At 67.9% G+C, this 55,498-nt stretch carries 59 protein-coding genes and 1 tRNA gene (2 of these 60 only partly in view); 36 read left to right on the top strand and 24 right to left on the bottom strand.

The window, feature by feature from the left end; all coding sequences use genetic code 11:
- On the bottom strand, positions 1-107 hold the 5' portion of the coding sequence (locus MU521_RS10970; RefSeq protein ID WP_092692221.1) for a hypothetical protein. 436 nt of this gene lie to the left of the window's left edge; 107 of the gene's 543 nt are visible here — the first part of the coding sequence; it begins with the start codon at positions 105-107; its stop codon lies beyond the left edge, outside the window.
- Between the two features lie 66 nt (positions 108-173).
- Positions 174-1,073, bottom strand: coding sequence for a DUF8159 domain-containing protein (locus MU521_RS10965; protein ID WP_092692223.1), 900 nt, complete (start codon positions 1,071-1,073; stop codon positions 174-176).
- Between the two features lie 81 nt (positions 1,074-1,154).
- Here MU521_RS10965 and MU521_RS10960 point away from each other — a divergent pair, with 81 nt between their 5' ends.
- From MU521_RS10960 to MU521_RS10945, 4 genes are all read left to right on the top strand, one after another.
- Positions 1,155-1,544 (top strand): cupin domain-containing protein, encoded by a 390-nt coding sequence (locus tag MU521_RS10960; protein WP_092692226.1) that lies wholly within the window; start codon positions 1,155-1,157, stop codon positions 1,542-1,544.
- Positions 1,545-1,653: 109 nt separating this feature from the next.
- Positions 1,654-4,455 (top strand): AAA domain-containing protein, encoded by a 2,802-nt coding sequence (locus tag MU521_RS10955; protein ID WP_092692229.1) that lies wholly within the window; start codon positions 1,654-1,656, stop codon positions 4,453-4,455.
- Positions 4,456-4,495: 40 nt separating this feature from the next.
- Complete coding sequence (locus MU521_RS10950) at positions 4,496-5,731, top strand: lactate racemase domain-containing protein (protein WP_092692232.1); 1,236 nt, start codon at positions 4,496-4,498, stop codon at positions 5,729-5,731.
- 192 nt (positions 5,732-5,923) lie between these two features.
- Positions 5,924-6,334, top strand: coding sequence for a midas domain-containing protein (locus MU521_RS10945; protein ID WP_092692234.1), 411 nt, complete (start codon positions 5,924-5,926; stop codon positions 6,332-6,334).
- Between the two features lie 131 nt (positions 6,335-6,465).
- Here the strand turns inward: MU521_RS10945 and MU521_RS21460 are convergent, their stop codons facing one another.
- Positions 6,466-6,600, bottom strand: coding sequence for a DUF7331 family protein (locus MU521_RS21460; RefSeq protein WP_281187043.1), 135 nt, complete (start codon positions 6,598-6,600; stop codon positions 6,466-6,468).
- Positions 6,601-6,769: 169 nt separating this feature from the next.
- A complete protein-coding gene (locus MU521_RS10940; RefSeq protein ID WP_092692237.1) occupies positions 6,770-9,508 on the bottom strand; it encodes an ATP-dependent helicase in 2,739 nt (912 codons plus the stop codon).
- A gap of 160 nt (positions 9,509-9,668) precedes the next feature.
- Between MU521_RS10940 and MU521_RS10935 the strand changes: the two genes are divergently transcribed.
- The 3 genes from MU521_RS10935 (at position 9,669) to MU521_RS10925 (ending at position 12,344) form a co-directional block, all read left to right on the top strand.
- Complete coding sequence (locus MU521_RS10935) at positions 9,669-9,839, top strand: hypothetical protein (protein WP_175452857.1); 171 nt, start codon at positions 9,669-9,671, stop codon at positions 9,837-9,839.
- A 69-nt stretch (positions 9,840-9,908) separates the two neighbouring features.
- Positions 9,909-10,685 (top strand): MBL fold metallo-hydrolase, encoded by a 777-nt coding sequence (locus MU521_RS10930; RefSeq protein WP_092692240.1) that lies wholly within the window; start codon positions 9,909-9,911, stop codon positions 10,683-10,685.
- A 132-nt stretch (positions 10,686-10,817) separates the two neighbouring features.
- A complete protein-coding gene (locus MU521_RS10925; protein WP_139171113.1) occupies positions 10,818-12,344 on the top strand; it encodes a globin-coupled sensor protein in 1,527 nt (508 codons plus the stop codon).
- On the opposite strand, the gene MU521_RS10920 is transcribed toward MU521_RS10925, so the two are convergent.
- The 3 genes from MU521_RS10920 to MU521_RS10910 form a co-directional block, all read right to left on the bottom strand.
- The gene (locus MU521_RS10920) at positions 12,345-13,496 is read right to left on the bottom strand and encodes a sensor histidine kinase (RefSeq protein WP_092692243.1); all 1,152 of its coding nucleotides are present in this window, start codon (positions 13,494-13,496) and stop codon (positions 12,345-12,347) included.
- Between the two features lie 102 nt (positions 13,497-13,598).
- Complete coding sequence (locus tag MU521_RS10915; RefSeq protein WP_092692246.1) at positions 13,599-14,666, bottom strand: mRNA surveillance protein pelota; 1,068 nt, start codon at positions 14,664-14,666, stop codon at positions 13,599-13,601.
- A gap of 82 nt (positions 14,667-14,748) precedes the next feature.
- Entirely contained in the window at positions 14,749-15,375 is a 627-nt protein-coding gene (locus MU521_RS10910; RefSeq protein WP_175452858.1) for a universal stress protein, read from the bottom strand.
- 152 nt (positions 15,376-15,527) lie between these two features.
- Between MU521_RS10910 and MU521_RS10905 the strand changes: the two genes are divergently transcribed.
- Positions 15,528-17,369, top strand: a complete 1,842-nt coding sequence (locus MU521_RS10905; protein ID WP_092692251.1) for an ArnT family glycosyltransferase — start codon at positions 15,528-15,530, stop codon at positions 17,367-17,369.
- A 117-nt stretch (positions 17,370-17,486) separates the two neighbouring features.
- On the opposite strand, the gene MU521_RS10900 is transcribed toward MU521_RS10905, so the two are convergent.
- Positions 17,487-17,571, bottom strand: a tRNA-Leu gene (locus MU521_RS10900).
- A 109-nt stretch (positions 17,572-17,680) separates the two neighbouring features.
- On the opposite strand from MU521_RS10900, the gene MU521_RS10895 reads away from it, so the two are divergent.
- On the top strand, positions 17,681-19,039 hold the full coding sequence (locus MU521_RS10895; protein WP_092692254.1) for a DolP-mannose mannosyltransferase: 1,359 nt from the start codon (positions 17,681-17,683) through the stop codon (positions 19,037-19,039).
- Here the strand turns inward: MU521_RS10895 and MU521_RS10890 are convergent, their stop codons facing one another.
- On the bottom strand, positions 19,040-19,555 hold the full coding sequence (locus MU521_RS10890; RefSeq protein ID WP_092692256.1) for an MOSC domain-containing protein: 516 nt from the start codon (positions 19,553-19,555) through the stop codon (positions 19,040-19,042). It abuts the gene before it with no gap.
- A gap of 54 nt (positions 19,556-19,609) precedes the next feature.
- Between MU521_RS10890 and MU521_RS10885 the strand changes: the two genes are divergently transcribed.
- A complete protein-coding gene (locus MU521_RS10885) occupies positions 19,610-19,918 on the top strand; it encodes a cyclin family protein (RefSeq protein ID WP_092692259.1) in 309 nt (102 codons plus the stop codon).
- A gap of 6 nt (positions 19,919-19,924) precedes the next feature.
- Here MU521_RS10885 and MU521_RS10880 read toward each other — a convergent pair whose 3' ends face one another.
- The 5 genes from MU521_RS10880 to MU521_RS10860 form a co-directional block, all read right to left on the bottom strand.
- Positions 19,925-20,422, bottom strand: coding sequence for a phosphopantetheine adenylyltransferase (locus tag MU521_RS10880; protein WP_092692261.1), 498 nt, complete (start codon positions 20,420-20,422; stop codon positions 19,925-19,927).
- Between the two features lie 60 nt (positions 20,423-20,482).
- Complete coding sequence (locus MU521_RS10875; protein WP_092692264.1) at positions 20,483-20,992, bottom strand: winged helix-turn-helix transcriptional regulator; 510 nt, start codon at positions 20,990-20,992, stop codon at positions 20,483-20,485.
- Between the two features lie 49 nt (positions 20,993-21,041).
- Positions 21,042-22,124 carry a glutamate--cysteine ligase gene (locus tag MU521_RS10870; protein ID WP_092692268.1) on the bottom strand — a complete coding sequence of 361 codons (1,083 nt, stop codon included), beginning with the start codon at positions 22,122-22,124 and terminating at the stop codon, positions 21,042-21,044.
- Between the two features lie 79 nt (positions 22,125-22,203).
- Positions 22,204-22,836 carry a fibrillarin-like rRNA/tRNA 2'-O-methyltransferase gene (locus tag MU521_RS10865; RefSeq protein WP_092692272.1) on the bottom strand — a complete coding sequence of 211 codons (633 nt, stop codon included), beginning with the start codon at positions 22,834-22,836 and terminating at the stop codon, positions 22,204-22,206.
- Positions 22,829-23,683: an NOP5/NOP56 family protein gene (locus MU521_RS10860; RefSeq protein WP_092692275.1), complete on the bottom strand. Its 855-nt coding sequence runs from the start codon at positions 23,681-23,683 to the stop codon at positions 22,829-22,831. The genes MU521_RS10865 and MU521_RS10860 overlap by 8 nt, the downstream gene beginning before the upstream one ends.
- A 291-nt stretch (positions 23,684-23,974) precedes the next feature.
- Between MU521_RS10860 and MU521_RS10855 the strand changes: the two genes are divergently transcribed.
- The 15 genes from MU521_RS10855 to MU521_RS10785 all read left to right on the top strand — a co-directional run bounded on the left by MU521_RS10855 (position 23,975) and on the right by MU521_RS10785 (position 36,698).
- A complete protein-coding gene (locus MU521_RS10855) occupies positions 23,975-24,346 on the top strand; it encodes a hypothetical protein (protein WP_092692277.1) in 372 nt (123 codons plus the stop codon).
- Positions 24,347-24,393: 47 nt separating this feature from the next.
- Complete coding sequence (locus MU521_RS10850) at positions 24,394-25,236, top strand: DUF8054 domain-containing protein (RefSeq protein ID WP_092692281.1); 843 nt, start codon at positions 24,394-24,396, stop codon at positions 25,234-25,236.
- A gap of 105 nt (positions 25,237-25,341) precedes the next feature.
- Positions 25,342-26,571: a thiolase domain-containing protein gene (locus MU521_RS10845; protein WP_092692283.1), complete on the top strand. Its 1,230-nt coding sequence runs from the start codon at positions 25,342-25,344 to the stop codon at positions 26,569-26,571.
- Complete coding sequence (locus MU521_RS10840; RefSeq protein WP_092692286.1) at positions 26,568-27,986, top strand: zinc ribbon domain-containing protein; 1,419 nt, start codon at positions 26,568-26,570, stop codon at positions 27,984-27,986. The genes MU521_RS10845 and MU521_RS10840 overlap by 4 nt, the downstream gene beginning before the upstream one ends.
- A gap of 49 nt (positions 27,987-28,035) precedes the next feature.
- On the top strand, positions 28,036-28,935 hold the full coding sequence (locus MU521_RS10835) for a 3-hydroxyacyl-CoA dehydrogenase family protein (protein WP_092692288.1): 900 nt from the start codon (positions 28,036-28,038) through the stop codon (positions 28,933-28,935).
- 4 nt (positions 28,936-28,939) lie between these two features.
- The gene (locus MU521_RS10830) at positions 28,940-29,566 is read left to right on the top strand and encodes a DUF2391 domain-containing protein (protein ID WP_245681179.1); all 627 of its coding nucleotides are present in this window, start codon (positions 28,940-28,942) and stop codon (positions 29,564-29,566) included.
- Between the two features lie 84 nt (positions 29,567-29,650).
- Entirely contained in the window at positions 29,651-29,830 is a 180-nt protein-coding gene (locus tag MU521_RS10825; RefSeq protein WP_092692292.1) for an HVO_2753 family zinc finger protein, read from the top strand.
- A gap of 38 nt (positions 29,831-29,868) precedes the next feature.
- The gene (locus tag MU521_RS10820; RefSeq protein WP_092692295.1) at positions 29,869-30,135 is read left to right on the top strand and encodes an elongation factor 1-beta; all 267 of its coding nucleotides are present in this window, start codon (positions 29,869-29,871) and stop codon (positions 30,133-30,135) included.
- Positions 30,136-30,328: 193 nt separating this feature from the next.
- Positions 30,329-32,608, top strand: coding sequence for a methyl-accepting chemotaxis protein (locus tag MU521_RS10815; protein WP_092692297.1), 2,280 nt, complete (start codon positions 30,329-30,331; stop codon positions 32,606-32,608).
- Between the two features lie 72 nt (positions 32,609-32,680).
- A complete protein-coding gene (locus MU521_RS10810; protein WP_092692300.1) occupies positions 32,681-32,971 on the top strand; it encodes a 50S ribosomal protein L21e in 291 nt (96 codons plus the stop codon).
- Positions 32,968-33,324 carry an RNA polymerase Rpb4 family protein gene (locus tag MU521_RS10805; protein WP_092692303.1) on the top strand — a complete coding sequence of 119 codons (357 nt, stop codon included), beginning with the start codon at positions 32,968-32,970 and terminating at the stop codon, positions 33,322-33,324. Before MU521_RS10810 ends, MU521_RS10805 begins: the two co-directional genes overlap by 4 nt.
- A gap of 51 nt (positions 33,325-33,375) precedes the next feature.
- A complete protein-coding gene (locus MU521_RS10800) occupies positions 33,376-33,972 on the top strand; it encodes a DUF655 domain-containing protein (RefSeq protein WP_092692305.1) in 597 nt (198 codons plus the stop codon).
- Between the two features lie 34 nt (positions 33,973-34,006).
- Positions 34,007-34,876 carry a 16S ribosomal RNA methyltransferase A gene (locus MU521_RS10795; protein ID WP_092692307.1) on the top strand — a complete coding sequence of 290 codons (870 nt, stop codon included), beginning with the start codon at positions 34,007-34,009 and terminating at the stop codon, positions 34,874-34,876.
- Entirely contained in the window at positions 34,873-36,132 is a 1,260-nt protein-coding gene (locus MU521_RS10790; RefSeq protein WP_175452859.1) for a mechanosensitive ion channel family protein, read from the top strand. Before MU521_RS10795 ends, MU521_RS10790 begins: the two co-directional genes overlap by 4 nt.
- Entirely contained in the window at positions 36,129-36,698 is a 570-nt protein-coding gene (locus MU521_RS10785) for a HemK2/MTQ2 family protein methyltransferase (RefSeq protein ID WP_092692312.1), read from the top strand. The genes MU521_RS10790 and MU521_RS10785 overlap by 4 nt, the downstream gene beginning before the upstream one ends.
- Before the next feature lie 25 nt (positions 36,699-36,723).
- On the opposite strand, the gene MU521_RS10780 is transcribed toward MU521_RS10785, so the two are convergent.
- A complete protein-coding gene (locus tag MU521_RS10780) occupies positions 36,724-36,912 on the bottom strand; it encodes a hypothetical protein (protein WP_092692314.1) in 189 nt (62 codons plus the stop codon).
- 275 nt (positions 36,913-37,187) lie between these two features.
- On the opposite strand from MU521_RS10780, the gene MU521_RS10775 reads away from it, so the two are divergent.
- Genes MU521_RS10775 through MU521_RS10765 form a run of 3 tightly spaced genes read left to right on the top strand, consistent with a single transcriptional unit; the run spans position 37,188 to position 41,081 of the window.
- A complete protein-coding gene (locus MU521_RS10775; protein ID WP_092692317.1) occupies positions 37,188-38,183 on the top strand; it encodes a 5-methyltetrahydropteroyltriglutamate--homocysteine methyltransferase in 996 nt (331 codons plus the stop codon).
- Positions 38,180-39,244: a methionine synthase gene (locus MU521_RS10770; RefSeq protein ID WP_092692319.1), complete on the top strand. Its 1,065-nt coding sequence runs from the start codon at positions 38,180-38,182 to the stop codon at positions 39,242-39,244. Before MU521_RS10775 ends, MU521_RS10770 begins: the two co-directional genes overlap by 4 nt.
- Before the next feature lie 40 nt (positions 39,245-39,284).
- Entirely contained in the window at positions 39,285-41,081 is a 1,797-nt protein-coding gene (locus tag MU521_RS10765) for an ArnT family glycosyltransferase (protein WP_092692322.1), read from the top strand.
- 10 nt (positions 41,082-41,091) lie between these two features.
- Here MU521_RS10765 and MU521_RS10760 read toward each other — a convergent pair whose 3' ends face one another.
- Together MU521_RS10760 and MU521_RS10755 are read right to left on the bottom strand one after the other, a co-directional pair.
- Positions 41,092-42,126 carry a lysylphosphatidylglycerol synthase transmembrane domain-containing protein gene (locus tag MU521_RS10760; protein ID WP_092692325.1) on the bottom strand — a complete coding sequence of 345 codons (1,035 nt, stop codon included), beginning with the start codon at positions 42,124-42,126 and terminating at the stop codon, positions 41,092-41,094.
- 1 nt (position 42,127) lies between these two features.
- The gene (locus MU521_RS10755) at positions 42,128-43,021 is read right to left on the bottom strand and encodes a polysaccharide deacetylase family protein (RefSeq protein ID WP_092692328.1); all 894 of its coding nucleotides are present in this window, start codon (positions 43,019-43,021) and stop codon (positions 42,128-42,130) included.
- A gap of 226 nt (positions 43,022-43,247) precedes the next feature.
- Between MU521_RS10755 and MU521_RS10750 the strand changes: the two genes are divergently transcribed.
- The 4 genes from MU521_RS10750 (at position 43,248) to MU521_RS10735 (ending at position 47,140) form a co-directional block, all read left to right on the top strand.
- On the top strand, positions 43,248-44,792 hold the full coding sequence (locus MU521_RS10750; protein ID WP_092692331.1) for an alkaline phosphatase family protein: 1,545 nt from the start codon (positions 43,248-43,250) through the stop codon (positions 44,790-44,792).
- A gap of 65 nt (positions 44,793-44,857) precedes the next feature.
- The gene (locus MU521_RS10745; protein ID WP_092692333.1) at positions 44,858-45,814 is read left to right on the top strand and encodes a ribose 1,5-bisphosphate isomerase; all 957 of its coding nucleotides are present in this window, start codon (positions 44,858-44,860) and stop codon (positions 45,812-45,814) included.
- A 10-nt stretch (positions 45,815-45,824) separates the two neighbouring features.
- Entirely contained in the window at positions 45,825-46,706 is an 882-nt protein-coding gene (locus MU521_RS10740; RefSeq protein WP_092692336.1) for an ATP-dependent ribose-1-phosphate kinase, read from the top strand.
- Positions 46,707-46,786: 80 nt separating this feature from the next.
- Positions 46,787-47,140, top strand: a complete 354-nt coding sequence (locus MU521_RS10735) for a DUF7537 family lipoprotein (protein ID WP_139171114.1) — start codon at positions 46,787-46,789, stop codon at positions 47,138-47,140.
- 13 nt (positions 47,141-47,153) lie between these two features.
- On the opposite strand, the gene rbcL is transcribed toward MU521_RS10735, so the two are convergent.
- Complete coding sequence (gene rbcL, locus MU521_RS10730; RefSeq protein WP_092692341.1) at positions 47,154-48,401, bottom strand: type III ribulose-bisphosphate carboxylase; 1,248 nt, start codon at positions 48,399-48,401, stop codon at positions 47,154-47,156.
- A 115-nt stretch (positions 48,402-48,516) separates the two neighbouring features.
- Here rbcL and MU521_RS10725 point away from each other — a divergent pair, with 115 nt between their 5' ends.
- Positions 48,517-48,738: a hypothetical protein gene (locus MU521_RS10725; protein ID WP_139171115.1), complete on the top strand. Its 222-nt coding sequence runs from the start codon at positions 48,517-48,519 to the stop codon at positions 48,736-48,738.
- Positions 48,739-48,757: 19 nt separating this feature from the next.
- On the opposite strand, the gene MU521_RS10720 is transcribed toward MU521_RS10725, so the two are convergent.
- The 6 genes from MU521_RS10720 to MU521_RS10695 form a co-directional block, all read right to left on the bottom strand.
- Complete coding sequence (locus tag MU521_RS10720) at positions 48,758-49,141, bottom strand: hypothetical protein (protein ID WP_092692346.1); 384 nt, start codon at positions 49,139-49,141, stop codon at positions 48,758-48,760.
- Between the two features lie 121 nt (positions 49,142-49,262).
- Positions 49,263-49,736 carry a nucleoside-diphosphate kinase gene (ndk, locus tag MU521_RS10715; protein ID WP_092692349.1) on the bottom strand — a complete coding sequence of 158 codons (474 nt, stop codon included), beginning with the start codon at positions 49,734-49,736 and terminating at the stop codon, positions 49,263-49,265.
- Complete coding sequence (locus MU521_RS10710; protein WP_092692352.1) at positions 49,737-50,216, bottom strand: 50S ribosomal protein L24e; 480 nt, start codon at positions 50,214-50,216, stop codon at positions 49,737-49,739.
- Positions 50,216-50,446, bottom strand: coding sequence for a 30S ribosomal protein S28e (locus MU521_RS10705; RefSeq protein WP_092662976.1), 231 nt, complete (start codon positions 50,444-50,446; stop codon positions 50,216-50,218). The genes MU521_RS10710 and MU521_RS10705 overlap by 1 nt, the downstream gene beginning before the upstream one ends.
- Positions 50,447-50,456: 10 nt before the next feature.
- A complete protein-coding gene (gene rpl7ae, locus MU521_RS10700) occupies positions 50,457-50,819 on the bottom strand; it encodes a 50S ribosomal protein L7Ae (RefSeq protein ID WP_092692354.1) in 363 nt (120 codons plus the stop codon).
- A 216-nt stretch (positions 50,820-51,035) separates the two neighbouring features.
- The gene (locus MU521_RS10695; protein WP_092692357.1) at positions 51,036-52,064 is read right to left on the bottom strand and encodes an NAD(P)H-dependent flavin oxidoreductase; all 1,029 of its coding nucleotides are present in this window, start codon (positions 52,062-52,064) and stop codon (positions 51,036-51,038) included.
- Between the two features lie 93 nt (positions 52,065-52,157).
- Here MU521_RS10695 and tmcA point away from each other — a divergent pair, with 93 nt between their 5' ends.
- The 3 genes from tmcA to MU521_RS10680 all read left to right on the top strand — a co-directional run.
- Positions 52,158-54,401, top strand: coding sequence for a tRNA(Met) cytidine acetyltransferase TmcA (gene tmcA / locus MU521_RS10690; protein WP_092692360.1), 2,244 nt, complete (start codon positions 52,158-52,160; stop codon positions 54,399-54,401).
- On the top strand, positions 54,398-54,910 hold the full coding sequence (locus tag MU521_RS10685; RefSeq protein WP_092692363.1) for a DUF456 domain-containing protein: 513 nt from the start codon (positions 54,398-54,400) through the stop codon (positions 54,908-54,910). Before tmcA ends, MU521_RS10685 begins: the two co-directional genes overlap by 4 nt.
- Positions 54,911-55,126: 216 nt before the next feature.
- Positions 55,127-55,498, top strand: partial view of a glutamate-cysteine ligase family protein gene (locus MU521_RS10680; protein WP_092692366.1) — the 5' portion only. The gene runs 732 nt beyond the window's last position; 372 of the gene's 1,104 nt are visible here — the first part of the coding sequence; the start codon lies at positions 55,127-55,129; its stop codon lies beyond the right edge, outside the window.

Here is a 55,498-nt window from a genome sequence, read left to right as displayed (position 1 = left end):
TCACCGATGCCGTCGGCGCGGTCGCCACCCACGGCCCGCCACCCACCCGGGTCCGCGTCGCTCTCCACGACGTCCTCGAGGATGTCCTGCCAGTCTCTGACGCGCATAGCTACTCGATTCGTGGGCCTCGGCCGCCGAAAACGTGTCGATAGCAGCTGGCTCGCACCGCCGGATCACCCGAGGAGTCGCCCGCCCTCTGCCAGAAAGCGTCGCTCGGCGAGGGTCACGTCGGCCTCGCCAGCCGAGACGTTCGCCGCGAAGTCCGCGTCGGCCCGGTACCAGCCCACGAACTCGCCGTCGCGGTCCCGGATCGAAAGTTCCAGCGCCGCCGTCTCCCAGTCGGCCGTCGCCGACCCGTACGCCGCGACGACTTCGGAGAGCGCCGAGCGCAGGCGCTCGCGGTCGGCGGCCGGCGCACGCACGGTCATGAAGACGGTCCGGTTGCGGGTCGACGCGCCGGCGACGTTCACCGCCGTCCGGTCGGCCGTGTTGTAGAAGTCGGTCAACTGTCCGCTTCGCTCCGGATACTGCCCGTCCGAGCCAGTCCGCTCGAGCGTGGCTCGGAGTCGCGAACTGAAGGTTTCCGCCGAGATCGTCCCCCGGAAGTACTGCAGCGGCCACGACGCGGGCATCCGGTAGCGGGCGAGCGCCCCACCGTCGGCACCGACCGCCAGCGCGTCCATCTTGGTGGCGGCCCAGGTCGAGTCGTTCCGCCAGGTCCGGTTGACCGTCCCGCCGTAGGCCAGCCCCAGGACGTACGCATCCCGGAGCAGGCGGCCGTCGTTCGAGACGTACGTCACCCGGAACGCGCCGTTTGCCGTCGTGACCGACCGGACGGGGAACTGCGAGGTCGACAGTCCCTCGAGGAAGGCTCGGCCGCGCTCCGTGTCGGCGCTCGACGGGGGCGCGGGCGTTACCGCCGGCGGCGTCGGCGTCCCGTCCTCGTCGTCGAGGTCCGGCGTCGGGAGCGGCGTCGGGTCGCCGCCGAAGTCGCCGCTGGGGCCGCTACAGCCCGCCAGCACCAGCAACACCGCCAGCACACCCGCCGTGACCACCCGTCGAGCCCGTCGCATGATTCGGGATAGCAGTCGGGTAATAAAAAGCCTGGCCGATCCTCCGTCGGTTTCAAGCCGACCGGGGTCGGCCGGAGTCGTATGGAGTACGAGGTGGTGGATCTGGACGATGTCGACGAGATCGAGATGGCGGGGATCGATCAGTTCCCGGCCGGGCACAAACAGCTCACCGCGGCGCTGGGTCTCGAAGAGAGTCACCTCAACGTGTGGCGCTACGAACCCGGTGACAACACGGCGTTTCACGCCCACCGGGAACAGGAGGAAGTGTTCTACGTGCTAGAGGGTGAGTTCGAGGTGACGCTGGGCGACCCCGACGACCCCGAGACCCGGACCATCGGCCCGGGGACGGCCTACGCCGCCGGCCCGGAGGTCGGACACGGCCACGAGTACCTCGGTGACGACGAGGGGCTGGTGCTGGCCATCGGCGCGCCGCCCGTCGACGACACCTTCCGCGACCCCGAGACCCTCTAGTCGTAGGGCCGGTCCGTCCCCGCAGTAAGTCGAGCGTACCGAGAGCGACTCGTCCATCGCCGGGCCGTCGAGGGGAGGGCTTTTGTTCGCTCGGCCGGTTCCCCCACAAGTGCAACTCCGCGGACCGGTCGTCGAGGTCGGGGACATCCGAACTGTGGAGACCAGTCGCGGGACCAGTGACCTCGCTGAAGTTCGGATGCGGCCCGACAGCGGGCAGGCCGAGGCCGTGACGGTCACGCTCTGGGGGAAGTGGACCGAGACCACCGACTACCTCGACCCCGGGATGGAACTGCTCGTGACCAACGTCGAGGAAGACGAGTTCCGTGGCGAGATCCAGTACGCCACCCAACGGGAGTCGATGGTCGTCGTCGAACCTGGCTTCCTCGTGGACGTGACCGACGTGCGCTCGTGGGTGCAGTGTCCCCGGATGTACTACCTCAACAAACTCTCCGGGCTGGAACTAGCCTACCCAGTCGTCAAGGGGACTATCGTCCACGAGGTGTTCGGCGACCTCCTCCGTGGCCGGGACCTCGACGACGCTATCGACGAACGCGTCGCCGAGGCCGGTCTCGAACTCGGCCTGCTGGACAAAGACCCCGAGGCCGTCGCCGCCGAGGTCAGAGATCACGCCAGCGCCATCGAGGGCTGGCTCCGGCAAGGGACGCTTACCGACACGGACGGGGCGGCTTCAGCCGCCGACAGTTCGGAACGGGGCTTCAGCCCCGTGGAGAACGAGTGGCGCTCCGAGCAGACGCTCGTCAGCGAAACGTACGGCCTGAAAGGGCGAGCCGACGCCGTTCGCCGTGGCGGACCGGTCGAACTCAAGACCGGGAAAAACACCAAGCGCGAACCCAGATTCCAGGACAAGATCCAGGCGGCCTGTTACGCACTCCTGCTCGGTGAGCAGGCCGTCGCGGACGGCGGTGCGGAGACCGCCACGGATGGTGGTCAGAGGAGCGTTCCGGACGGCGACCACGCCGACGAGGCCCCCGACACCGGAACCCTGCTCTACACCAAGAACGCCGCCGTCGAGCGGACCGAGGAAACCGGCGATCTCTCGCCGGCCAAGGAGTTCTCGCTCGGCCCCGGCCTCCTGAAGTTCGTCGTCCGCACCCGGAACGAGATCGCAGCGATGGAACACGACGTGAGCGTGCCGACGGGCTTCGAGGCCGACGCGAAGTGCGAGTACTGCTTCGAGCAGGACACCTGCATGGCCGTCTCGGGCCGGCTCGACCAGGAATCGAAGGCCGGACAGGTCGGCAGTCCGATCCCCGAGGACGAACGCGAGTACTTCGACCGGTTCTACCGGGCCATCGAGGCCGAGCGCCGGGCCGTCCACCGCGAGTACACGAAGCTCTGGCGACAGAGTGGCGAGGAACGGGCCGAAGACGACCGGGCGCTGATCGATCTCGAACCCATCGGTCAGACCGAGCGCGACGGCGGTCGCTGGGAACTCCGGGCGCAGGGGACCAGTGCGGTCTCGAAAATTCGGGAGGGCGACGTGGTGCTGGCCAGCGACGGGCACCCGGTCCGCGGCCGGACGGAGCTGGCCCGGGTGGAGGAACTCGGGGAGGAGGTCGTCGTCACCACGGACGAACCGGTCGAGTTGCGGCGGCTGGACGTGTACCCCTCAGAGATCGGCACCGACCGGATGCTCACCGCGCTCCACGACGCCGTCCTCAAGCAGTCCCCGGAGAAGAAGGCGGTCCTGTTCGGCCGCCGCGAGCCGGAGTTCGGCGAGGACGACACCGTCTACATCGACAACAACGAGGCTCAGAACGAGGCGGTCTCGCTGGCGGTCCGGGCAGAGGACGTGGCCCTGATCCACGGCCCGCCCGGCACCGGGAAGACCTACACCCTCGCCCGGACCGTTCGCGCCCTCGTGGAACGCGGCGAGCGCGTCCTCCTGACGGCGTTCACCAACCGCGCGGTCGACAACGCCATCGAGGCCCTCGAAGACCAGGGATTCGAGGACATCGTCCGGATGGGTACCGAGACGGGCGTCCGGCCGGACATGCAGGCGTACCGCCTGCCCGACAGCGGCGACCCACAGGAACTTGCCGGGCGACTCCGGGACGCCTCGGTCGTCGCGGCGACGACGGCCTCGTGTGGATCGACGGTGATGCGCGAGCAGTCCTTCGACGTGGCGCTGGTCGACGAGGCCGGCCAGCTGACCGAACCGGCGACGCTGGCGGCGGTCTCGCTGGCCGACAAATCCGTCCTCGTCGGCGACCACCAGCAACTCCCGCCGGTGGTTCAGGCCGCTGACGACGACGAGGGTGGGGCGGCCGCCCCCCTGCAGACCTCGCTGTTCGAGCGGCTGATCGAGCAATATCCCGATGCGGGCGTCATGCTCGGCCGCCAGTATCGGATGTCCCAGCGCATCCAGGCGTTCGCCTCCCGAGAGTTCTACGACGGACAGTTGCGCCCCGCGACCGGCGAGGTGGCGAGCCAGCGCATCGACGACCTCGCGGGGGTCGAGACCGACGCGCTCCCCCCGAACCTCCGGGATTCGGTGGCGTTCGTCGACCCCGACGGGCAGGCGCGGGGCAACACCAACCCGGTGGAGGCCGCGGCGGTGGTCGGGACCGTCCAGTCCTACGTCGACGCGGGCGTGCCGCCGGAGGAGATCGGCGTCATCGCGCCCTACCGCGCGCAGGTCGCGGAGATCAACAAGCGCGCGCCGGCCGGCGTGACCGTCGACACCGTGGATCGGTTCCAGGGGTCCTCGAAGGCGGTGATCGTCGTTTCCTTCGTGGCGACCGACACCCTCGACGGTCCCATCTTCGAGGACTACCGCCGGATCAACGTCGCCCTGACGCGGGCGAAGAAGGCCCTCGTCCTCGTGGGCGACGCCGACGCGCTCGGCACCGATCCGGTCTACGGCCGGATGGTCGAGTGGGCGCGGTGACGCCGGTAAGCTCTTTTCGCTCACCCACCCAGACTCGTCCATGCCATTCACGCTCCCGCTGGGCGACTCGGAGGTCTCGGTCTCGCTCCCGGATTGCGACGTGACCGTCGCCGAGCCGCCGGGCGGCGAGGCGGTCGACGTGCGAGCGGCGGCCGAGCGCGCCGTGGCCGACCCGCATGGCTCCGAACTCGCCCGACTTGCGGACCCGGACGACCTCGTGACCCTCGTCGTGACCGACGTGACCCGCGCGACGCCCGACGACGTGCTCGTGGACGTGCTGCTCTCGGAACTCCGGCGAGCAGGCGTCGCCCGCGAGCAGGTCACTGTCCTGCTTGGCCTCGGCCTCCACCGACCGATGACCGACGACGAGATCGAGGCGGGCCTGGGCGACCACGCCGATCTGGCGACGAATCACGACCCAGCGGAGACCGTCCAGGTCGGGACCGTCGACGACTGTCCGGTCGAGGTCCACGAATGCGTCGCCGAGGCCGACTTGGTGGTCTCGACCGGGATGGTCGAACCCCACCAGTACGCGGGCTTCTCCGGCGGTGCCAAGACGGTCGCTATCGGTGCCGGGAGCGAGTCGCTGATCCGGTACACCCACGGCCCGGAGATGCTCGCGAACGAGGGTGTTCGCCTCGGTCGGGTCGAAGGTAACCCCTTCCGGGCGGCCGTCGACCGCGCGGGCGACGAGATCGGGCTGGACTTCTGTCTGAACGTGACCCACGGCCCGTCAGGCTTTCTGGGGGCGAGCGCGGGCGACACTCGGAACGTCGTCCGCGACCTCGCCGCGGTCGGCCGCGAGGCGCTCTCGGTGCCGGTAAGCCGAGACTACGACGCCGTGATCGCGGGCGTCGGCGCGCCGAAAGACGCCAACCTCTACCAGACGACGCGGGCCGCGACCTACGTGGTCCTGGGCGACCGCAACCCCCTCAGGGAGAGCGGGCGCGTCGTGATCCCGGCCGCGATCCCCGAAGGTGCGGGGGCGGGGACCGGCGAACGCCGGTTCTACGACCGGCTGAGCGGGGCCGAGAGCGCCGCCGCGCTCTACGACGAGATGCGGACGGGCTACGAACCCGGCGCACAGCGGGCGTTCGTCGTCGCGCGGACGCTCCGGGACCACGACGTGTACGTGACCGACAGCCAGCATCCCGAAATCGTCGAAGACTGTCTGCTGCACGCCCGCGACTCCGTCGCGGATGCCGTCGACCCCGGCAGTGACGTGCTGGTGGTTCCGGACGCGCTGGACACGCTACTGGTCGAGAGCGGAAACTGATCGGGACCCGAGAAGGGCACGGGTCGCCATCGGTCCGGAAGCACCGTCCGTGTCGGTCTCTGCCCTGTCACTGGCGACGACGGGCGGGAAATCTAGAGAGAGTTCGGATCGACGCCGCCCCCATCCGAAAGGGAGTTCGGACCGACCTTGAAAAATAATCTTTAGCTGAAACGTCTTCGGTCGAACTGCAACATGACGGACGACAGGTTCACGAGACGGCGGATGGTGCAGGTGACGGGTGGCATCGCTGCGGCCGGGCTCGCTGGCTGTCTCGACAGCGGTGGCGGGGACGACGGCACGCCAACGGACGAGGACGGTAACATGAACACCGACGAGGACACGATGGATGGCGGGACGACCGAGGACGGAATGACCGAGGGCGGCGAGATGTCAGACGGTGGCATGTCGGACGGCGGACCGGACGAGGACACGATGGACGATGGAATGACCGAGGACGGAATGAACGACGAGATGACCGACGATGGGATGTCCGGTGGGGGGATGGACGACAGCACGACCGAGAGCGGGATGGGTGACGGCGGAATGACGGACGATGGCGGCATGTCCGATGCCACCACGACCGAAGACAGCATGTCCGGCTGACGGGGCCACGACGCTCGACTCGGCCGGCGTGTGTCGGCCGTGTTGGCCGTTCGGCTTCGCGGGTCGCCTATCCCGCCGGAATATCCGCGGGGAATCGCTGGCTCTCCGTGATACGGTCCGGTTTCGACCGGTCAGGTCCGGCGGCCGAGATCGACGGATGCGTCGGACTGGAGCCACGCGCGGGTGTTCCGGGAGTCGTAGATGACGACGGTTCCGTCGGGAGCTTCTTCCTCGACGAACCGGCCCTGGTTTTCTCTTTGCTGCATCACTCGGGGGTAACAGACGGTGCCTCTACGAGCTTGCTCGGAGATTTCGCGACACGTCGACGGGCTGACGTTGCCGGGGGCCACCGATACCGGCCGGGGTCGCGTCCGCTTTCCCCGCTCTGAGCCGGCCGGTGCCCGTCGGTGTCACCGGACGTGAACGGTACCGCGCTCACCCGCCGGTCGTCACACTCCGCTCCTCGCCGATCTCGTCGAGGACCCGTTCGTGAAACTCCTGGAGGACCTGACTCTCGTCTTCCGCGAGGACCACGTCCGAGGCCATCAGCGTCGCGAGTCCGAACGCCCGCGGCGTCGGGGATTCGACCCGCCGGGTGACGACCTCGACCTCGCCTGCCTGGACGGCCCCGAGGACGTCCTCGATGGCCTCGACGTTGAGTTTGTCCGCCAGGATCTCCCGGTAGGTCTCCTCCATCACGGCGAAGTTCGGGAGGTCCTCGGCGAATCCGAGTAGCATGTCACTGGAGACCTGTTGCTGGCTCGCGGATTTCTCCGTTCCCTTGTACCGCTTGAGGATCATCAGGGCACGCGTCGCGTTGATTCTGAAGTACCGTTTCAGAAGGTCCGTCCCCTCCAGACTCGCCCTGAGATCGCTCCGCACGTCCGCCGGGTCGACGTCTTCCAGCAGGCCCGCGAGGTCGACCTTCCGGTTGAGCGGCATCGACAGCGTGAATCCGTGATCGGCGACGGCGACCTGGACGTTGGCGTTGGCCGTCTGTGCCACGCGGTAGGCCAGCAGACGCGAGAGGCCGTCGTTGAACCGCCGGCCGTAGTTCGAGTGGACGTAGTAGTGCCGCTCGTAGGACTCCCGGTCCATCTCGGTCTCGATCACGAGCCGTCCGTCCGTGCTGACGCTCTCGGGACCGGCGTACTTCACCTGCTCTTCGAACATCCGCGTGATGGCACGCACGCTGTTGTCCGACAGCGGGAACTCCCGGAGCCAGCGCCGGACCGCCGCCGGCCCGTGGTCGGTCAGTCGATCAACGAGGTCCCGCTGGAAGGCCAGAATCTCCCGGCCCAGGTCGTAGGAGAGCGGGAGGCGTTCGGAGAACCACGACGGCACGGTCGGGCGCGCGCTCGTCCGGTCGACGTACACCTTCGAGCCCCGTCGATACTTGAACTCGAAGTTGCTCCCGCCGAGGACGAACACGTCGCCGGATTCGAGGGTGTCGAGATACTCCTCGTCCAGCTGGCCGACCCACTCGTCGCCGTTCCGGGTGATCACGTCGCAGGTAAAGGAGTCCGGAATCGTGCCGATGTTGGTCATGTAGATGACCCGCGCGAGGCGGCCGCGCTTCCCGATCAGCGGTTCGCCGACCGGGAAGTCGTCGTAGTGGTACTCCCCGTCGGGCGGATCGTTCTCGTCGCGCCACACCTTCGCGTACACGTTCCGGTCTTCGAGCCCGTCGTAATCGGCCGTCAGGTACCGCATGAGTTGGTCCCAGTCCTCGTCGTCGTACTCCCGGTAGGGGTAGGCTCGCCTGAGGAGCCCCTCGATCTCGCGTTCGGGCCGGGGGCCGTTGATCGCCATGCCGTAGACGTGCTGGGCGGCTACGTCCTGGGCGTTCTCGGGGATGAACACGCGGTCGACGAACCCCTCCTCGGCTTTTTTTAACATCACCGCACACTCGACGAGTTCGTCCCGATCTAGCGCCACGACGCGTCCGGTCACGGTCTCGCCCAGCTGGTGGCCGGCCCGGCCGACCCGCTGAAGCAGAGCGGCGACGGACTTCGGGGAGCCGACCTGCACCACCAGGTCCAGATCGGGCATGTCGATTCCCAGTTCGAGGCTGGTCGAGGTGGTCACCACGTCCAGCGCGCCGTCTTTGAGCATCTCCTCGACGCGCTGGCGCTCTTCGGTCGAGAGGCTGCCGTGGTGACAGCCCGAGTTGGTCTCGTCGTAGCCCTCGTAGCGCTCCCGGAGGTTCTGGAGGACGCGCTCGGCCCCCGACCGCGTGTTCGTGAACACGAGCGTCGTCGTGTGGTCCCCGATCAGATCGTGGAGTTCCCGGTAGAACCGGTCGGTGATCAGGTCCCGCGGGGTGTTGATGAGGTCGTCGGTCGGGCAGGTCAACTCCACGTCGAACTCGCGGACGAAGCGGGTATCGACGATCTCGTAGTCCCGGGTGTCACCGCCGGGCTCGGCGCGGCCCACCAGGAACTCCGCCATCGTGTCCAGCGGCTCGACCGTCGCCGAACAGCCGATCCGCGTGGGCGAAGTCTCGGCGAGCGCTTCCAGTCGCTCCAGCGAGACCGAGAGGTGGGTGCCGCGCTTGTTCTCGGCGAGGCTGTGGATCTCGTCGACGACGACGTACTCCACAGTCCTCAGTTTCTCGCGGAACTTCGGGGAGTTGAGCAGGATCGCCAGCGTCTCTGGCGTGGTGTTGAGGATGTGTGGCGTCTCCTCCAGCATCTTCTGGCGCTCGCTGTCGGGCGTGTCGCCGTGGCGGATCGCGTGGCGGATCTCCACGTCCTCGCCGCGCTCGTCGAGTTTCTCGGTGATCCCGTCGAGTGGAACCTCCAGATTCCGGTGGATGTCGTTGGCCAGTGACTTCAGCGGAGAGACGTACAGACAGTAGACGCTGTTGTCGAGGCCGTCGGTGCGGTCCCGGCGAAACAGTTCGTCGATGATGCTCAGAAACGCCGAGAGCGTCTTCCCACTGCCCGTCGGCGAGGCCACGAGCGCGTTGGTCCCCTCACGGATCAGCGGGATCGCCTCCTTCTGTGGCGGCGTGAAGTACCCGCCGTTCTGCGGGACGAACTCGCCGAACTGCTCGACCCACCACTCACGAACCACGGGTTCGAGGGAATCCAGCACGTCGGCGTCGTCGATCTCGACGGCTGCGGGATCGAAGTCGACGGACTCTCCGGCCAGTCGCTCGCGCTCTCCCATCCTGACCGCCCTTAGGGCGAGGCTCACAAGTCGGTTTGGACCGCGCGGTGAAAGTGAAACCGTCGCCGCACCAGACCGACGGCGGGCACACGCGTGAACGATCTCGAATCTTAATGATCGTTTAGAATAGATATGCGACCGGTCGGCGAGGTTCCTCAGTATGCTCATTCACAAACGGTGTTCGGTCTGCCACGACGACGTGGGGTCGGACGCGGCGACGATCTGTGACGCCTGTGGCGACGCGATCCACGAACAGTGTTCCAGATACGAACAGCGCTTCAACTGTCCGGAGTGTGCCGACGAACTGGAGGTCGGTGCCGTCGACTTCTGAGGCCGGCTGTGACCGGCACACCCGGCGCTCGGTCCCGGCCCTTTTTGTCGTGCGTGCCGACGAGCAGATATGCACGTCACCTTCCTCGGAACTGGGAGTGCCATGCCGACGGGCGAGCGCTTCCAGACCGGTATCCTGCTCGAAGCCGCGGGGGACCGTCTCCTGGTCGATTGCGGGAGCGGCGTGGTCCACGCCCTCGCTACAGCGGACGTGGGGTACGAAGGAGTCGATACCGTCCTCCTCACCCACCACCACCTCGATCACGTCGCGGACCTCCTGCCCCTGCTGAAGGCCCGCTGGCTGGCGGGTGCGGAGTCCCTGGAGATCGTCGGCCCGCCCGGAACGCCCGAACTCGTCGAGGACCTGCTCGCCGTCCACGAGTACATGCAGGACCGTATCGACCTCACTCTGCGAAGCGTCGACGCCGACGATCCCTTCGAGGTCGCCGGCTTCACGGGCGAGGCGATGGCGACCCGCCACTCCATGCCCTGTCTCGCCTACCGACTCTCGCACCCCGACGACGGTGGCGACGACATCGAACCTCCGGTCTTCGGCTACAGCGGGGACAGCGAGGCGTTCCCCGAGCTGATCGACTTCTTCGACGGCGCGGCCGTCGTGGCCCACGACTGTTCGTTCCCCGACGACGTGGACGTGTCCAACCACCCGACGCCGGCCTCGCTGGGGGAGGCACTCGCGGGCACTGACGCCGAGATCGGCCGGGTGTACCTCACCCACCTCTACCCCCACACCGAGGGCAACCACGAGACCATGCTGGACTCACTGGCCGACCACTACGACGGCGACGTACGGTTCGCCCGGGACGGGCTCTCGTTCGAGGTCCGGTGACGACAGTTCAGCCGAATCATACGGTCTGTGTCATTATGTGGTGTGTTACCAAGACTGCCGGACCCCATCGTTCTATCAGGCGTGATAACTGCTCCGTGTCGTATTTATTCGGGAAAGTGAACCGGCCGCGTAATGAGCGACAGTCTGCAGTCCGGCAGTGACGTATCAGGTGAGGATAAAATCACGGAATCGGATCGACGCGGTGTCGACGGCGACAGTCTCGCCGCCGATATCGGTCTCGACGAGGCGGAGATCGAGTGGCGCAAGGAGTTTACCGCCTTCGACGCGGACACCGCCGCGACACTCGAGGGGATGCGTGGGCTCTTCGAGGACTGTGCCGACGACCTCGTCGACGAGTTCTACGATCACCTTACTGACTACGAGCGGACGGTCGAGATCTTCGGCCGGTCCAGCAAGACCGTCGAGCAGTTGAAGACGACACAGCGTGAGTACCTCCTCGATCTCGGACAGGGTGAGTACGGTCAGGACTACTTCGAGGGCCGCGCCCGGATCGGGAAGCTCCACGATATGCTCGATCTCGGTCCCCGCGTCTATCTCGGCGCGTACTCGATCTACTACCGTGGGCTCCTCTCCGAGATCGGCGAACAGGCGAAGGACAACGCCACGACGGCCGGTGACGCCGAGGTCGAGGCCGCGGTCGAGGCCGCCGTCGACGAGGTCGTCGAGCGGACGCTCGCGCTCACGAAGATCATCAACCTCGACCAGCAGGTAGCGATGGACACCTACATCCACTCCTCCAACGAGCAGGCCGAGCGCGAGGCCGAGCGCAGACGCCGGCAGTCCCGGAAAGTCAGCGACGAAGTCGAAGCACCGCTGACCGATCTGGCGGCGACCGCCGACCAGGTATCGGAGAACGCGGACGATATCGACGCGCTCACCTCCGAACAGAGCGAGAACATGGACACCATCGCCGCCGAAATCTCCGACATGAGCGCGACAATCGAGGAACTGGCGTCGACGGCCGATCAGGTGAAAGCCACCAGCGACGAGGCCGAGCGACGCGCCGAGACCGGACAGGAGTCGGCCAGCGAGGCCATCGACGTGATGGAAGACGTGAGCGAGTCCGCCGACACCGTCGCCGAGGACCTCGACGACCTGCGCGAGCGTGTCCGGGAGATCGACGAGATCGTCGACGTGATCGACGACATCGCCGACCAGACGAACATCCTCGCGCTCAACGCCTCCATCGAGGCCGCCCGCGCGGGCGAGGCCGGCGAAGGGTTCGCCGTCGTCGCCGACGAGGTGAAGAATCTGGCCGAAGAATCACAGGAGAACGCCGCGGAGATCGAGGCTATGGTCGACCGGATCCAGGCCGACACCGAGGAGACCGTCGCGGGACTGGCCGAAACCAACGAACGCGTCGAGGAGGGGATCGAAGCGGTCGAGGCCGCGATGGCCGACCTGGAAGAGATCGCCGAGGCCGTCACGGAAGCGTCCCAGGGCATCCGCGAAGTCTCGGACGCCACAGACGGCCAGGCGGCCAGCGCCGAGGAGATCGCCAGCATGGTCGACGAGGCCGTCCAACGGGCCCGCGACGTGTCGACCGCCGCCGACGACATCGCGGCCGCGACCGGCACCCAGGCCGAGCGCGTCGGCGAGATCAACGACGCCGTCGGTCGGCTTACCGACGACGCCTGATCACACCCGATCCAGCGTGATCCGGAAGTCGGCCCCGCCGCGCTCGCTCTCTGTCACGTCGATGTCCCCAGCGTAGGACTCGGTGAGCGCCTTCGCGAAGCCGAGGCCGAACCCGGTCCCGTCGCTGTCCTCGCTCTTGACACCCATCTCGAACAGGCGGTCGGCCACGTCGTCGGGAACCCCGCGTCCGTCGTCCGCTATCGAGACCGTCACACGATCGTCGCTGGCGTCGGCGAGTCGGACACGCACGTGGACCTCGCCTTCGTTGTGGACGGCGGCGTTCGTGAGGACGTTCGTGAACACCGAATCGAGCAGATCGCCGCCGTAGACGCGCACGTCGAAGGCTTCGGCGTCGAACTCGACCGTCAGTTCCTCGTACTGGTCGCGCGCGTCCGCGACGACCGCCGATAGGGTCTCCGAGAGCGACCGCGGCGTCGGCTCGTCCTGTCGCTCTAGCGTGGAGACGAGGTCGCCGACGCGTCGGATCAGGTCCATCGCTCCCTCCGCGGTCCGGTGGACGCGTTCGGCGTAGTCGCTCCACTCGTCGTCGACGTTCCCTGCGATCTCGTCGGAGAACGCCGAGATCACCTGCAGGTCGTTGCCCAGGTCGTGACGCAGGAGCCGGTCGTACATCTCGACCATCTCCTTGCGCTTCTCCAGGTCTCGGCGAGCGCGTTCGAGGCGCTCACGCGAGCGGATGTTACCGATGGCCGTCGCCGCGTGGGTCGAGAGGATCTCCAGTGGCCGCACGACCTCGTCGCCGAACTCCTGGTTCTCGACCGAGCGAGTGACGATGATCGCCACCACGTCGCTCGCGATGGTCGCGGGCACCGCCAGCGTCGCGCCGACGCCGTCCTCGGCCTCGCCGGCGGCCTCGCCGCTCCTGATCGTCGTCTCGCCGCTCTCGAAGGCCTCGTGGGTCACCGCGAGCGGTTCGTCACCCGCCGAGACCGCCGGGTAGGTACTGTGGACGACCCGGAGGTCCCCGTCGCGCACCTCGACGAACGTCGTGTAGGGAAAGCCAAAGAGCAGCGACACGGCCTCCAGGCTCAGCGAGACGACTTCCTCGACGGACTCGCAGTTGTTCAGCGCCTGTCCGTACTTGTTGAGGTCGGCGACCTGTGACGTGAAATCCGGCTCCTGGGAACCCATCGCTCGATCCGTACCGAATCCACCAACGGAATACCCCCTCAAAACGATTGTGACCGTAACAGATCGGAAAACGTCGGGCGGGGCTTCCCGGTCGTCCCCGCATTACTCCAGCCGATACCGAAGGAGGGCCGCGATCTCGCCCAGATTCGCCAGTTGCATCCCGGGATCGAACTCGCTGGAGAAGACCGTCACCTCGCCGCCCTGCTGTTCGACCGCCTCGATCACGTCGTCCACGTCCACGTCCCACTCGCCTTCCTCGGCGCGTTCCCGGCGCAGGGCCTCGTCCAGTACGAGCAGGTGGTCGACCGCGCCGTAGTCGGCGGCCTCGGCGGTCTGTTCCGGCCCGTAGGCCGCCTTCTCGCCCTGTCCGATCTGGTCCATCAACTCGTCGATGAGGTCGGCCTCCTCGGCGATGCGGGTCTGTTCCTGGACCTCGTCGACCGCACCGCGTTTGAGGACCTCGTGGACGCCGCGGTCGCCGACGCCGCTCGTGTCCACGGTCGTGATCAACTCCGCCACGTCCGGGTTCTCGTCCTCGATGTAGTCTAGCGCGTCCTGTTTCGTGAAGCCGGGGCCGGCCAGGATGATCGCGGCCACGTCCAGTCGCGCCAGCACGTCCGTCAGGTCCGAGAACAGTTCCTCGCGGGGGCGGGCGTACTCGCCCTTCCCGGTCGGGGCGGTGATGCTCGCGCGTTCCTCGGTGCCGTACTGGGCGACGGTGTGGACGTAGGCCTGGCCCTCCTCGACGGTGGCGATGGCTACGTCGGGGTTCTCGGCGGCCTCGACGGCCTCGTTCAGGCGTTCCAGTTGATCGGACTTCCAGCGTTTCTCGACCTCCAGTTCGTCGCGTTCCTCGACGTTGAGCGTGTGGTGGTGCCCCAGTTGGTCCTCCCGAGAGCAGTCGACGATTTCGCCGCCGACCCGGAGGCGGTTGGCGAAGCGGGCGAACTCGACGGTCTCGACCGCGAGCGTGACGTACATGTGCTCGCGCTCGCCGCCCGTGTCACGCATCTTGTCGTCGTTGCGCTGGATCCGCCGCGTCGTGTCCCCGCCGACGCGGTCGCCCGGCTCCAGCACGTAGGTGAGGTGCCACAGGTCGTCGAGCGTCTCCGGGACCACGGTGATCCGCTCTTTCCCGCCCTCGACCTGCACCCGGTCGGCGATACGCATACCTGTCGGTGTGGCGCTGTCGGGTAAGTGCCCTCCGGTTTCGGCCCCCTGTAAAAATCGTCCGGCGATCCGCTCGGCCCGATCAGTGCCGCGCGACCAGACTCGTCCGCTGGGTCACCGGGTCGATGTACGCACACAGCGACTCGCCGTCGTCGCTCTCGATGTCGACGACCCAGACGCTGACCTGGCGTTCGACCCCCGTGACCTCGCCGTCGCCGCGGTCACTCTGTGCCAGTGCCTCCTCTGCGAGTTCGCGTGCGTCCGCTTCGTCCGTCACCGTCTCGTCGGATTCGGGCAGGCGGACGGTCATCACCGGACAGGCTGCGTGTCGGACGAGTCGCTCGGCGACGCTCCCGATGAGGCGACGCTGGACGCCCGACCGCCCGTGGGTGCCGGCGACGATCAGGTCGGCGTCGATCTCCTCGGCGTAGTCGATGATCCCCGAGGCCGGATCGCCCGTCTGAATCTCCGTCACCGTGTCGACGCCGTGGACCTGGGCCATCCGCTCGATGCGCTCGACCGCGCGCTCGCCCTGCTCTTCCAGTTCGCTCTCCGACCCCGTGGCTTCCAGCAGCGAACTCGCCGTCTCGTCGACGACGTGGAGGACGTACACCGTGCTGCCGTACTGCTCGGCGAGGTCCAGCGCCTGCATGGCCACGTGGGCCGTCCCTGTACTCCCGTCCGTCGGTACCAGGATCCGTTCGTACACAGTGAGACGAACGCGTTCGTGCCTTATATGCTCGCAACCAATTTCTCAGTGGACGGGAACTGTCTGCCCGATCCCACCCACGGCAGTCACGAGACGACTCTTCCATCGCATCCCGAAAGCGCAATCCCCGTGGAATCGTTCACTCCGCACGGATGACAGTAGTGTCGGGACTGATCGATCGGATCGGCGGTCAGGTGCGCCGCGATCTCCGCGCGGACCCCTACCTCGCCGCGATCCTCCTCGTCGCCGCGCTACTGGCGAGCTTCTGGATCTGGCACCGCGTTCCGAACTTCGCCACCTGGGACGAGCGCGACCGCCTGCTCGATTCGCTCGTCGTCTACAGCTCCCTGATCGAGGACCCCAGCATCGCTTCCCTCCGGGAATCCGTCGCCTGGGGCCGCGCTCCCTTCGGTGCCACCCTCTACCTCTACAGCCTCGCGATCGCTCCGGTCGTCGCCCTCGCGCTCCTGCTGGGTGAGGGGGGTGCGCTCGCCGGCATCCACTCGCTGAACGTCGAATACGGCTACTTCGAGACGTGGCAGGCGACACCGGCCTGGATCTGGACCGGGAGTCTCGTCGCCACTCGACTCGTCAACGCCTGTCTCGCCGTCGGATCGGTGTACCTGACCTACCGCCTCGGCACCGTCCTCCGGGACCGCGTGACCGGCCGCCTCGCCGCCGCCCTCCTCGCGGTGACCTTCGGCCTCGCCATGCTCGCCCACGAGGCCGGCGAGGACGTGCCCGCTCTCTTCGCCCTCCTGCTCGCGCTCTACCTGCTCGTCCGCTACGTCCAGACCGGCACGCGCCGCCGGTTTCTGGAAGCCAGCGCCGCCGGCGGCCTCGCGGTCGCGTTCAAACTCACCGCCGGCCTGCTCGTCCCCGTGATCGGCCTCGGCTACCTGCTCCGCGCTCGGCGCGAGGACCGACCGCTCGCTGCGGCCCTCCGGCGACCGCGGCTCTTCCTCGGCGGCGCGGCGACCGGTGCCGCCGTGATCGCGCTCGGGTTCCCGACGCTGCTCGTGGGCCACGTCGACCCCGTCGTCGAACGCTTCGTCGGGCAGTCGGCGGGCCGCGCCAGCGTCGCGCTCGGTCCCACCGCGCCCTCGTGGTGGTGGTTCCTCCGTGGCTACCTCGCCAGTTTCGGCCTCCCGCTCACCGTCGCCGGGATCGCCGGCGTCCTCGCGAGCGTCGCCGCGCTCCGCCCCGGCGCGGGCGACCGGCCCACTGGCCGAACCACCGGGTCGACCACCGACCACGACGCCCGCATCCTCCTGCTGGCCCTGCTCGCCGCCTTCATCGCCGTCCTCTCGGGCTGGCACGACTTCCGCCCCCACCACCTGCTCCCGACGCTTCCCCTCGTCGTCCTCCTGACCGCCGACGCGCTCGCTCGACTTCGAGCGCGCCGCCCCGCCGTCGCGGGGCCGCTGATCGCGGTCCTGCTCGTCACCACCGCCGCCTTCGCCGGCGTCGGCGTGGCCGGCTACGCCACCACGCCGCGGGACGCCGCCGTCGACTGGCTCGACCGCACCGCCCCCGAAAACGCCACCATGGCCACCTACCACCACGGCTTCGACGAGACCGCCGTCCCCCACGGCATGACCGTCGCCCACCGCTGGGGCCCGGCCAGCCACGAAGACCGCAACGTCTCCTGCCCCCAGTATATCCAGCTCTCCTACGAGAACCTGCTCTACCTGCGGGACGTGCCCCGGGCCCAGCGCGAGGTCGGTGTCCGCTGGAACGTCTCCCGACGAGCCGCCTACGTCCGTGGCCTGTTGGCGGGCGAATACGCCTACGAAATCGCCGCCGAGTTCGGTCCCCGACCCCCGAACTACGTTCCCCAGCGACCGAGGCCCGGCTCGCTGGTCGACATCCTCCCGATGGGGATCACCCCTCGCAACGACTTCTACGGCGACGAACAGGAGCTCGGTCCCGGGCAGTACGTCGTGATTCTGGAGCGGAATGAGGCGTGTTCGAAGGACGTGCCGGAGTGGTAGAAAACGCGCGGGACCGGATTCGAACCGGCGGAAGAAATGCTCGCTTCGCTGTGCGCGACTGACAGGCTTCGAATCCGCTGGCGATTGCTGTCGCTCACGAGTTGTTCGCGACAGCAATGCGCGGGACCGGATTCGAACCGGCGGACCCCTACGGGATAGCGTCCTAAGCGCTACGCCTTTGGCCTGGCTCGGCAACCCGCGCGCACCCCTCCCTTCCCGACGCCGGCTAATAAATATCACGAGCCAGACCGACCGCCTCCGACCGGTTTGCCAACTGACTTACGAAACGAACCGAAATCCCCGAGCAAGCAATGCCGGGGGTGCCCTCCACGGTCCCGCGAACGCGGACCGACCTCCACGACTGGATCGAGACCCACTGGTTCCCGCTCCTGCTCGGCGGTGCCATCGCCCTCCTCGTCGCGGGCACCGGCTACCAGTTCCTCGATCACCCCTGGTACGTCAGCGACGACTCTGCCCTGTTCCAGCACGGCGGCTGGTACATCACCCAGGGCGGGACACCCTACGTCGACTTCTGGGACCTCAAACCGCCGCTGATCTACGCCGTGACGACGCCGCTGGCCTTCCTCTCGGGGGGCAACATGGCCGTCCTGCACGTCCTGAGCGTCCTCGTCGCCGCGGCGGCCATCGTCGCGGGCGTCACCCTCGTCGGCGTGCTCAACTACCGGCTCACCGAAAACGGCGTCGCGAGCGTGGCCGCCGGGTGGACGCTGTTCGTCGTCACGACGCTGTTCACCTACCCCTGGGCCGGTATCCGCCCGAAATACATGGCGCTGTGCTTCGGCGCGCTCGCGCTCCTGCTGGCGGTCGAGGATCGCTTCCTCGCCAGCGGTGCCGCCGCCGCCGTCACCGCGGGCTTCTGGCACCTCGGCGCACCGTTGGCCCTGCTCGTGGCCGCGATGAGCTACGTCGACGGGGGCCGGCCGGGGCTCCAGCGCGCGCTCGCGGGGGGCACGCTCGTGACGGCACTCGTCCTCGCGCCGTTCGCGCTCACTGGGAATCTCGTCCCCCTGTTCGTCGAGGTCGTCCTCACGCCCATCTACGGCGCGGGCGAGTACTCGCTGGCGGCCCGGTTGCTGGAACCCATCTACGAGATCGGGTGGGGCATCGCCGCGTTTCCGCTGGGTATCTACGGCTGGTTCCTGGCCAGCGACGGCGACTGGTCGCAGTACTGGTGGGTCGCGGTCGGGGGTATCGCCTACCAGATCCTCTTTTTCGTCGAGATGGCGGGTGCCATCGACGCGGTGATGGCGGTTCCGTTCGCCGCCCTCGGCGTCGGTGCCGTCGTCGCCGAGACACGGACACCCTCCCGACGGGTGCTCTTGCTCGCTCTCGTCGTTTGCCTCGTCGCGTCGAGTTTGCACTGGAACGAGGGCGCGAGGACGCCTGTTCGGGACGAACTGACCGATCTGCAGGAGTCGCTCGGGACCGTGGAGTACGGCCCGCTGGCCGACCGGCCGCCCGGCGTCCCCTCGATGCAGACGATCTACTGGGAACAGCGGCGACCGGCCACCTGTCACTATCGCATGGACAAGAAACAGCGAGCCTTCGTGTACGCGACCGGCGGGACCCTGCAGGAACCGACCTGTGGCCACTGGCCGTTCGACGAACCACCGCTCCCGTGGCTCGTGGACGCCGTGACGCCCTGGTAATCAGGACAACCGATCCCGGATCGCCTCGGCGAGTCCGTCCGGATCGGATGCGACCGACTCGCCCACCTCGATCCCGTCGCCGACGGCGACCGTTCCGCCGTCGACCACGCGGGCGCAGATCCCACCGCGGTCGTCGCCCAGCGACTTCGCGACGCCGTCCTCGCCCGCCACCTGCTCGACGTGGGCGCAGGGCGGTCGCGGGCGCGTCCCCTCGAATGTCGCCTCGCCGATGGTGAACCGCGTGTCGAGCAACTCGTGGACGTCGATGCCGCGAGTCACCACGTTCCGGCGGTGGCGACCGTCAGACAGGTCGATTCCCTCGTCGTCCCGAATGCGCTCGATAGCCTCGGCCTCGATCAGCGTCACCTCGCACTCGTCGAAGCCGGAGTAGTAGCCGGTGCCGCGCTGGTATCGGTCGCCTTCCAGGCCGCCTCGCACGGCGCGGACGCGCTCGACGGCCTCCATGGGAGCCGATCCCTCCTCGGTCACCCAGATCCGCTCGACGGTGCTAGACATAGGCCGTCGTAGGTGGCGACAGCGTTTATACTCCCGGCCGGACAACGGGCGGGTATGTACCGCGCCAGCGACGAGGTCGACAACGAGGAGTGGCTCGCCGAACTGGAGGCGGCGGCCGACCGCCTCGACCTCGACGACGAGGCGCGAACGCGGGCGGCCGACCTGTTCCTCTCCACGCTCCCCGACAGCGACCGCTCGAAGCGGCCGACGATGGCCGCGAGCCTCTACGTCGCGACGCTGGTCACGAGCGACCGCCGCGCGCAGGGCGAGGTGGCCGACGCTGTGGGCGTCTCGCGACTCTCGGTCCAGCAGCGATGGAAGGAGTTGCTCGAACGCACGGGGCTGGACGCTCCGGACTGGTGAGTCAGGTCAGGTCTCGGTCTCCCGCTTCGGTCGCCCGTCGCGGTCGGGCGTGAGGTTCCCGTGTTCGTCGATCTCGCCTCTGACGATCCGGGTCGAAGAGATGATCTCGCCGTCGTCGGCGTAGACGTGGTCGACGACCTCGATCTCGAGTGGGTCGTCGCCGTTCTCGCGGCGGATCTCATTGATGCGACGACCGCCCGTCTCGGTCTCGGGGGAGACGATGAGATAGTCGAACTGTGATTCGGTAGCGATGCCTGTGGGTTCGGTGAGCTTTCTGATCTCGTACTCGCGGTCGAACTTCTCGGCGAAGTCGGCGAGTTCCGCGTCGAGGTCGCGCCGGCGTTGCTCGAACGTCCGGACGTGGCGATCCTCGTCGCGGGTCTTCGGTGCGAGTTCGTCGCTCGTGAGCCCGACGGTGACGTCACCGAGATCGAACGCGCGCTCGAACAGCGCACGGTGCCCATCGTGTACGGGGTCGAACGTCCCGCCCAGCGCGACCTTCATATCTCCGGGCATGGTCCCCTCAGGGTTTAGTGGCTTCGGATTGGCCCGCCCCGACTGGTGTCACTGCTCGGACTCCTCGACGGTGATCGTCACCGGCTCGTCGGTCTCGTCCGTCGGCTCCGGCTCGCCTGTGTCGTCGAGATGATCGTCCAGATTGAACACCGTGTTCAACTCCGACTGCACGTCGCCCACGATGCTCGACACCAGATCGCTCGGTGCGATGGCAGTGTACTCGTAGGGATTGTTCCCGGCACCGCCGCTCTCGCGCTTGCTCCGGGACACCTTCTCCTCCTCGTGGAGTTCCGCCAGCGCCTCGCGGACGGTACTGGGGTATAACCCCGTCCCGTCCGCCACCTCGTCGCTCGTGCTGTCGGGGTGCTGGCGCAGATAGACGTAGATGCGAGCTCGCGTCTCCGTGTCCAGCACCCAGGACAGCAGATCGACGACGCCGTCGTCGAACCGCTCGACCGCCCGGTCGGTCTCCGGTCCCAGGCGGTCGCGGACGGCCTCGCCGTCGGTTACGTCCAGCCCCTCTTCCTCCGGTTCGGTTGGCCCGTCGTCTGTGGACATGAGTTGCTTCTATTCCGACGGGAGGAAGCTCCCGGGTAAAAATCCTTGGCTACAATCGCAACGACCGACAGAGGGCGTCCATCCCCTTCTCGTCGCGAAGCCGCCGCTGTTTCTCCGCGCCGCTCTCGGCGTCGTACACCTCGCGGATGCCGCTGACACCCAGTCGGTCGCACTCCCGGTCGACCAGTTCGCCCAGGTCGACGGTTTCCGAGAGGTCTCGCGACAGGAGGCTCGCCTCGTGGCCATGCCTGATCGCGCGCCACTTGTTCTCGTCCAGCGGCTCGCGCCGGTGTTTCCGGCCGGTCTCGCCGTCCTCGTAGCGTTCGGCGAGGTCCGTCACCAGCGCGTGCGTGTACTCCACGAAGGCCATGACTGTCTCCTGATCGGCCTGGCCGTCGGGCGTCCGCACCTCGACGGTGCCGAGTCCGGAGTGAGGGCGCACGTCGTACCAGAGTTCGCCCCGGTCCTCGATCGAGTCCGTCTCGACCATCGTGCGCTCGAACTCGTCGAACTCGGCGTAGGAGTCGAACGTCGTCGGCACGCCGGTGTTGGGAAGCGCCTCGAAGATCTTGGCCCGCGCGGCGTGGAGGCCGGTGTCGAACCCGTTCCAGTACGGCGAGTTCGCCGACAGCGCCAGCATGATCGGCAGGTGCCAGCGGATCTCGTTTGTTACCCACACTGCCTTGTCTGCGTCGTCGACGCCGACGTGGACGTGCAGACCCGCGGTGGTATTCCGGTGCTGTGGGTACTGGATGCGGTCGAGTTGGGACTGGTAGCGTGGCTTCTCGGCGTGTTCGAGTTCCTGCCACTTCGCCGCTGGGTGCAGGCCCGCAGCGGCGATGCCGTAGCCGTGACGTTCGGCGTGGTCGACCAGCGCAGTCCGCACGGCGTCCAGTTGCTCGCGGGCCTCGTCGAGGTCGTCGGCGCTGATCGTCGGCGTCTGTGTCTCGATGACGCACTTGAACAGTTCGTGGTCCAGCCGACCCTCGAGGATCTCCGGCGGGTCGGTCTCGTAGACGAGTTCCTCCGTGCCGGAGGTCGGCCGGTTCCGGTCGTCGACGACGAAAAACTCCTCTTCGATACCCAGCGTTCCCATCCGGGTGAACGTCTCGGAAGAGCCCCTCCGGTCCATCTTTCCGCGGGTTGGACCCCCCTCGGCCTAAACCTTCCCCTCCGGAACGACGGGCGCTCGGATCGACTCGCCCCCGGGCTTACCGCGGTCGCGCCACGACCCCGAGGTGGTCGGTGTGGTACGGTTCCAGTCGTTCGCGCTCCAGGATCTCGTACCCCTCCGATAGCGTCCCGACCACGTCGTCGAACACCGCCTCCGGATCGGCGGTCACGTCCTCGCTGCGGGCCTTGACCGCCATGAGGAGTCGGCCGTCGTCACGCAGGAACTCCCGATTCGCCAGCGCCACCTCGGCCTGTCCCCGCGTCGCAACGTCTTGCACGATGGCGTCGACCGGCTCGACCACGTGTGCGTACGTTTCGGGGTTGCGCGCGTCCTTCAGGAGCGGGAACAGTCGGTCCCGCTCTTCGGCCACGTCCAGCAGGTCCCGCACGGGCCGCGGCGCGAACTCGACGGCGTAGGTCGGTCCCGAAAAGTCCGCGACGTGGCTCACCGTCGTCCCCGCGGCCGCGCCGAGATAGAGGACCGTCTCGCCACCCGCGAGGCCGGTGTCCATCCCGGACGCCAGCATCGCGCCGAGTTTGGAGCGCCGTGGATTCCAGCGCCGCCACCCCTCCTCGTCGGTCGGCTCGCCGTAGGCCGGCGGCCCCTGCGTCGCTAGGCCGGTTTCACCGCCGATATCGCGGCGCTCGACACCCACCGGTAACTCACTCATCGTCGTCCGCCTCCGCGTCGTCAGCTCGGGCCTGTATCGTCGCGATGCGGTCGTCGAGTTCCGCTTCGAGTTCGGGCCGCCGGTCACCGCTGTAGTGGTCGATCCGTGCGGCAATGGCGAGTTTCCCGGCGAGCGCGCGGGCCGCCGAGCCGCGGTCCTCGGGCCGGGTCCCACGCACCGCGTCGTGGGTGTAGATGATCCCGTGTTTCGGTGACGGCGCGTCCCCGCGCAGGTGGGCGAAGAGGGCGTCCTCGGCCCCCAGCACCTGCACCGTCCCGCTGGGTTTCTTCGCGAGCGACTCTAGCCCGCCCGCCAGCGAGAGCAGGCGAGCGGCGAGGACGGGGCCGGCCAGCGCCGCGAGGTTCGGCGCGACCTCGGGTGTCGTCGCCTCGATGAACTCTCCGAGGGCGTCGGCCTCTTCGTCGAGTGCGACGACCCGGCGGGCCAGCGAGACGGCTCGCCTGTCGCCGAGGGTCTCAGGGTTGCGCTCGCTCAGTTCGCGGGCGTACTCGACGCCCGTCCCAGCCTCCTCGAAGCGGCTGCCGCCCCACTCGGCGACTCGCTCGGCGAGTTCGTTCGCCTGTCGTCGGCAGTCGTCCATGGCCCGGACGGCGTGGACGAGTTGCTGGTCGACGGCCCCCTCGCGCTCCTCGACGGCTGCCTGCCCACCCTCCAGCGTCGCCTCCCGGAGCCGGTCGTAGTAGTCGTCCTCGTCGGTCGCGAAGCCGGTCTCGACGGCCAGTGCGGACCAGTCGGCGGGCGAATCGGCGCTCCCCTCTCGTATCCGGTTCGCGGCAGTCTCTGGATCCGCCGGATCGAGATCGGCGAACCACGCGTCGGCGGTCATACCCGGCCATCGGACTCCCCGGCGGTAAAGCTTCGCGATGCGTTAGTCCGGCGAGAACGGCGTCGGCCTCACGCCCCTGACGGTTTACCAGTCCCTCCTCGCGCCCTCCGTCATCGGATGGTTCGACGCGCTCACGTTCGCCGCACTCGTCTCGCGACTGGACGATCGACGACCCCCCGTCGGCCCGGAAAGCCCCTGAACGGCTGGTCATCGATCTTTGCCCCCGACCTGTGTTCCCAGTGGCTGCGAGAAGTCCACACTTTCTTTACGCGATAGGGGGTAGGCTTGCACATGACAGGTGCCGATATCGACGGTGTCGACCCGTTCCACCGGTTCGTGTTGCTCTCGGTGATCGATCTGCGGGCTCGTGACGACGTGCCGGTCCACTCCTTCGACGTGACCGGCGTCTGTGAGGATCTGCTCGACGAGTTCGACGATCTCGACGGGATGGTGCCCGGTGGCGTCACGCGCCAGCGCGTCATCAACGCCCTCTCGGAGCTCGAATCGGCCGACCTGCTCGGCGAGAAACGCAAGGAGTCACCCACCGGGAAGGGCCGCCCCGCCTATGCGCTGGATATCGCCGAAGACGAGGTTCTCGACCACCTCGAGGACGACGACCGCTTCGGCGACGCGGTCGAACGGATTCGGGACCGTCGCGAGTGACTGTCGCGCCGACAGCCATTTCCTCTCACCCGACGTTACGGGGAGACATGGGAACCGTACTGGATCGGGTTCGCAGACCCGAATACACGGGGGAGGATCGCTGTGTGCCGTGTACGGCGGTGAACACCGTCATCGCGATTGGGGTGGCCGTCGCCGTCGGCTACGTCGTCACGACCGCCGCGGGATCGTTCGTCGGCACCACCGTCGGTGGGACCGTCTTCGCGCTCTCGGTCGCCGCGATCTATTTTCGGGGGTATCTGGTCCCCGGCACGCCGACACTGACGAAACGGTACTTCCCGGAGCGGGTGCTGGCCTGGTTCGACAAAGCCGAGACCGGCGGCCAGACGGCCACAGCCCCAGCGGCCGAGGAGATAGACGTGGAGGCGACGCTGCTCGACGCCGGCGTGCTGGAGGAGAAACCCCACGGCGACCTCGGGTTGACGCCCGCGTTCGCCGCGGACTTCCGCGAACGGGTCGAACGCGAGCGCGACGAGGATTCGGACCGCGAAGCCGTCGCCGCTATCGTCGGCATCGATGCAGGGGAGCTGGCCTTCGAGGAGTACGGCACCGCCTTCGTCGCTCACGCCGACGGACGGAACGTCGGGCGCTGGGAGTCCCGCGCGGCCTTCCTCGCGGACGTGGCCGCGGGCCGCGCACTCCCCGACTACTACGACGGCTGGGCCGACACCGGTCCAGCTGGCCGCGGACAGTTGCTCGCCGGGCTCCGGCTGTTCGTCGAACAGTGCCCCGCCTGTGACGGACAGGTGCGATTCGGCCAGGAAGTCGTCGAGTCCTGCTGTCGCACCGTCGACGTGGTCGCCGTGACCTGTGAGGACTGTAACTCGCGACTGTTCGAGGTCGACGCCTCCGACGTGGCCGCGGCGGCCTGACTCGCCGGAACTGTTTCGCGTTCCAGCCGCCACGACGTACCAGATTCGGCACAAACCGCCGGTCCGTAGTGACAAGTTTATAGACCGCGGGTTTGCAGGGTAGGTATGCGCGATGCGTACCTCATCGGGGCGGGTCAGTCCGACTACGGCTCGTTCCCGGGCGAGAGCTACCGGTCGCTGTTTCGAACGGCGTTCGAGAACGCCCGTGACAGCGTGCCGGACGGTATCGAGTCCGAAGCCGTCGACGAAGCGGTCGTCGGCACCCTCGGCGTCGGCGGACGACAACTCGGGCTCCCCGGCCCGGCCGTGACCGAACACGTCGGCCTGCACGGTATCCCCGTGACCCGTGTCGAAAACGCCTGTGCCGCGTCGGGCTACTCGGTCCGGCAGGGCGTCCAGGCCATCCGGAGCGGGATGGCCGACGTGGTGCTGGCCAGCGGCGTCGAGATCATGACCGACGTGTCCGGCGACGCCGTGCGCTACTGGCTCGGCGTGTCGGGCGAGACCGAGTGGGAGCGTCTCTCGGGCACCACCTTCGCCGGCGTCTACGCCCAGATGGCCAGCCGCCACATGCAGGAGTACGGCACCACGCGCGAACAGCTCTCCCACGTCGCCGTCAAGAACCACGAGAACGGCGCGAAGAATCCCCACGCGCAGCTCGGCTTCGAGTGTTCGCTGGAGGACGCCATGGACGCGCCGACGGTCGCGGACCCCCTCAATCTCTATCACTGCTGTCCGACTACCGACGGGGCGGCCTGTGTCCTGCTGGCCAGCGAGGACGTTGTGGAGAACTACACCGACGACCCGATCCGGGTCGCCGGCGTCGGTGCCGGGAGCGACCGCGTGGGCCTGTTCCAGCGCGACACCTACACCGCCGTCCCGGCCTCGCAGTACGCCGCCGACCGCGCCTACGAGATGGCCGGCTACGGGCCCGACGACCTCGACTTCGCGGAGGTCCACGACTGCTTCGCCATCGCCGAGTTGATGGCCTACTCCGACCTCGGCCTCTGCGAGCCCGAAGAGGCCGGCGAGTTCGTCGCCAGCGGGAAGACCGGACGCGACGGCGAGATGCCCGTCAACACCTCCGGCGGTCTGAAATCGAAGGGGCACCCCATCGGCGCGACCGGGGCCGGGCAGGTCGTCGAGGTCTTCAAGCAACTCTCCGGCGAGGCCGGCGAGCGTCAGCTCGACGACCCACAGATCGGGCTGACGCACAACGTCGGCGGCTCGGGCGGTGCGGCGGTCGTCCACGTGTTCGAAAAGGGCGGGGCGCCCAGCGCCCCGGGGTCGGCGAGCGGGCGAAGCCCGCGAGACACGGGAGGTGATGCGGCATGAGTGACCACGGGATTCACGCGGTCGGTGCCTACGCGCCCCGGCTCCGGGTCGCCGCCGAGGAGTTCGCCGAGGCCTGGGGAAGCTTCGAGGCCTCGGGTATCGAGGAGAAGGCGGTCCCCGAAGCCGACGAGGACGCACTCACGATGGGCTGGGAGGCCGCCCGACGCGCGCTCGCCGCGGGCGACGCGGACGCCGCGGACGTGGACTGGCTCGGGTTCGCCACCACGAATCCGCCGATGGCCGAGGAGGACCCGACGGTTCGGCTGGGGTCGTTCCTCGGTGTCGCCGACGACATCACGCGCCAGTCGTTCACCGGGAGTACGCGGGCCGGCACGCGAGCGCTGTTCGCGGCGCTCGACGCAGACACGGAGGGACTCGCGCTGGTCGTCGCCGCGGACTGTCCGCGGAGCGAACCGAGTGACGCGCACGAACACGCCGCTGGAGCGGGTGCGGCGGCGATGCTGGTCGGGGCGGACGCCCCGGCACCGATCACCGACCGCGCCGAACACGCCGAGCCCTACCCCGGCACGCGGTTCCGTCGCGCCGGGAGCGAGGAGGTGGAGGGCATCGACGTGACCAGCTACGACCGCGAGGCGTTCCGCGAGACGCTCGCCGGTGCGGTCGACGCCGTGGATGCCCCCGAGGACCCGGATGCCGCGGCAGTGCAGGCTCCCGACGGCGGCCTCCCCTACCGCGCCGCCGGCGCGATGGGGCTGGACAACGGGACGGTCCACACCTGCGCGACGGTGCAGGATCTGGGCGATACGGCCGCCGCGAGCGTGCCGCTGTCGCTGGCGACCGCCCTCGCCGACGGTCACGAGAGCGTGCTGGGCGCGGGATACGGGAGCGGCGGCGGCGCGGACGCGTTCGTCGTCGAGGCGAAGGAGGCCGTGCCCGCGGACCTGGCCATCGACGGCGGGACGGACCTGACCTACGCCGAGTACCTGCGCCGCCGGGGCGACGTGACCAGCGGCGAACCGAACGGCGGCGCGGCCTACGTCTCCGTGCCGACGTGGAAGCGGTCGATCCCCCAGCGCCACCGCCTCGTCGCGGGGCGGTGTCCGAACTGTGGCTCGCTGGCGTTCCCCCCCGAGGGGGCCTGCCCGGACTGTCGGTCCCTCGTGGAGTTCGAGCCGGTCGAACTGCCGGACACGGGCGACGTCGAGGCCGTCACCGCCGTCTCGCGGGGCGGTGAACCACCCGAGTTCGCCGTCCAGCAACAGAAGAGCGGCGAGTACGGCGTCGCCATCGCGGCCTTCGAGGCCGACGGCGAGTCGGTCAGCATGCCCCTGCAGGTCGTCGGTGCGGAGACCTCGCCCGACGTGGGCGACGCCGTGGCGACCGTCATCCGGCGAATCTACAAGCAGGAGGGCGTGATCCGCTACGGACGCAAAGCGCGGGTCGACGACGAGTAAGCCGAAAACTCTCGTAAACGTTTAACCCCTCGGCCTCGCGGGTCTTGACATGCGAGTCACAGTTATTGGCGCAGGGACGATGGGTGCCGGCATCGCCCACGTCTGTGCGGCCGCCGGCCACGACGTGAGCATCCGCGACATCGAACCGAACGTGGTGATGGACGCCATCGACACGATCAGCAACCGGCTCAGCGCCGGCGTCGACCGGGGCTACATCACTGCCGAGGAGAAAGAGCAGGCCGTCGACGACCTCGACGGCACGACCGACCTCGAATCCGCGCTCAAGGGCGCGGACATCGTCATCGAAGCCGTCCCGGAGGATCTGGACCTCAAACGCGAGACCTTCGCCGACGCCGAGGGCCAGGTGGACGAGGAGACAATCATCGCGACGAACACCTCCTCGATGTCGGTCTCGTCCATCGCCGCCGCGCTGAAACACCCCGAGCGCGCCGTCGGGCTGCACTTCTTCAACCCGCCCCACAAGATGGGGCTGATCGAGGTCGTCCTGGCCGACCAGACCGACGAGGAGACCGCCGACCGCGCCGAGGCGTTCGTCGACGGTCTCGAGAAAGAGCCGGTCGTCGTCACGGACACGCCCGGCTTCGCCTCCTCGCGGCTGGGCGTCGCGCTGGGCGTCGAGGCAATGCGGATGGTCGAGAACGGCGTCGCCAGCGTCGAGGACATCGACGCCGCGATGGAACTCGGGTACAACCACCCCGTCGGCCCGCTGGAACTCACCGACCGCGTGGGACTCGACGTGCGACTCGACATCTGTGAGTACCTCCACGAGGAACTGGGCGACCGCTTCGAACCGCCCGAGATACTCCGCGAGAAGGTCGAGAACGGCGACACCGGCAAGAAAGTCGGCCGCGGGTTCTACGTCTGGGAGGGTGGCGAACCCAAGGACGTGGCCGACGACGAGGACTACGACATCGAAGACGTGATCTGAGGCGATGGCCGACCACGCAGGAGAGGACGCCGACGAGTTCGACCCCGACGCGCGCCGTCGACCCCGAGACGGCGACGACTCGGACGAGGAACCGCCGACGCTCGGCGACCTGCTCGACGAACTCGACGAGTACGAGGCGTCGCTGACCGACCCGGCCCGCCGGGAACGGATTCAGGACATCATCGAGACCGCGACCGAGGTCGAAGAGCCCGCTGTGTTCGGCCGCACCATCGTCGGGTTCGACCGCGCCGACCTCATGGAGGCGATGCTGGGCGCGCTCCTCTTCGGGCTCCCGATGATGGTCGAGGGCGGCACCCAGGAGGTCGGCGCGTTCGTCGCTACCCACCCGGTCTATCTCGTCGGGACGCTGGCATTCGCCGTCGCGACCACGGTCGGGATCCTCTACGTCGCCGAGTTCCAGGACGTGCGGATCTACAGGCCGATCCTCGGGTTCGTCCCGCGACGCCTGCTGGGCGTCGTCGGCGTCTCTCTCCTGCTGTCCCTCGTTATGAGTACCGCGTGGGGCCGCGTCGACTGGGCTGCTCCCTGGCTGGCCGTCTGTACCTGTGCCGTCGCCTTCGTACCGATGACCATCGGTGCCGCGCTGGGCGACATCCTGCCGGGGTCGTGAAGCGAGCGGCCCGGGAACTCCCCGCCGACGCGAGGGCTACGCCTTTTGTTAAGCGTTATATGTCGGGCTATCCTCGCGGTAGGTATGAGCGACACTCAACAAAAGCGGAAACAGAAGTGTATCTCCTGCGGGATCAACATCTCGGGAACGAACGCGGCCGCGTTCAATTGCCCCGACTGTGGCCACCAGATCTACCGGTGTGCCAAGTGCCGCAAGCAGAGCAACCTCTACGAGTGCCCGGACTGCGGGTTCACCGGACCCTGAATCGCAACCCCAATCAACCCTCACCGCAATCTACTACCATGGGAAAAGTCGCAGCCAAAATCAAGGTAATGCCGCAGAGCCCGGACGTGGACCTGGACGCCCTGCAGGAACGTCTCGAACAGTCCCTCCCCGAAGGAGCCAAGATCAACGGATTCGAGCGTGACGACGTGGCTTTCGGCCTCGTCGCGCTGTTCCCGACTGTCGTCGTCCCCGACGACTCCGGCGGCACCGACGCCGTCGAGGAGTCCTTCGCCGAAGTCGAAGGCGTCGAGTCCGTCGACGTCGACTCGGTCGGCCGCCTCTAGCGCCGTCGCTCGCTGTTTCGGTTCCCCGGTCCGATAGCAACTGCTCACCGGAATTTTCGCCGGCGATATTGCCAGGTTCAGCTTTCGACGTGTCTCTCTACGGTCGACGGCCTGTCACTGCTTCAACCGTCGATTATCAGACTGCATAATGCGGGACGAACGCTTATCATAGTCGCTGGAGGAGCGCCGATATATGGACTTCCGTCTCACACGGTATCTCCCGGACCGGGTCCGCCGGACCTACATCCGGCAGTTCGTTGTCACCGTCGCGGTGATCCTCCTGTTGCTGGCGCTATCGCTTGTCGGTGTCGTCGGCGTCCTCGGCGACGCCGAACAGCAGACCGTCTACGACCAGCTCGAAACGGATACCGAGCGATACAGCGGGGAGGTCGACCAGTGGCTCACACAGTATCGGACCACGGCACGCACGGTATCGACCTCCACTGCACTCCAGGCGGAGCCGGGGCCGCCCCTCCAGCGCGCGCTCGACGATACCGAGGCCGGGTTGGCCGACGAGGTGAGTGCGGTTCACTACGTGGACCTCACCCGGGGATCGGTCGTCGGGAGCACCGCCGACATCGCGACCGCGAGTATGCGAATCCCGTGGATCACGAGGACGAGCTACGGTCTCGACGGCGCGGACGACGTGTATCTCTCCCAGTCCTATCTCATCGACGGGAAACGCTACGCTGCGTTCGTCAGCCCCGTGCCGGGGGAGAACCACTCCGTGGCGGTCGAAGTCTCGGTCTCCGATTCCTTCGACTTCCAGACCCAGGTCAACGGGTCGAGCGTGATCGTGATGGACGGGAACGGGTTCATGCTGTACGACGGAAACCAGTCCGCCACGAACCTCTACACGGGGGCGGGCGAAGAGCGGATCCTCACAGACACGACCGCCGAAGGTGAAATCTTCGAGGCCAACGGGACGGTGCTGAGCTACCAGCAGGTGTCGGGAACCGACCTCATCGTGTTGCTGCGAGCGCCCACGTCGGCGTACGCGGTCGGCTGGCAGTCGCTCCAGTACCTCATCCTCATCTTCGGGCTGGTCGCCGGGAGCATGTTCCTGCTGGGCTTCGTGATCGTCCGACCGACGGCGAAGTCGATCAACCGACTGGTCGACCGGGCCGAATCCATCGAGAACGGCGATCTCGACGTGTCGATGGAGACGGACCGACAGGACGAGATCGGGACTCTGTTCGCCTCCTTCGCCAGTATGCGCGACTCGCTCGCCGACCGGATCGACGAGGTCGAGCGCGCCCGCGAGGAGGCCCGGGCCGACGCCGAGGCCGCACGGGAGGAAGCCGAGGCCGCTCGCCGCGAGGCCGAGGAGTTCACCGAACACCTGGAAGCGACGGCCGACGAGTACGGCTCGGTGATCCGGGCGTGTGCCGACGGCGACCTCACCCGTCGGCTGGACCCCGACGACGAGAGTTCGGCGATGGCCGAGATCGCAAACGCGTTCAACGAGACGCTGAGCGAACTGGAGGAGACGGTCGCCCGCGTCCGGTCGTTCGCCGACGACGTGGCCGAGTCGACGACCCGTGCGGTCGAAGCGACCGAGTCCTCGCGTGAACGGAGCCGAACCGTCTCCGAGAGCGTCCAGGGGATCGCCGAGGACGCCGTCGAGCAGAACCAGCAACTCACCGGCGTCACCGACGAGATGAACGATCTCAGTGCGACCGTCGAGGAGGTCGCGGCGACCGCCAACACTGTCGCCGACCTGGCCACCGAGACCGAGGCCGCAGCCACCGAAGGGGCCGAGGCCGCCAGCGAGGCCGCCGCGGAGATGGCCGAAATCGAGACCGCGACCGAGGAGACCGTCGCGGACGTGCAGGCGCTCGACGACGAGGTCGACCGCGTGGCCGAGATCGTCGATCTGATCGACGACATCGCCGAGCAGACGAACGTCCTGGCGCTGAATGCGTCCATCGAGGCGGCGCACGCCGACGGCGACGGTGACGGGTTCGCCGTCGTCGCCGACGAGGTGAAAGAACTCGCCGAACAGACCCGCGAGGCGACCCAGGAGATCGACGACCTCCTCTCGGAGCTGTCCGACCAGACCCGCGAGGCGGTCGCCGACATCGAAGCCATGCAGGACGACGTGGAGAGCGGCGTCGAGACCACCGAGGGCGCGCTGAACGCGCTCGAAGACATCGCGGACAAGGTCGAGCAGACGAGCGACGGTGTCCGCGAGATCAGCGAGGCGACCGACGATCAGGCGGCCTCCGCACAGGAGGTCGTCTCGATGACCGACCAGGCGACCGACGTGAGCGAACGGACCGCCGACCGCGCCGGCGAGGTGGCCGAGACCGCGACGACGCAGGCCGATCAGCTGGAGTCGGTGACCGATACCGCCCGGACCATCGCGGAGCAGGCCCAGGACCTGCGCGCGCTGATGGACGAGTTCACCGTCGACGCGACCGACGTGGAGATCGACGCCGCCGACCCCGATCTGGCGACGACCGACGACTGACGGGGTCGTCACACCGCTGTCCGCGACGGAACGCACGTTTTATAAGCCCGACCACACAACCGACAGCTACGAATGCCCAATTCGCACGGTCCACTCAAGAAGACGCGCCACAAGCTGAAAAACGACCCCCGTGATCGGGGGACCTCGCCGCCCCAGCAGTCAGTTCAGGAGTTCGAGGACGGCCAGCAAGTCCACCTCAACATCGATCCCTCGGTCAACGACGGTCGGTTCCATCCCCGCTTCAACGGTTACACCGGAACGGTCGACGGCAAGCAGGGCGAGGCCTACAAGGTCCTGATCGAGGATCAGGGCAAAGAGAAGACGATCATCGCAAAGCCCGCCCACATCACCGCCCAGGAATGACGATCTTCAAGGAGAAGGTCGGCGAGGAGTACCTGACGCTCGCCGAGACCAAAGAGATCCTCGAATCGCTCGAACGCGAGCGGGCCGCCGACGAGGATCGGGAGATGCGCTACGAGCTGGCGCGGGCCATCGAGCACGTCAACCGCTTCGCCACGCTCGACCCCGAGGAGTCCCAGGAGTTCGTCGACGAACTGCTGGACCTGGAGAAAGTCGACGAGGCGACCGCCTACAAGATCGCCAACACGATGCCGAAGGATCGCGACGAGTTGCGCGCCATCTACGCCCAGGAACGGTTCTCCCTCTCGGGCGATGAACTCGACGACATCCTCGACGTCGTCGCGAAGTACGTCTAGCGGTTCCCCTCGGCTGGGGCTTTTATGTATCCCGTCGCCGTATCGGCGTGCATGAGCGATTCCGAGAGCGGCGATTCGGCCGCAGACACCGAGCGCGAGACGGGTGTCGTGCTCGACTTTCTGCCACACGGTCGCACCGAGGACGACCGCCCACAGTACGAGAAGTCGCCGCTCGCGTACGTCCTGACCGAATCCGACTTCGACCTGTTCGAGCTCCGGGTCGACGACGACGCCGGTGTCCAGATCGGCGACCGTATCCCGGTCGAACGGGGGGACGACAGTCCAGTCCAGCGCATCCGCAGCATCGAGTACGGGGACCTGCCGAGCGGCGCGCGCTCGGAACTGGAGTACGTCGTCGAGGAGATCGTCACGACCAACGAGGACCGGTTCGTCGACTTCTACAACGACGCCCAGCCCATCACGCTACGACTCCACCAGCTGAACCTGCTGCCGGGGATCGGCAAGAAACTCCGCAACAACATCCTCGACGAGCGCGACCGTCGCCCGTTCCAGAACTTCGAGGATCTGGAGGCCCGGGTCAGCGGCCTCCACAACCCGAAGGAGGTACTTGTCGAGCGCGTCCTCGAGGAGATGCGCGAAGACGACCTGAAGTACCGGACGTTCGTCGGCACCGACGACCAGGACTGACACGTTTTTGGTCGGCGAGGTTCAGGTTCCGGCAATGACCGGTGGCCCCGCCGACGATGCGCCGACGCCCGGTAGCCGCGACCCCGACGCCCTGCTGGCCCGCGCCGGTGTGCGCGGCGATCCCGACCGGGACCAGCACTTCCTCGTCGACGACCGCGTCCTCGACCGGCTGCCGAGCTACGCCACCGAGATCGACGCCGAGACGAGTCACGTCCTCGAAATCGGCGGCGGGACTGGTGCGCTGACCGACCGCCTGCTCACCCTCGCCGACCGCGTGACCGTGATCGAGCGCGACCCAGACCTTGCCGCCTTCCTCCGCGAGGAGTTCGCCGGCGAGATCGAGGCCGACCGCCTCACCGTGATCGAGGGCGACGCGCTCGACGTGGAACTCCCGGATTTCACGCTCTCGGTCTCGAACCTTCCCTACGGCGTGTCCAGCGAGATCGCGTTTCGACTCCTGCCCCGGGATCGCCCCCTCGTGTTGATGTTCCAGCGGGAGTTCGCCGAGCGGATGGCGGCCGACCCGGCAACCGACGAATACGGTCGCCTCTCGGTGACAGCTGGTCACTACGCGGACGTGGAGGTTGTCGAGACCATCCCGAAGGAGGCGTTCTCGCCGCCACCGGCCGTCGAGAGTGCCGTCGTCCGCGCACGGCCCCGCGACCCCGACTACGACGTGCCGGACGACGACTTCTTCCTCGATTTCGTCACGGCCGTGTTCACCCAGCGACGAAAGACGATGCGCAACGCGGTCCGGAACACGGCGCACATCTCGGGGCTCGACGATCCCGACGCCGTCGTCGACGCTGCCGACGCGGAGCTGATGGGGCGGCGCGCGGGGAAAGTCACACCCGCGGAGTTCGCGGAGCTGGCACGGCTGGCCTGGGAGGTGGGCGAGCCGTGAGCCTCGCGGTCTCGTTCGTCGAGGCGATCCAGGGGGTGATCGACACTCGGCTGCTACGGGTCCTGGCGACGGTCGCCACCGTCGCGGCGCTGGTCGCACTGTCGGTCACGATCCGGCGTGCCGGGTCGCCACTCAAGAACCGCCTCTCGCTGAGTAATCCGCTCGTCGAGGGGGTTCAGGCCGGGCTGGTGATCGTATCGACCATCGCGGCCGGGACGCTCGTGCTCGTCGTCTGGCGGGCCTCCGACGAGGCGGCGACGCTGATCGAACTGGTCCGGGCCGACCCGCGCTCGCTGGTCCGGGTCCTCATCACCGTCTTCCTGTTCGTCTTCGCGTACGCGCTGACGATCCTGATAAAGCGGATCGTGGAGGACCTGGCCGAACAGCGCTCGGCCATCTCGTCCCACCAGCGCGAGATCGGCTACCACCTCGCGCAGGTCGGCGTCTACCTGTTTGCCATCCTCGGCGCGTTCTCGATCTGGGGCGTGGACCTGAGCAACCTCCTGCTCGGGGCTGGGTTCCTCGGTGTCGTCGTCGGCCTGGCCGCGCGACAGACGCTGGCCGCGGTGCTGGCGGGGTTCGTCCTGCTCTTTTCGCGGCCGTTCGACGTGGGCGACTGGGTCGAGGTCGCCGAGCGCGAGGGGGTCGTCACCGACGTGACGATCTTCAACACGGAGATCAAGACGCCCGAGGACGAGTACGTCATAGTTCCCAACGACATCGTGACGAGCAACGCGGTCGTCAACCGCTCGCGTGCCGGGCGGCTCCGGGTGGACGTGGAAGTCGGCGTCGACTACGACGCCGATCCTGAACGCGCCGCCGAAGTGGCACGGGACGCGATGACCGGCCTCGACGAGGTTCTGGAAAAACCCGATCCGTTCGTGATCCTCAAGCGCTTCGGCGACTCGGCCGTCGTCCTCGAGTGTCGCTTCTGGATCGACAGTCCGAGCGCACAGCGTCGCTGGCAGGTCCGGTCGGCAGTCGTCGAGGCCGTCAAGGCCGCCTTCAAGCGCGAGGGCATCAAGATCCCCTTCCCCCAGCGGGAACTCATGGGCCGCGAGGAAGCGTCGGGACGCAAACTCGCTGGCGGTGAGACGACCGCGTTGGCCACCGACGGCGACGCCGGGGACGCCGGGGATGGCGAGACGGCCGACGGGAGCGGTGAGACACCGTCTGACGACTCCAGAACTGCAGCGGGAGACGGAGCCGAACCCACCGACTCGGACGCGAAGCCACCGGAGGCCGACGAGTCGTGACCGATCTCGCCGAGCGACGTGATCTGGAGCAGGTGTATCAGCCCGCCGAGGATTCACGGTTGCTGGCCGAGACGGCCGCCGAACGCGTCGGGGACGGCGATCTCGTCCTCGACGTGGGGACCGGGAGCGGCTACGTCGCCAGCGTGGCCGCCGATGCGGGGGCCGACGTAGTGGGTGCGGACATCAACCCGCTGGCCTGCCGCGAGGCCCGCGAGAACGGCGTTCCGGTGGTGCAGTGCAACCTGACCGATCCCTTTCGGGACGGCGCGTTCGACTACGTCCTGTTCAACCCACCGTACCTGCCCACGCCACCGGAGGACGAACGCGACGACTGGATGGAGTACGCCCTCTCCGGCGGGGAAGACGGCCGTGCGGTGATCGAACCCTTCCTCGACGGTGTCGAGCGCGTCCTCGCACCCGACGGCCGCGTGTTGCTCTTGCTTTCGACGCTCACCGGACTCGACGCGGTCGTCGACGACGCCGCCCAGCAGGGGCTGTCCGCCGAGGAAGTCGGGGCCGAGAAACACGCGTTCGAGCGACTCGTCGTCCTGTCGATTCGCCGTTGATCGAAAAAAGCGCCGCAGTTGCCGGTTACGCGAGACCCAGCGACCGCGCAAGCTCGAAGAGCTGGCTGGTAATCTCGGGCGGCAAGGCGCTGAGGAGTTTCTGCAGGATGTTGCTCAGACCCCCGCTCCCCCCGGAGCTCTGGGCCGCTGCTGTTCCAACCCCGAACACCCCCGCCAGAACGGCGAGGACCGCTTTCATGGCAATCCGTTTCATGCCACCCGCCGCTACTCGGACTCGACTAATAAGAAAGATGATTGACCACACAGACCTCCTGAAACAAAACTAATTTTAGAAGAAGATTAAACGAAAATAAATTCACAGAGGCCAACAGTTGCCACTGACGGATCGGTTGGTCGATCAAAAACCGGTCGCGGAGGTGAAGTCGTGCTAGCGCGGGGGAATACTCGGTCGGTAACGGTCCGTGTATAACTGACAGTCATCAAACCGATTAGCAAATATTAAACACCGTCATTTCGTAGGGTGGTGCAATGTCAGAGGTAGTTACGACGACACCGGGGTTGTACCCGTTGCCCGATTGGGCGAAAGACGACTTATCCGATCTGAAGGGCCACCAGAAGGCCGATCTGATCGACGGGACGGAGAGCGAGGAAATCGAAGACGCCTACGAGCGCGTTCGCAGTGAGTACGTCGACCACCAGCAGTCGGCCGGTCTCGACCGGATCGTCGAGGGGCAGGGCCGCTGGGACGACATGATCGCGCACCCGCTCGCGGTCGCCGACGCCGTCGAGACCCGCGGAATCGTCCGGTACTACGACAACAACAACTTCTACCGCGAGCCCGTCGTGACGGACGATCTGGCCGCGACCGGCGACGTGGCTGCCGAACTCGACGCGGCGAGCGAACAGGTCGATTCCGGTCTGCAGGCGGTTCTCCCCGGTCCGTACTCGCTGGCCGATCTGGCGACCGACGAACACTACGGTGACGACGGGGCCTTCCTCGACGCCGTCGCGGACTTCCTGGCCGACGAGATCGACGCGTTCCCCGACGTGGAGACGCTGTTCCTGCTCGAACCCTCCCTCGTGGAGAACCCGCCCGAAGACGGCGAAGACGAACGGGCCAGCGAGGCCATCGACGCCGTCGCCGCGGCCGCCGACGCCGAGGTCGTCGCCCACACCTACTGGGGCGCGCTCGACGAGAAAGTGTACGCCCACCTGATGGACGCCGACGTGGACGCCATCGGCTTCGACTTCGTGGCAAACCACGAGGACAACGTCTACAACATCAGCGAGTACGGCACCAAGGACGACGTGGCCCTCGGTGTGGTCGACGGTCAGAACACGCTGGTCGAGGAGCCAGAGACAATCGCCGAGCGGATCGAGTGGGTCGGCGACAACACCCCCAGCACCGACTTCGAGACCATCTACGCGACCATCAACACCGAGACGTTCTATCTCCCGGTCAACAAGTACGAGGCGAAACTGGACGCCCTGGCCGCCGTGAACAAAGAGGTGATGCTCGCATGACCGACACCCGAGAACAGTTCCACCCGGAGAACCACCCAAACGACCACTTCCTGCTGACGACCGTCGTCGGCAGTTACAAGAAACCCAAGTGGCTCGACCGTGCCCGCGAACTCCTCGAAGACGAGGATGCCAGTTTCGACGAAGACGACTGGGAGGAGGCCACCGACGACGCATCCCGTCTCATCACCGAGGAACACGAGCGCACCGGGATGGACGTGATCTGTGACGGCGAGATGCGGCGCAACGAGATGGTGGAGTACTTCGCACACCTGATCGAGGGCTACGAGTTTAACGGCCGCGTCAAGGTCTGGGGCCACAACTACTTCGACAAGCCCTCCGTCGTCGAGGAGGTCGAGTACGGCGAGGAGTGGCTCGTCGACGAGTTCGAGTTCACCGACTCGGTCTCGGAGCGCCCGGTCAAGGTCCCCATCACGGGTCCGTACACGCTCGCGAACTGGTCGTTCAACGAGGTCTACGACGACGAGGAACAGCTGGCCTACGACCTGGCCGACCTCGTCAACGAGGAGATCGACCGCCTCGTCGACGCCGGTGCGAAGTACATCCAGATCGACGAGCCTGCGCTCGCGACGACGCCGGACGATCACGCCATCGTCGGTGCCTGTCTCGACCGGATCGTCGACGACATCCCGGAAGACGTGCGCGTCGGCCTCCACGTCTGTTACGGCGACTACTCGCGCATCTACCCCGAGATGCTCGACTACCCCGTCGACGAGTACGATCTGGAACTCTGCAACGGTAACTACGAGCAACTCGACGTGTTCACCGAGCACGAGTTCACGAAGGACCTCGCGCTCGGCGTCGTCGACGCCCACGTCGCGGAGGTCGAACCCGTCGAGGAGATCAAGGAGAACATCGTGAAGGGCTTCGAGGTCGTCCCGCCGGAGCGACTCACCGTCTCACCGGACTGCGGCCTGAAGCTTCTGCCCCGTGAGGTGGCCTACGGCAAGATGGAGAACATGGTCCAGGCCGCCCGCGAGGTCGAGGAAGAACTCGACGCCGGCGAGATCGACGTGGGGCTGGCCGCTCCGACGAGCGACTGACTCCGTTCCGTTTTTATCGCAGTCGCGGATTGGATCGGGTATGGCGTCCCGTATTCGTGCCCTCCTCGGCCGCGTCCGCGCACAGGTCGCGGACGACCTCCGGTCCGATCCGTACCTGCCGTTCATCGTCTTGCTCGCGGGCGTGCTGTGCAGTTTCTGGTTCTGGCACCGCATCCCCAACTTCGCCACCAGGGACGAGAAGAGCCGCCTGCTCGACGCGATGGTCCCCATAGGGCGGATGCTCGCCGATCCGAGTATCGAGACGCTCCAGAACAGCGTCGAGTGGAGCCGGGTCCCGTTCGGCCCGACGCTGTACCTGTTCGGGCTGGCGCTGCTGCCCGTCTTGCTCGTGGCGGTGCTGGTCGGCGATCTGTGGGCGTTCACCGAACTGGGCTATCCAGACCCCGAATTCGGCTTCTACCCGGCCTGGCACACCACGCCGGAGTGGATCTGGACGTGGAGTCTCGTGTTCGTCAGGCTGTTCAACGCCGCCTTCGCCGTCGGTGCGGTCTACCTGACCTACCGGCTCGGCACCGAACTCCGGGACCGTGCGACCGGCCGGCTGGCCGCGCTCGTGTTGACGCTCACCTTCGGGTTTCTCACCATCGCCCACGAGGGCGGCGAAGACATGCCGGCACTGTTTTTCTTCCTGCTGGCGCTGTACCTGCTCGTCCGCTACGTCCGGGCCGGCGACCGAACCACGTTCTTCGCGGCCAGCGCGGCCGGCGGGGTCGCAATCGCGTTCAAGCTGACCGCCGCGCCCATCGTCCTCCTGATCGGGATCGGGTTCGTCCTGCGGGCCTGGGGGACCGAAGAGCCCACGTGGTCGGCGCTGTTCCAGCCGTGGCTGGTCGTCGGCGGCGCGCTCCTGGGGTTGGTCGCCATCCTCGCCGGTTACCCGACCTTCCTGGTCGGCGCTGTCGATCCCGTCCTCGAACGGCTGTTCGGGCAGTCCGTCGCGAGAGGGAATCGTGTCACCGGTCCGACCGCACCGACCTGGTGGTGGTTCCTGCGGGGTTACTTCAGTGGACTCGGACTTCCGCTCTTTTTTGCATCGCTGGTCGGCGTCGTCGCCAGCCTCGCCACCCTGCGCGATCGCGCGACGTACACGCCCGCCTACGCGCTGACGGTCCTCCCGCTCGTGATCTACCTGCTGTTGTTCTCGCGGTGGCACGACTTCCGTGTTCACCACCTGTTGCCGACCTTCCCCCTGATCGCACTCCTGGTCGCGCTGTCGCTGATCGGGTTGCGCGAGCGAGAGCCCGACATCGGGACCGCGGTGATCGCGCTCTTGCTGGTGACGACGGGCATCTACGCCGGGGTCGGCGTCGGCGGCTATGCCTCGATGCCCCGCGACGAGGCGACCGAGTGGCTTCAGGACAACGCCGACGGGAACGCCACGATGGAGGTGTACCGGCGTGACTTCCACGACGCCGCCGTCCCGCACGACATGCGGATCAACCACCTGTTCGGACCGGAAGACGACGCCGAAGCGGCCGCCATCGTCGACTGCCCCGAGTACATCCAGCTGGGGTATCGCGACCTGCTCTACCTGAAAAACGGCACCTACTACCGAAACGGTCGCGCCCAGCAGGAATATTTCCGGGAACTCCTCTCGGGCGAATACAGCTACCGCATCGTCGCCGAGTTCGGCCCGCGCCCGCCGAACTTCGTCCCGGATCGACCGACGCCGGGGTCGCTGACGGACCTGTTCCACGTCGGGCTGGTTCCCCAGACCGACCAGTTCGCCGACGAGCAGGAACTCGCGGAGAACCAGTACACCGTCATCTTACAGCGGGACGGCGAGTGTGGCTACGGCCGGTTCCCGCCGTTCTGAGCGCCGGCGTTCACGCCTCTCGATCCGGAGCCAGCGAGGACACGTCCACTTTCAGCGTGGGGTACCAGCCCGCGACCGCCGGCAGGTAGGTCCCGAGTACGCGGTCGATCAGGATGACCGGCACGATCACATCGCTGGGGACCCCGAGCGCGACGAACACGGCGGTCGCGGTCGCTTCGGTGACGCCGACACCGCCCGGGGTGAGCGGGAGCAGAGTGACGCTGTAGGCCGCCACGAGAACGACCGGGAGCAGGACAACAGGCTCGAATCCCGACCCGAAGCCACCGAGCAAGAGGAGGACTCGCAGACCGGGTGCGAGGACCAGCGCGCCGAGCCAGCCCGCCCCGTAGTGGAGCCAGACGCGCGGGTCGGTCGTCAGCGCCCGGAACGAGACCGTCGAGGCAGTGGTGAACTCCATCACGTTGCGCAGGCGCTCGGCCAGCCCAGCGCCGACGCGTGGTACCCGGCCGATCAGCGCGGCGAGTCCCTCGATCACCCGGTCCAGAAATGCGAGGTTCATCCCCGCGATGAGGACGAATCCGCCGGCGGCGACGTAGAGTCCCGTCGAGAGGCCCACGAGCGCGAGCAAGCCCCAGGGGAGTCGGCCGGAGACGAACCCGACGCCGACCACCGCGACGAGGCCGTAATAGACCGCGTAGATGCCCGTGTGGACGCCGGCCGTCGCCGTCGCGTCGGCGTAACTGATCCCCATCTGGCTCCGGATGACGAACGGCGCGGCGACCCGGCCGGAGAGCCGCGAGGGGAGCAACTGGTTGACGAACTTCACGATCAGGTCGGCGCTGGCGGCCTCCCGGTAGCGCACGTCCCCGAACGGACGGCTCACGACGTACCACGTGTAGAAGCGTGCCAGGAGGCCGGCGACGCTGACAGCCAGCACGGCCAGGACCGTCGCGGCATCTAGCCGGCCGAGCAGGGTGAGGACGTTCCCGATGTCGATCTGGGTCACCAGCCAGGCCAGCGCCGCGATGCCGACCGCGTACTGGACGAGCGTGACCGCGATCCCGCGACGGGTGCGCTCGGACACGCTATCGCTCCTCCAGTCTGTTTTCGGTCTCGCCGACCGACACGGCCGTTCCGGTCGCACCGGCCGGATCGGTCGCGATGCTGTGCTCGACCACGGACCGGGCGGTCGTGAACGTGAAGTCCTGTTCGAGGATGCGCGCTATCGCCCGGCGCATCCAGTCGCCGGTGTGGTAGTAGACGCGACTCGGGACACCCTCGACGGCGGGCAGATCGACGAGTTCCCACGGGTGGACGTAGAGGACCGGCGTGATCCCGCGCCGGGCCAGCAGTCGCATCCCGAGGATCGTGTATCGCGGGCCGAAAAACCGGATCCAGGTCCCCGTCAGCGGGAGGCGCAGACCCGGCATGACGCTGACGGGCAGTTCGGCCAGTCCCGCCGGTGCGTCGGGGTCGACCTCGGACGCGGGCGCGGGTCGGTGGAGGTCGAACTCGCCGCCGTACCAGCCCGGAATCGTCCGGCTCGGGACGACACTGGAGTCGTAGCGGTACCCGGCCTCGGAGAGCGCGTCAAACTGGGTCGGTGCGATGTCGAACGACGGCGCGCGAAAGCCAGTCACCGATTCGCCGGTGACGCGTTCCAGAATTGCTTTCGACCGCCCGATCTCCTCGCGGCAGTCGGCTGGCGACAGCTCCGAGAGGTGGCGGTGGCTGTGAGTGTGTGAACCGATTTCGAACCCGGCGTCGGCGAGCGCGGTTACGGCGTCGGGGTAGTCCTCCGCGACCTCGGAGACGACGAAACAGGTCGCCGTCGCGTCGTGGTCGCGGAGGGTCTCGCGGAGGAACTCGCCACCCGCGAGGCCGACGCCGGTCTCGGCCATCTCGCCCGACGCCGACCGGTAGGCCGGCGTCTGCGAGAACAACTCGAAGTCGATGGAGAGGACGGCGCGGTCGCTCATGGGGACCCTCCGTGTGGTCGGGACCGCGACTGGGACGACGAACTGGTCGTCGTCGGTGGCTGGAGGACGGCTTGCGGCGCGGCGTGAGCGACGACGGGCACTGGTGAAGTGGCCCGGGTCGGCTCACTTCAACCTGTCGTTGTCCCGGGTTCGCGGTCGCTGTGGCGAGTTCCGCCCGCGAACGCGGACGGAAAGACATAGTTGCGTCCGTATCGTCGACTCGGCCATGACACGGACGTTCGTCGTGGGCCTCGACGGGGCGAGCTGGCGGTTACTCGACCCCTGGATCGAGGCCGGCGACCTCCCGAACCTCGCTGCCCTCCGCGAGGAATCGGCCTGGGCACAGCACCGGAGTTGCCTGCCGCCCGTGACCTTCCCCAACTGGAAGTGTTACTCAGCCGGCAAGGACCCGGGCGGGTTCGGCGTCTTCTGGTTCGAGCGGATCGATCTCGACGAGGGCGTCATCGAGGTCGTCAACGGCGGTGACTTCGACACCGCCGAGTTGTGGGACTACCTCAACGACGATGGCCAGACCGCCGGCGTCGTCAACATGCCGACGATGTACCCACCCCGGAACATCGACGACCTGGTCGTCGCCGGCGGCCCCGATGCCGTCGAGGGCGAGTACCGCTCGATCTCCTCGGGCTACACCGCCCCCGAATCCCTGGCCGCCGAGCTGGAAGACCGCTTCGACTACCGCGTCCATCCCGATCCGCTCCTCTCGTCGAACGAGGAACGCGACGCGGAAGTCGATGCGATCATCGAACTGCTGGACAAGCGCTTCGAGGTCGCGCTCTCGCTGTTCGAGGAACGGGACCTCGACTTCATGCACGTCACGCTCTTCTACCTGAACGTCATCCACCACTTCTTCTGGGACGAAGAGCCGAGCAAGCGCGCCTGGGAACTCGTCGACGAGTGGGTCGGTCGCCTGCAGGATCTGGATGACACCAACCTCGTGCTGATGTCCGACCACGGGTCGGCGGCGACCCAGACGGAGTTCTACGTCAACGAGTGGCTGGCCGAGAACGGCTACCAGACCCGCACCCAGACCGTCGACGGCCTGCTCAAGCGGGTCGGGATCGACCGCGAAACGGTCCTCGCGGCCGCAAAGCGGGTCGGCGCGGTCGATTTCCTCGCGAAAGTGGTCCCCGAGCCCATCCAGGAACTGGTCCCCCAGAGCGCCGGCCTGAAGCGGTCCCGCAAGCTGGAGGCCATCGACCTCGACCGGACGGAGGCCGTCGCCAGCGCCCAGGGGCCGATCTACCTCAACCCCGACTTCGACACCGAGGCCGTCCGCGAGGAGTTGCTGGCCGACCTCGCCGCTGTCGAGGACGAACACGGCCGTATCTTTACCGACGTGTACCGCGGCGAGGAGGTCTACGAGGGACCGAACGTCGACGAAGCGCCGGCGGTCGTCGTCGATCAGCGCCCGGGCGTCCACGTCAACGACGGCGTCGGTGGCGGCGTGATCCAGACCGGTCCGGACCGCTGGGCCGCCGAGAACACGCCCAACGGCATCTTCCTCGCCAACGGCCCGGACTTCGAGGCCGCGGGCGAGATAGACGACATCAGCATCCTCGACATCGCGCCGACCCTGCTGGTCGCCAGCGGCTGTGACGTGCCCGAGGACATGACCGGCGAGGTCCTCGATATCTTCGCCGACGACCGCGACTGGGAGCGTCGCGAACCGATCACACTCGCCGACGCGGACGACAGCCACGACGACGAGGAGGTCGCCGAGCGGCTGAAGCAACTCGGGTACATGGAGTGAGTGACCGCCGAACCCCGGTGTGGCCGCCCGGTCACTTTTTACGGCCGACCGCGTAGTTCGACGCTATGGACACGGAGGTTGCCCCGGCGGTCGAGGCCGTCGCCGCCGACATCGCCGAGATGGAGATTCGCGGCGCGGCGACCATCGCCGGCGCCGCGGCCGAGGCCCTCGCAACCCAGGCCAGGGCGAGCGACGCCGGGACGGCCGACCAGTTTCGGGCGGAGATGCACGCGGCCGCCAGCTACCTCTACGACACGCGCCCGACCGCCGTCTCGCTGCCCAACGCGCTCCGGTTCGTCTTCCAGGGGATGGACGGCACGACCGTCGAGTCGCTCCGACAGTCCGCGGTCGATGCTGCCGAGCGGTTCCAGTCGCAACTCGACCGCGCCCAGGACGACCTCGGCGAGATCGGTGCCAACCGACTGCGCGACGGCGACACCGTGATGACACACTGCCACTCGACGGACGCTCTGGCCTGCGTCGAGGCGGCCCTCGACCAGGGCAAGGACCTCTCGGCGGTCGTCAAGGAGACCCGCCCACGCAATCAGGGCCACATCACCGCCGAACAGCTCCGGCAGTGGGACGTGCCCGTGACGCTGATCGTCGACAGTGCCGCCCGGCGCTACCTCGACGAGGTGGATCACGTCCTCGTCGGGGCCGACGCCGTCGCGGCGGACGGCTCCGTCGTCAACAAGATCGGGACAAGCGGCCTCGCGGTGTCGGCCCGGGAACGCGGCGTCCCGATCATGACCGCGGCCCAGATCATCAAACTCCACCCGGGCACCATGACTGGCCACACCGTCGAGATCGAGATGCGCGACGAGGACGAGGTTATCGACCCGAGCGAGCGCGAGGAGATCGGGCAGATAACCGTCGAGAATCCGGCCTTCGACGTGACGCCGCCCCGCTACATGGACGCCATCGTCACCGAGCGCGGGCAGTTCCCGCCGGAGAGCATCGTCACGCTGATGCGTGAACTGTTCGGCGAGACCTCCGCGCGCCCGTGGGAGGGCCCGGTGTGAGAGGTGGCCCGTGGCGCGCGTGATCTGTGCCGGGCACGTCAACTGGGACGTGACGCTCTCTGTCGACCGACTGCCCGGGGCCGACGGCGAGGCGACCATCACCGATCAGTCCCAGTCCTGTGGCGGGAGCGCCAGCAACGCCGCCACTGGATTGGCTGCGCTGGGCAACGACGCTGCCATACTCGGGAGCGTGGGCGACGACGAGAACGGCCACCTCGCGGCCCGGGCGCTCGATTCGGCTGGCGTCGACTCCGACGCGCTTGTGGTCACCGCCGCCGAGACTGCGGTGAAGTACCTCGTGGTCGACCCGGATGGCGAGGTGGCGGTGCTCGGCAACGAGGGCGGCAACGAAGCGTTCGGATCCGACGACCTCGACGACGCCACCCTCGCGGCCGCCGACCACCTCCACCTCACCAGCCAGGACCCCGACACGGCCGCCGAACTGGCCGACCGTGCCCACAATCACGGTCTCCGGGTGAGTTTCGACCCCGGGCGTCGCATCGACGCACGGGATTTTACGGCCCCGCTCGCCCGCGCGGATCTGGTCTTCGTCAACGAGCGCGAGGCGGCGACGGCCATCGAGGACCACCTCGGGCCAGCCGACGGCCTCGACAAGACCGTCGTGCTGAAACACGGCGCGGCGGGCGCGGAAGTGTTGACGCCCTGTGGCCACTACGCCAGCCACGACGGGTTCCCCGTCGAGGTCGTCGACACGACTGGCGCGGGCGACGCTTTCGCCGCCGGCTTCCTGACGGTGTGGCTCGACAAGTCCGACCCGGAGTTCGACCGCTGTCTGGCCGTCGCCAACGCCTGTGGCGCATTGGCCGCCGGCGAGCGTGGTCCGTCGGCACCGCTGTCCCGGGACCGGATCGAGAGTCTGCTCGACGAGTGAAACCTCTCGCGGTTTTATCCACAGACGACCGCTACGAACGCTACAACGATACGTTCGACGGACAGGCCCCGACTACCACTGTGTCGGAAACCACACGCCAGCGAACGCGACGACAGTTCCAGCGGGGGACCATCGGATTCACCGAAGCCGACTACTTCCTGAGGTACGACTTCGGGTTCGACGGCAACGTCACGCGAGAGGGAACGCCGCTGTACCGGTTCAGTGCCGACAGTTTCGCCGCGACGAACCAGCGACCGCGCAACACGACCGACCCCAGCGCGACGCTGCTCGTCGACCGGGCTGGTGTGATCCAATCCGCGCACTTCTCCTTCGAGAACGCGAACACCGGACAGGACCTCTCCCTCTCGATACGCACCACCGCCGTCGGGGACGTCACCGTCGCCGAACCCGACTGGACCGACGAAGCCCGTTAGGGCGGCACGCGACTCACCGCGGCGTCTCCGTCCCCCACTTCTCGATTGCCGTCGCGAGTTCCGGCACCGCCTCGGCTTTCGCCCCGATGTCTTCGCCCGCCGCGGCCGCGTCGACCGCTGCTCTGAGTGCTTTCGCCCCGGCGTGGGTCCCGTCGGGGTGGCCGTGGACGCCGCCGCCGGCCTGGACGCAGAGGTTGCTCCCGAGCCGGTCGATCAGTTCCGGGACGAGACCGGGGTGGAGACCGCCCGACGCGACCGGGAGCACGTCGTTCAGACCGTGCAGATCGGAATAGAGCCACTCGTTGATCCCCGCCGAATCCTCGTTTTCGAGTTTGCCGAGGTCGGCGGTCCCGGTGTGGAGCTGGTCGGCCCCGCAGAGGCGCGTGACCTGTGCGATGACCCGCATCGACACGCCGTGGTCGGGCACCCGGTCGAAGGCGGCGTGCATCGCGCGGTGGGCGTGGATGGCGAGCCCGTGCTCCGCACAGCGCTCGCGGACGCGCTGGACTGCTGACCAGCCACAGGTGACCACGTCCACCATGACGTACTCGCCGCCGTGTTCGGCCACCATATCGACCCGTTCGAGCATCCGACGGGTGTCCGCGGTGACGTTGACGAGGTAAGATTTCGTCTCGCCGGTCTCGTCCTCGGCGCGGTCACGCTGGGCGAGCGACTCCGTCAGCCGGTCGGCGAAGGGATTGAACGCCTGGTCGGTGAGGTTCTCGTCGTCCTTGAGCAGGTCCAGCCCGCCGGTCCAGGCCTCGTAGCCGATCTGGGCGTGCTGGCCGGTCGACAGCCCGATCTTCGGTTTGGGGACCGTCGCGGTGATCGGGCGGTCGCCGGCGTCGAAGATCTCCTCGCGGACGCCCGTGCCGAACTGCGGGCCGGGAAAGGAAGTCGCCAGCGGTTCTGGCCACTCGCAATCGAGCAGGCGGATGCGCTCGACGGCTTTCATCCCCAGAATGTTCCCGGCGATACAGGACAACACCTGTGCCATGTTGCCCTCCTCGAACAGCGCGTCGGGGTAGGCCACCGTGACGCGATTCCCGTCGATGGCGCAGGCCGTCGCCGAGAGGTCGGTGATCGACCCCTCGACCTGGAGTTCGGCCCAGGTGCCGTTGGAACTCTCGGAGGCGACGCGGCCGGCCGCGTCGGCCATGTCCATGTCACTGGCCACCTCGACGGCGAACGTACAGACCAGCTCCGAGTCGCGGGGTTCGTAGTCCAGGTCGAGGAAGTCCTCGTAGTTGATGCCGGGCATGCCACGGTCTTGGTCGCCATGGGCCCTTAAACTGCCGCCGGATGGCGGTCCGGGACCGAACTGCTGTCGGGAGCCGAAACGTGTAAGACGCCGGTTGCTGGAACGTGCAAGTAGGATGACTACCGCGCCCGCGGCCCGCGTCTCGCGCATGCTCGATCAGATAGACGATCCGGAGCGGGCCACACTGTTGCGCGGACTCTGGCGGATCTACCAGCTCGGCCGGCGCGTCGCACACGCGTACCGCGTGTTCATCTCCCTCGTCGAGCGCCTCCTCTCGACGTTCGTCACGACCATCGTCTGTCTCGTCGAGGCGTCCATCGACATCTTCACCGAGTGAGCCCGGGAGTATCGACCAGTTACAGCGTTGCCAGTAGCGCCACCGCCAGCGCCACCGGCGCGGCGTAGATACACCCGACGATCACCAGACTCGCCCGGTCACCCCGGAAGCTGAGCCAGTGGCCAGCCACGACCGCCAGCATCGCAACGATGCCGAGTACCGTCCAGTGGGGCGCGAACCCGGTCGTCCCGGTCAGCGCGAACACGGCGATCAGGGCCGCGCCGGCCGTCGCCACGTAGTCGGCGGCTCGCTCTCGCCGGACCGCAGCGCCGAGCAACGCGGCCAGCATCGGGCCACCGAGAACGAGTCCGACCAGCAACGGGAACGTCGACCCACCGCCGACCGCCAGTGTCGCCGTCCCGCGCTCGTCGTCGAGCAATCGCCCACGCTGGCCGTCGCGCATACCCTCGCTATCGGGCCGGCGGTCAAATAGTTACTCCCGGCCTGCCCGTTCGCGAGCGACCTGACGACTGGGGCCGTCGCTCTCGACGCTACAAAATACGTGAAAAGGGTTCGGAGACGCGTTAGACGTCCTCGTACACCCACTCGGCGTCCGACTTCTCCCAGTCGACCAGTTCGTCCTCGTCGAAGAACAGGTCGATCTCCCGTTCGTTCGCGCCGGGATCCTCGTGGTCGGAGCCGTGGATGACGTTCTGTCCGAGGTCCAGCCCGAGGTCACCGCGGATGGTGCCTGGCTGGGCTTCGGCGGGGTCGGTCGTCCCCATCATCTGGCGGACCTGCCGGGTGGCGTCCGCGCCCTCCCAGACCATGGCCATCACCGGACCGGAGGTGATGAACTCGACCAGGCCGTCGAAGAAGGGCTCGTCCTCGTGTTCGCCGTAGTGCTCGTGGGCCAACTCCTCGTCGATCTGCATGAACTTCGCGCCGGCGAGCTTCAGGCCGCGCTCTTCGAGGCGGCCGATAATCTCGCCGATCAGGCCGCGCTGGACGCCGTCGGGCTTGACCATCACGAACGTCCGCTCGTCGTGATGGCTCATCTATGCCTCGGCCTCCTCTTCTTCCGCGTCGTCCTCGTCGGCCTCGTCGTCGGCTTCCGCCTCGTCGGCATCGTCGACGGCCGCTGCGGAGTCGGCGTCCGCGTCGGCGGCCGCTTCGTCGGCACCTTCGTCTTCCGGGCCAGGCGTTGCCTCGGACTCGGCGTCTTCGAGGTTGGGGGCCGCGCCCGTATCCTCGACGACGTCGCCTTCGGTCGCCGCGGGGTCTTCGGGTTCGGCTTCGACTTGTTCCTCGGTTTCGGGCTCGTCGGGTTCGTCGGCCGTTTCGGCGGCGCGTTTGCCACCGGCGGCGCGGCCGGCCTCGGTCCAACCCATGTCGCGGGCTTCACGGCCGAGGTCGGCGTTCTTCTCGCACTTCGAGGAGCAGAACATGACGGTCGAGCCGTCGTTCTGCACGAACATGGTGCCCGTGCCGGGTTCGATGTCGTCGCCACAGAAGTCACATTCGCGGGTTCGTGGCATTATTGTCCTCCGATCTGGTCGGCCTCGCGGGCCGTCTCCCGGAGCTGGAGTACGTCGCCCTCGCGGACCGGACCGAGGACGTTCCGGGTGATGATGCGGCCCTGGTTCTCGCCCTCGCGGATGCGACACTTGACCTGCATGGCCTCCCCGTGCATTCCGGTTCGGCCGACGACTTCGATGACCTCCGCGGGCGTCGAGCCGCCTCCGTCTTCAGTTTCTTCTGCGCTCATATCGAGTCACCTACTGGAGGTCCTCGAGCTTCTGTGCGATGTCGTCGACGTCGCCGCTAGCCTCGCCGGCCGTGACGATGGCCGCCGCGGCACTGCCGACCTCCAGCCCGGCCGCGTGACCCACGTCGGACTGGGACTCGACGAACAGATAGGGCACGTTCTTCTCGTCGGCCAGCTCGGGGAGATGCATGACGATCTCCTCGGGCTGCACGTCCTCGGCGATGAAGACGAGCTCGGCGTTCCCTCGCTCGACGGCTTTGGTCGTCTCGTTTGTCCCTTTCTTTACAACTCCTGTGTCCCGTGCGACCTCCAGAGCCTCGAGGGCGTCCTCGGCGAGGTCGGCTGGGACGTCGAAATCGACGTATACTGACATTGGTGTTCACCTCCCGCGCGTGGGCTCGCGCTCCCCCGCCTGAGAGTCCGCCGATCACTCGTGACGGCGGACGACAAAGTCCTGAGAGGCTAGGAGCATCATCAACCCCGCGCAGGCTGTATCCCTTCATTGGCTATCCCCTGCTAAAAGCGCTTTCGATGCCGCCACAACCGTGGCAGCCGTCCACACATGATTTCCGGGCCAGTTGCCCCCGGCTCAGGACCCGGTCGCGAATTCTGACAGGGACTCGATACGCTCGCGTGCTTCTCTGGCCAGTTCGTCGACGATGTCGGCGGCCGGGCGTACGTTGTCGGTCAGATCCACGCTCTGACCGGCGTACATGGCCATCTCGTCGACGGCCCCCTCCACGTCCGCGATCGGCGGATCGTCGTCGTACCGCTCGACCGGGTGTCCGTTCCCGTATCGTGCGACCTCCTCGCCCTCGCCCGGGCGTTCGCCGGTCGGTGGTTCACCGGCCTCGGCCCACTCGGCGTACGTGTCGTTTTCGAGCGTCCGATGGGGCTGGCCGGGCCAGCCGCCGTCGTACAGCTCCGACCGGACGGCCTCGCGCGCGTCGGCCGCCGTCACTGCCTGCTGGTACTCCCGGTGGGCCTGTGACTCGGCGGCCGCGACGAACCGTGTCCCGAGCCACGCCCCGTCCGCACCCAGCGCAAGCGCGGCGGCCAGCCCGCGCCCGTCCGCGATGCCGCCGGCCGCGATTACGGGCACGTCCTCGCCCGCCACGTCGGCGACCGCGGGCACCAGCGGCATCGTCGCCACGTCGCTCTGGACGTGCCCGCCGGCCTCCCAGCCCTGGCTGACCAGCACGTCCACGCCCGCTTCGACGGCCGTCTGTGCCTCCTCTGCGCTCCCGACGGTCTGGAGGACCGTCCCGCCGGCGTCGTGGACCTGTTCGACGTAGGGGGCAGCGTCGCCGAACGAGAAAGAGACGACCTCCGCGCCCGCGTCGAGACAGACCTCCAGGTGATCTTCTGTCGCGTGGACGGTCGTGTCCGGATCGAGGACGAGGTTCACACCGAAGGGGCGATCCGTGCGTTCGCGGGTCGCCTCGATAACCGACGCCGTGGCCTCGAGGCCGAGCCAGGTGACCGCGAGCGTCCCGAGTCCGCCGGCCTCGGAGACGGCGGCCGCGAGGTCGGGACAGGAGACGCTCCCGATGGGGGCCTGCACCACGGGCACGTCGATACCGAGTCGATCACAGAGGGGGGTCCGTAGCGTCGACATGAGCGGCTCTTCCGAGGCCGTCTAGTTGAGTGTTCGGGCGCGAAACCCGGCACGACCGCCAGACACAAGCCGGCGGCCCGTCGAGAAGCGCGTATGTTCGACGGTGCCGTCCGCCGGTTACGAGAAGAGGCCCGCGAGACCGACGAGCGCCGCCTGCTCGTCCTCGCGGGCGACCCCGAGCGGACCCGCCGGGCCGCCGCGGAGGCCCTCGACGCTGCGGCCGTCGATCCCGCCGAGGCGACGCTGGTCGGTCCCGATCCCGCGCTCGACTGCGAACAGCTCCCGCCCGAACGGTCGGCGGAACTGCTCGGCACCACCCGCGATGGCGTCGTCCTCGATTTGCACGCGGCCTGTCGCCCCAACACCGTCGGCCGGGCCGTCGGCGTCGTCGACGGCGGTGGCCTCCTGATCCTGTTGACGCCGCCCCTCGACGCCTGGCCCGACCGTCGCGACGGGTTCGACGAGGGACTGGCCGTCCCACCCGCCGACCTGTCGGCCGTCAGCGGCCACTTCCGCCGCCGACTCGTCGACACACTCCGGGAACACCCCGGGATCGCCGTCGTCGACGTGGACGCAGAGCGGGTCGAACGCGACGGCCTGACCGACCCCGCGCCGGTCCTGGGCCGGCCGGGGGTTTCGATCCCCGACGCCCGAACTTTCCCCGATCACGTCTACGCGGCCTGCCTGACCGACGATCAGGTCGAGGCGGTGCGGGAACTCGAACGCCTGCGCGAGGACGGCCAGGCCGTCGTGGTCGAGGCCGACCGCGGGCGGGGGAAGTCAAGCGCCGCGGGGCTGGCCGCCGGCGCGCTCGCATTCGCTGGCGAGGACGTGCTGGTCACGGCACCCGCGTACCGCAACGCCGCCGAAGTCCTCGCGCGTGCCCGCGAACGCCTCGACGCCGCGGACGCTCTCGTCTCCGCCGACGATCCGGAGACACCCCACGAACTGACCGCGCCGGAGGGCCGTGTCCGATTCCGGCGGGCGGCCGACATGGCGGATGGCGGCCTCCCCGACGGCCCCGACGCGGTAATCGTCGACGAGGCGGCCGCGCTCCCGGTCCACGTGCTCGAATCGTTCCTCGACGCGCCCGCTGTGGCGTTCACGACCACCGTCCACGGCTACGAGGGCGCGGGTCGGGGCTTCTCCGTGCGCTTTCGCGACGCTCTCGACGAGAGCGACCACGCAGTCGGTGAAATCCGCATGGCCGAGCCGATCCGGCACGCGGCCGGCGACCCCGTGGAGGTGTGGGGCTTCCGCGCGCTGTTGCTCGACGCCAGCCCGCCGGTCGACCCGCTCGTGGCCGACGCCGAACCCGAGTCCGTCGAGTACGTCGGGCTCGACGCCCCGGACCTGCTGGCCGACGAGCCCCTGCTCCGGGAGGTGTTCGGCTTGCTCGTGCTGGCGCACTACCGGACCGAACCCGACGACCTGGCCCGACTGCTGGACGCCCCGAACGTCGCCGTCCGCGCCCTGCTGTTCGACGGCCACGTCGTCTCGGTCGCACTGCTGGCCCGGGAAGGCGGGCTCGACGCCGAGACGCGGGCGGAGATGTACGACGGGGCGCGGATCCGCGGGAACATGCTCCCGGACGTGCTGACGACCCAGCTCCGGGACGAATCCGCCGGCGTCCCCGTGGGCTACCGCGTCCTCCGGATCGCAACCCACCACGCGGCCCGGTCCCGTGGGCTGGGGTCACGCTTGCTCGGCGAGATCCGCGAGGAGTTCGCCGACGACGTGGACTGGCTGGGCGTCGGGTACGGCGCGACCCCGGAACTGCTGGAGTTCTGGGCCGGCAACGACTTCACACCTGTGCACCTCTCGACGACGCGCAACGACGAGAGCGGGGAGTACTCCGCGCTGATGCTCGACCCAACGAGCGACGCCGGGGCCGCCCTGTTCGAGCGCCACGCCGACCAGTTCGTCGCGCGCGCCGGGGACGTGCTGGCGGACCCGCTGGCCGACCTCGATCCCGACGTGGCTCGGGCGACGCTCTCGGCGCTGGACCGGGACGCCGACCCGGACCTCGCCGACTGGGAGTGGCGACAGATCGCGAGCGCGGCTTTCGGTCCGGGGCTGTTCGACATGGCACCCGGCCTGTACCGCCGGCTGGCCGTCACCTACTTCACGGCCGACGTGGACCACGACCTCACGGCGCGCCAGGAGCGGCTTCTGGTCTCGAAGGCACTGCAGGGCCGGCCGTGGGATGTCGTCGCCGACGACCTCGACTACCCCTCGACGGCACAGGCGATGCGCGCGCTAGGCGACGCGCTGGAGCCGCTCGTCGACGAATTCGGTTCGGACGCGGCACTGACGGAGGCTGACCGATACAGATGACTGGACCCGTACTCACGACCGTTCTCGGCACGGACCTGGTTGTATGGCTCGCGATTGGTCTCGCACTGGCCGGCGTTCTCGGCACGCTCGTCCCGCTGGTCCCGGGCGCGCTCATCTCGCTGGGGGGTGTCTACCTCTACTGGTGGTCGACGGGCTACACTGACCCCGGCGTGCTCGTCCTGGGCGCACTGACGGCGCTGGGGCTGCTGATCGTCGTGGTCGACTGGTTCGCCGGCGCGGTCTCGGCGAAAGTAAGCGGGGCCAGTACCACGACGAGCCTCCTGGCCGGTGTCGCCGGCTTCCTGCTGTTTTTCGTCGCCGGACCGGTGGGCATCCTGCTCGGCGTCGCCGGCGTCGTCTTCCTCGCGGAGATCCGCCGGACCGGCGACGGCGCCGCCAGCGCCCGTACGGCCGTCTACACGACCGTCGGGATGCTCGCGAGTACCGTCGCACAGTTCCTGCTGACGACACTGCTGGTCCTCGGATTCCTGCTCGCCATCCTCGTCTGAGTGGGCCACCTGACGATCAGGCATCTTTTTCTGTATTGTTTGACGTAAACAGCAACTCCAGGTCGAGAACATGTCCGTTTTGAATGGAAAGACCGCGAAAATATTTGCACGTGGCGGAACTTACTTGTCGGAGTGGCTCGTCCGTCGAAATGACAAACGTTATCACGGACCTCGGTGCCCGATCGTCGGCACTGCCGGTCCCGTGTCGGGATCACTATGTCAGGGAACTCGCTCCGTCGGAGCATCGAAGTCGAGTACTGGGTCGTCGACGCCGAGGGGCGGCTGGTCGAGCCGGGCGACCTCGTGAACGCGTCCCCGGGCGTCGAGCGTGAGTTCGTGGAGCCACTGCTGGAGATCAAGACCACACCGTGTGAGACGACCCGCGAGCTCCGCCGCGAGTTGTTCGAGCGGATCGGGGCCGTCCTGCGCCGGGCCGAGCGGTCGGGGAAGCGTCTCGTGCCGCTGGCGACACCGATCCACGACGGGGTACTCCGGGACCGCCCCAGCGAGCGGACCCGGATTCAGGACCGCATTCTCGGCGACGACTTCGAGTACGTCCGCCACTGCGCGGGCACTCACGTCCACGTC

The organism is Halorientalis regularis (assembly GCF_023698535.1).
GTDB classification, from domain to species: domain Archaea; phylum Halobacteriota; class Halobacteria; order Halobacteriales; family Haloarculaceae; genus Halorientalis; species Halorientalis regularis.
This window is presented reverse-complemented; position numbering and strand designations above follow the sequence as displayed.

Bases quoted from the DNA above. Each gene is read 5' to 3' on its own strand.
- MU521_RS10965 (WP_092692223.1), bottom strand. From the start codon at position 1,073: ATGCGACGGGCTCGACGGGTGGTCACGGCGGGTGTGCTGGCGGTGTTG.
- MU521_RS10960 (WP_092692226.1), top strand. From the start codon at position 1,155: ATGGAGTACGAGGTGGTGGATCTGGACGATGTCGACGAGATCGAGATG.
- MU521_RS10950 (WP_092692232.1), top strand. From the start codon at position 4,496: ATGCCATTCACGCTCCCGCTGGGCGACTCGGAGGTCTCGGTCTCGCTC.
- MU521_RS10945 (WP_092692234.1), top strand. From the start codon at position 5,924: ATGACGGACGACAGGTTCACGAGACGGCGGATGGTGCAGGTGACGGGT.
- MU521_RS21460 (WP_281187043.1), bottom strand. From the start codon at position 6,600: ATGCAGCAAAGAGAAAACCAGGGCCGGTTCGTCGAGGAAGAAGCTCCC.
- MU521_RS10940 (WP_092692237.1), bottom strand. From the start codon at position 9,508: ATGGGAGAGCGCGAGCGACTGGCCGGAGAGTCCGTCGACTTCGATCCC.
- MU521_RS10935 (WP_175452857.1), top strand. From the start codon at position 9,669: ATGCTCATTCACAAACGGTGTTCGGTCTGCCACGACGACGTGGGGTCG.
- MU521_RS10930 (WP_092692240.1), top strand. From the start codon at position 9,909: ATGCACGTCACCTTCCTCGGAACTGGGAGTGCCATGCCGACGGGCGAG.
- MU521_RS10925 (WP_139171113.1), top strand. From the start codon at position 10,818: ATGAGCGACAGTCTGCAGTCCGGCAGTGACGTATCAGGTGAGGATAAA.
- MU521_RS10920 (WP_092692243.1), bottom strand. From the start codon at position 13,496: ATGGGTTCCCAGGAGCCGGATTTCACGTCACAGGTCGCCGACCTCAAC.
- MU521_RS10915 (WP_092692246.1), bottom strand. From the start codon at position 14,666: ATGCGTATCGCCGACCGGGTGCAGGTCGAGGGCGGGAAAGAGCGGATC.
- MU521_RS10905 (WP_092692251.1), top strand. From the start codon at position 15,528: ATGACAGTAGTGTCGGGACTGATCGATCGGATCGGCGGTCAGGTGCGC.
- MU521_RS10895 (WP_092692254.1), top strand. From the start codon at position 17,681: ATGCCGGGGGTGCCCTCCACGGTCCCGCGAACGCGGACCGACCTCCAC.
- MU521_RS10890 (WP_092692256.1), bottom strand. From the start codon at position 19,555: ATGTCTAGCACCGTCGAGCGGATCTGGGTGACCGAGGAGGGATCGGCT.
- MU521_RS10885 (WP_092692259.1), top strand. From the start codon at position 19,610: ATGTACCGCGCCAGCGACGAGGTCGACAACGAGGAGTGGCTCGCCGAA.
- MU521_RS10880 (WP_092692261.1), bottom strand. From the start codon at position 20,422: ATGAAGGTCGCGCTGGGCGGGACGTTCGACCCCGTACACGATGGGCAC.
- MU521_RS10875 (WP_092692264.1), bottom strand. From the start codon at position 20,992: ATGTCCACAGACGACGGGCCAACCGAACCGGAGGAAGAGGGGCTGGAC.
- MU521_RS10870 (WP_092692268.1), bottom strand. From the start codon at position 22,124: ATGGACCGGAGGGGCTCTTCCGAGACGTTCACCCGGATGGGAACGCTG.
- MU521_RS10865 (WP_092692272.1), bottom strand. From the start codon at position 22,836: ATGAGTGAGTTACCGGTGGGTGTCGAGCGCCGCGATATCGGCGGTGAA.
- MU521_RS10860 (WP_092692275.1), bottom strand. From the start codon at position 23,683: ATGACCGCCGACGCGTGGTTCGCCGATCTCGATCCGGCGGATCCAGAG.
- MU521_RS10855 (WP_092692277.1), top strand. From the start codon at position 23,975: ATGACAGGTGCCGATATCGACGGTGTCGACCCGTTCCACCGGTTCGTG.
- MU521_RS10850 (WP_092692281.1), top strand. From the start codon at position 24,394: ATGGGAACCGTACTGGATCGGGTTCGCAGACCCGAATACACGGGGGAG.
- MU521_RS10845 (WP_092692283.1), top strand. From the start codon at position 25,342: ATGCGCGATGCGTACCTCATCGGGGCGGGTCAGTCCGACTACGGCTCG.
- MU521_RS10840 (WP_092692286.1), top strand. From the start codon at position 26,568: ATGAGTGACCACGGGATTCACGCGGTCGGTGCCTACGCGCCCCGGCTC.
- MU521_RS10835 (WP_092692288.1), top strand. From the start codon at position 28,036: ATGCGAGTCACAGTTATTGGCGCAGGGACGATGGGTGCCGGCATCGCC.
- MU521_RS10830 (WP_245681179.1), top strand. From the start codon at position 28,940: ATGGCCGACCACGCAGGAGAGGACGCCGACGAGTTCGACCCCGACGCG.
- MU521_RS10825 (WP_092692292.1), top strand. From the start codon at position 29,651: ATGAGCGACACTCAACAAAAGCGGAAACAGAAGTGTATCTCCTGCGGG.
- MU521_RS10820 (WP_092692295.1), top strand. From the start codon at position 29,869: ATGGGAAAAGTCGCAGCCAAAATCAAGGTAATGCCGCAGAGCCCGGAC.
- MU521_RS10815 (WP_092692297.1), top strand. From the start codon at position 30,329: ATGGACTTCCGTCTCACACGGTATCTCCCGGACCGGGTCCGCCGGACC.
- MU521_RS10810 (WP_092692300.1), top strand. From the start codon at position 32,681: ATGCCCAATTCGCACGGTCCACTCAAGAAGACGCGCCACAAGCTGAAA.
- MU521_RS10805 (WP_092692303.1), top strand. From the start codon at position 32,968: ATGACGATCTTCAAGGAGAAGGTCGGCGAGGAGTACCTGACGCTCGCC.
- MU521_RS10800 (WP_092692305.1), top strand. From the start codon at position 33,376: ATGAGCGATTCCGAGAGCGGCGATTCGGCCGCAGACACCGAGCGCGAG.
- MU521_RS10795 (WP_092692307.1), top strand. From the start codon at position 34,007: ATGACCGGTGGCCCCGCCGACGATGCGCCGACGCCCGGTAGCCGCGAC.
- MU521_RS10780 (WP_092692314.1), bottom strand. From the start codon at position 36,912: ATGAAACGGATTGCCATGAAAGCGGTCCTCGCCGTTCTGGCGGGGGTG.
- MU521_RS10775 (WP_092692317.1), top strand. From the start codon at position 37,188: ATGTCAGAGGTAGTTACGACGACACCGGGGTTGTACCCGTTGCCCGAT.
- MU521_RS10770 (WP_092692319.1), top strand. From the start codon at position 38,180: ATGACCGACACCCGAGAACAGTTCCACCCGGAGAACCACCCAAACGAC.
- MU521_RS10765 (WP_092692322.1), top strand. From the start codon at position 39,285: ATGGCGTCCCGTATTCGTGCCCTCCTCGGCCGCGTCCGCGCACAGGTC.
- MU521_RS10755 (WP_092692328.1), bottom strand. From the start codon at position 43,021: ATGAGCGACCGCGCCGTCCTCTCCATCGACTTCGAGTTGTTCTCGCAG.
- MU521_RS10750 (WP_092692331.1), top strand. From the start codon at position 43,248: ATGACACGGACGTTCGTCGTGGGCCTCGACGGGGCGAGCTGGCGGTTA.
- MU521_RS10745 (WP_092692333.1), top strand. From the start codon at position 44,858: ATGGACACGGAGGTTGCCCCGGCGGTCGAGGCCGTCGCCGCCGACATC.
- rbcL (WP_092692341.1), bottom strand. From the start codon at position 48,401: ATGCCCGGCATCAACTACGAGGACTTCCTCGACCTGGACTACGAACCC.
- MU521_RS10725 (WP_139171115.1), top strand. From the start codon at position 48,517: ATGACTACCGCGCCCGCGGCCCGCGTCTCGCGCATGCTCGATCAGATA.
- MU521_RS10720 (WP_092692346.1), bottom strand. From the start codon at position 49,141: ATGCGCGACGGCCAGCGTGGGCGATTGCTCGACGACGAGCGCGGGACG.
- ndk (WP_092692349.1), bottom strand. From the start codon at position 49,736: ATGAGCCATCACGACGAGCGGACGTTCGTGATGGTCAAGCCCGACGGC.
- MU521_RS10710 (WP_092692352.1), bottom strand. From the start codon at position 50,216: ATGCCACGAACCCGCGAATGTGACTTCTGTGGCGACGACATCGAACCC.
- MU521_RS10705 (WP_092662976.1), bottom strand. From the start codon at position 50,446: ATGAGCGCAGAAGAAACTGAAGACGGAGGCGGCTCGACGCCCGCGGAG.
- rpl7ae (WP_092692354.1), bottom strand. From the start codon at position 50,819: ATGTCAGTATACGTCGATTTCGACGTCCCAGCCGACCTCGCCGAGGAC.
- MU521_RS10695 (WP_092692357.1), bottom strand. From the start codon at position 52,064: ATGTCGACGCTACGGACCCCCCTCTGTGATCGACTCGGTATCGACGTG.
- tmcA (WP_092692360.1), top strand. From the start codon at position 52,158: ATGTTCGACGGTGCCGTCCGCCGGTTACGAGAAGAGGCCCGCGAGACC.
- MU521_RS10685 (WP_092692363.1), top strand. From the start codon at position 54,398: ATGACTGGACCCGTACTCACGACCGTTCTCGGCACGGACCTGGTTGTA.